The organism is Brevundimonas sp. EAKA (genome assembly GCF_000698025.1).
In the GTDB taxonomy this organism is placed as follows: Bacteria; Pseudomonadota; Alphaproteobacteria; order Caulobacterales; family Caulobacteraceae; genus Brevundimonas; species Brevundimonas mediterranea_A.
Genome location: NZ_JMQR01000006.1, coordinates 1 through 57,671 on the forward strand (window position 1 = coordinate 1; position 57,671 = coordinate 57,671).

A 57,671-nucleotide genomic window follows, 5' to 3' on the forward strand; every position below is an offset into this window, starting at 1 on the left:
CCCCGCGGCCCGCCCGGGGGGGTCGGCGGGGCGCCGCGGGGGGGGGGGGGGGGGGGCGCCCGCGGGGGGGGCGTGGTTCTCGGGAAAAGGGGGGGGGGGGGGGAGGGGTTGGCGGGGGGGGGGGCGGCCCCCCCCCGGCCGCGCCGCTTCGAAATTTGCGGGGGGGGTGTGGGGGGTCGGCAGGAGGACGGGGGGGTGGCCCGGGCCCGCCGCGCTTTCCGCGTCGCGAATGCGGGCGACCGCCGTGATTCCGTCCATGCGGGGCATCTGGATGTCCATCAGGATGACGTCGAAGGTTTCGCGTCCGGCGGCTTCCACAGCCTCCACGCCGTCTTCGGCCGTCGTGACGTCGGCAACGGACTCCAGCATCATTTCGACGATCCGGCGATTGGTCGGATGGTCGTCGGCGACCAGGACGCGCAACCGGTCAACCGGGTCGGTCGTGACTTCGTCCGTGGTTTGAACCGGCGCGGTGGACAGGGGCAGATCCAGCCAGAAGACCGACCCCCCGTCTTCACGCGGCGCGGCGTCGAGGATCCCGCCGAGCGCTCGCACGGCTTTCCGCGCCAAGGCGAGACCCAGGCCCATGCCGCCGTATTCGCGGGTCAGGGCGTCGTCCTGTTGCCGGAACGCGGCGAACATGGCCGCCTTCAGGGCGGGATCGAAACCGACGCCCGTATCCACGCAGGCGAAGCGAACACCCCCGTTCTGGCATGGATCGACGGTCAGGCGGATTTCGCCCCGGTGGGTGAACTTGACCGCATTATTCAGCAAGGGCGTCAGCACCCGCTCTATGCCCGCCGGATCGCCGACGAAGGCTGCGGGAAGAGCGGGGGCGATCTCGACGACGAACGCCAGGCCCTTGGCCCTTGCGGCCTCGCGCGCGGGGCGGACGACCCGCTCGATCAGGTCGCCAAGGACGAAGGTCTCGACCTCCGGCGGCCCCTCTATCCCGTCCAGGCGAGCGACGGCCAGCAGTTGCTGCAACTGATCCTGCAGCACGGCGGCCGAGGCGCGGATCATCTCGGTGACTTCCTGGATGTCCGGCGCGGTCGAGCGGGCGGCGAGAAGGTCGACCCCGGCGATGACGCCGTTCAGGGGGGTGCGAATCTCGTGGCTGATGTTGGTGACGAAGGCGCTGCGGGCGCGGTTGGCCTGTTCGGCCTGTTCCAGCGCCTGATAGAGGGCGTCGGCGTCACGCTGTTTCTGGGTGATGTCCTCGGTCAGGCCGATCAGATGGCGCACGCCTTCGTCGTCATAGGTCGCGAGCTTGGTGGCGGCCAGATAGCGGAACCCGGCCTCAGCGTGATCCTCGTACACCGTCGACTGGGAGCCCATGCCCGGCACGGCGTCCGCCGCCCATTCAGCGAAGGCGGCGGGCAGGACGTCGGAGGCCCGCAGTCCCGTCAGCCCCTCGAACCGACCGAACAGTTTCTCCGCCGCGCGGTTGGCCAGGATGTAGCGGCCCGTCCGGGCGTCCTTGACGGTCAGGGCCAGGGGCAGGACCTCGATGACGGTGTTCAGGAAGGCGGCGGTCTCGGTCTCCTGGGTGACGTCCTCGGCCTTGACCAGAAGGCGCACGATCCGCCCGGCGTCGTCGCGCACGGCGCTGACCGTCGTATCCAGATAGACCGCCGACGATTGTTCAGTGGTGAATCGCGTGCGGAAGGAGAAGGCCCGACCCGCCTGTGCTTCCTGGACGCCGCGATCAATGGAAAAGCGGCAGTCGACCGGCCAGGCGTCGCGCCAGGCCATGGTATGGGGCGCTGGAGGTTCCGGCTGGAAACGCCGCGCCGCACGGCTGACATGGACGATCCGTCCCCGTGTATTCAGCAGCCATATATAGGCGGACGAAGCATCCGCGATCTGGCCGTGAAAGACGTCGCCCTCATAGTCAGTTGCGTCATCTGCGCCGACGTCGATCAATTCGGATGCCCTTGTTCAGCGGTGCTGCTGAGGGGCCCGTCTTAATTCCCGAAGGTGAAATCGAAGTGAACGACACAGCCTCGCGTTGCTTACGGCCAAGCTAGGTAGATTCACGTACCATAGTTTTGAAGCGGGTTTAACGCCGATCGTCAACCATGAGCCTCAGTTGCATGGCTGTGCGTCATGCTTGTGGGGACGGGGTATGACGAAACGTGTGCTGATCGACGCGGCCCTTGTGGTCAAGAACGTCGTCGTTCTTCGCCAATCGATTCTCGACGCCTTCGAGGAGGGCGACACCATCAGTCTCGACCTTGCCGATGAGCAGCCCGTCGATCTTTGCGGATTGCAGCTGATCGAGTCTGCGCGGCGCCAGGCCCGGGCGGTCGGCAAGACCCTGGTCCTGGAACGTCCGGCGACGGAATTTCGGCCAGCGCTCGATGCAGCCGGCTTCCTGACGGACGCCACGGCCGACGATCTCCAGTTCTGGCTTCACCAAGGACCCGCCCAATGACCGCTTCTATCCTCACGGTCGATGACTCGCCCAGTATCCGCGTCGCGCTGAAGATCGCGCTGACCAACGCTGGCTATTCGGTAGCCGAAGCGGTCAACGGCGCCGAGGGCATTGAAAAGGCCAAGGCCAGCGCCTTCGACCTGATCATCACCGATCTGAACATGCCCGTCATGGACGGCCTGACCATGATCGAGGAGATGCGCCGGATGCCCGATCAGATGGGCGTGCCGATCGTCTTCCTGACCACGGAATCCGACGAAGGATTCAAGGCGCGGGCCAAGGCCGCAGGCGCCACCGGATGGCTGACCAAGCCCTTCGATCCCGATCAACTGGTGCGTGTGGCCAAGAAGGTGCTGGGACGATGAGCGACGAAGCCATCGCCGTTTTCCAGGTTGAGGCGAGAGAGAACCTGGAGTTGATCGAGCAGGGCCTGCTCGATCTGCTGGACCGACCCGAGGATCGCGATCTGGTGGACGCCGTTTTCCGGGGGCTTCACACCCTGAAGGGATCGGGGTCCATGTTCGGCTTCGACGCCCTGGCCGGTTTCACCCACCACTGCGAGACCGCCTTCGACCGCGTCCGCAAGGGCGAGGTGGCGGCCACGACCGATCTGGTTTCGGCCGTTCTGGCGGCGCGGGATCATATGCGCCGCCTGATGGAGGATCCGACGGGTGATCACGGCGCGGCGGGCGATGTCCTGCTGGCCGACCTGGAACGGGCTGTGCGCGAAGCGGACGGGAATGCGCCCGTCGCCGCCGCCCCCGTCCAGACGGCCTGGCGCATCCGGTTCGATCTGCCGTCCCACGCCTTCAAGAACGGCACCAACCCACTGGCGCTGCTGGCCGAGCTTCGCGACCTGGGCGAGGCGCGCGTCGTGGCCGACGTCTCGCGCGTGCCGCCGTTGAGCCAGATCGAGCCGACCGACCACTATCTGGCCTGGGACGTGACCTTGGCCACCGATCAGGGCCGGGGGGCGATCGAGGATGTCTTCATCTTCGTGATGGACGAGATGAACCTGTCGATCGAGCCCCTGGACGCGTCCAATGCGGACGCGGTCGTTGCGGACCAGACCGGTCCGGCTGAGGTCGTCGCCGAGGTTTCTTCGATCCTACCCCAGACCGCCGCACCGGCTCAGGTCGCCGCACCGGTCCAGTCTTCCGCCCCCACCGCTCCGGACGCCGCCGAGGCCGGCGTCGCCAAGACGGCCAAGCCGAGCGAGAGCGTGCGGGTGCCGGCCGATCGCCTGGACGAACTGATGGACCGCGTGGGGGAACTGGTCATCGCCCAGTCCCGCCTGAGCCAGATCGCCAATTCCGGCGTCGACACAGCCCTGCGCGCCGTCTCGGAAGAGATCGAACGCCTGTCGGGCGAGCTGCGCGACACCATGATGGTGCTGCGCATGGTGCCGGTGGCGACCCTGTTCGGCCGCTTCCGCCGCCTGGTCCATGACCTGGCCCGCGAGACCGGCAAGGTCATCGAACTATCGACCGACGGCGAAACGACCGAGATCGACAAGACGGTCATCGAACGTCTGGCCGACCCGCTGGTCCACCTGATCCGCAACGCCGCCGACCACGGACTGGAGACCGCCGAGGATCGCGCGGCCGCCGGCAAGCCGGCCACCGGCCGCATCCGCCTGTCGGCCCATCAGTCGGGCGGCGAGGTGGTCATCACCATCCGCGACGACGGTCGAGGCATCGACCGCGACCGCGTCCGCGCCAAGGCGGAGGCGCAGGGCCTGATCGAGCCCGGCGCCGCACTCAGCGACCACGACCTGCTGCAGATGATCTTCCATCCCGGCTTCTCGACGGCGGCGGCGGTGACCAATCTGTCCGGCCGCGGCGTCGGCATGGACGTGGTCAAACGCACCATCGAGGCGCTGCGCGGCTCCATCGACATCGCCAGCCGGCCTGGCGAGGGCTCGGAGGTTTCGCTGCGGATCCCGCTGACCCTGGCCATCATCGACGGCCTGCTGGTCCGCGTCGGTCAGGGCCGCTACGTGATCCCGCTGGGCGCCGTCGAGGAATGCCTGGAACTGTCGCTGGACGAGGATCTGCGCTCGCGCGGCCGCAGCTTCATCTCGCTGCGGAACAGCCTGGTGCCCTATCTGCGCCTGCGCGAGATGTTCGAGACCGGCACCCCGCCCGAACTGCACCAGAAGGTCGTGGTCGTTTCGACCGGGACCGAGCGGATCGGCCTGGTGGTCGATCAGATCATCGGCGACCACCAGACGGTGATCAAGTCGATGTCCAAACTCCATTCCGGCCTGCCGACCTTCTCGGGCGCCACAATCCTGGGCGACGGCGGCGTGGCCCTGATCCTGGACGTCGGCCACCTGGTCGCCAAGGGCCAGCAGCAGGAGGCGCAGATGCGCGAAGCCATATGAGCACCCAGGCCGAAATCACCACCGCGCCCGGTTGGACCGGCGCCGAACAGGTCGAGGTCCTGACCTTCGAACTGAATGGCGAGCTGTTCGCCCTTCACGCCGTCGGCGTGCAGGAAATCATGGACCTGGCGCCCGAGACCGTGGTGCCCGGCGCCGGCGCCTTCGCCGGGGCGGTCATCAACTTCCGCGGCAAGGTCATTCCCTTGTCCGACCTGCGCGTGGCCTTCGGGCTGGAGCGGGGGGCCGCCACCATCGACAGCCGGATCGTGGTCATCGAGATCGAACTGGCCGGCGAACCGACCCTGGTCGGCCTTCGCACCGACAAGGTCCACGAAGTCACCACCCTGGCCCGCGCCGACTCGGAGGCGCCGCCCAGCGTCGGCATGCGCTGGCGGCCCGAGTTCATCCAATGCCTGGTCAAGCGCGGCGGCGAGTTCATCGTCGTTCCCGACCTCCAGGCCATCTTCAATCAACAGCAGGACGCCCGCCAGCCGGTCGCGTCCGCCACCCGTCATTGACCGGCTATCGGGGAGATCAGCCATGCGTTTCACCATCAAGGCCAAACTAGCCGTAGCCTTCGGCTTTCTCATTCTCGCTTTGGCGGGAGTCGCCGGATACGGCATCTTCAGCCTGGGCGTCGCCAAGGACGCCATGGATGAGGTGGTTGAAGGGGCTGTCGTCCGCCTCGACAAGATGCACCAGCTCAACAGCTACGCCTTGATGGTCGTGCGCGCGCAGAAGAATGTGGTTCTGGCGCGGACACCCGAAGAAATGCAGCGTCAGATCGAAGCTGGCGATGAGGCGCGCGCGAAATATCAGGAGATTTTCGACGATATGCACGGGTCGGCCTCTGAGGCGACACGGGCCCTGTGGGCGGACATAAAGGCCAAGACAGAGGCGTTCGATCGGACTGACGACAAGGTTCGCGCCCTCGCCGCTGCGGGTGACACCGCTGCTGCGGCCGCCTATTCGGGTGGCGAAGGCCGCGAGGCTGCGGTGGCGCTGACCGAGAAGCTGTATGAGGGCGTCCAACTCAACCGCGATCGCGCTGATGCGGCCCAGGCGGATGCGGACAAGGACTATCAGAACACCCGCACCCTTCTGATCACCCTGTCAATCTTGGCGATCGCCTTGGCCGTTTCAGCCGCCCTGTGGATCGCCCTGGGCATCAGCGCCGGCCTGAACCGCCTGATGACCGTGGCCGACGCCGTCGCCATCGGCGACCTGGACGAGCGGGTCGAGATCAAGTCGAACGACGAGATCAAGGACCTGGTCAACGCCTTCAACAGACTGACGGACAATCTGAAGACCACCGCCACCATGGCGGATGAGATCGCCAACGGCGACCTGACGGTCCAGCCCAAGCCGCTGTCGGACAAGGACACGCTGGGTCTTTCGCTGCAGTCCATGGTGGAACGCCTGCGCGGCGTGGTCGGCGACGCCCTGTCGGCCGCCGACAACGTCTCGTCGGGCAGCCAGGAGCTGTCTGCCACGTCGGAACAGATGAGCCAGGGTGCGACCGAACAGGCGGCCGCCGCCGAACAGGCCTCGGCCTCGATGGAAGAGATGGCCGCCAACATCAAGCAGAACGCCGACAACGCGGCCCAGACCGAGAAGATCTCGCGTCAGTCGTCCAAGGACGCCGAGGCCAGCGGCGAGGCGGTCAATCGGGCGGTGGACGCCATGCGCACCATCGCCGACAAGATCGGCATCGTGCAGGAGATCGCGCGTCAGACCGATCTGCTGGCCCTGAACGCGGCGGTCGAGGCCGCCCGCGCCGGGGAACACGGCAAGGGCTTCGCCGTCGTCGCCTCGGAAGTGCGCAAACTGGCCGAACGCAGCCAGACGGCCGCCGCCGAAATCGGCGCCGTGTCGGGCGACACCGTCAAGGCGGCCCAGGAAGCCGGCGAAATGCTGCAACGCCTGGTGCCGGATATCCGCAAGACCGCCGAACTGGTGTCCGAGATCAGCGCCGCCTGCCGCGAGCAGGACGTCGGCGCCAGCCAGATCAACGAGGCCATCCAGCAGCTGGACAAGGTGACCCAGCAGAACGCCGGCGCGTCCGAGCAGATGTCGGCCACCTCCGAGGAGCTGGCGGCCCAGGCCGAGGAACTGCAGACCTCTATCGCCTTCTTCCGCACCGACACGACCGGCGGCCGCAGCGGCGGCCGCGCCCCGGCCCCGGCCGAGACCCGCGCCGCCTATGAGCGGATGGACGCCCTGTCGCGCTCGGTCTTCTGGGCCGGGGAGCAGGAGATCAATCCGGCCGATCCCGTGGCCGGGGTGAAACTGGCCCAGGCCCTGCGCGAAATGGGGCGGTACGACCAGGCGGTCCAGACCGCCGAGGGGGTGCTGACCGTCCAGCCGGCCAATCTCGACGCCCTGCTGGAGTTGGGTCGCGCCCATATCGCCCGAGGCCAGGCCTTCTACGGCGTCGCTCCGCTGGAGAAGGCGCGCGACCTGGCGCCGCGCGACTGGCGGGCCTATTCGCTGCTGGGCGTGGCCTACGAACAGGTGCGGCGGTTCGACGACGCCCACGCCGCCTGGAACCAGGCCCTGGTCCTGTCGCCCGACAATCCCGACGTCCTGACCAACGCCGCCACGGCCGCCCTGACGCGCGGCGACGCGCCGGGCGCCGAGACCCTGTTGCGGCGTGCGGCGGCCCAGCCCGCCGCCTCCAGCCGGGTGCGCCAGAACCTGGCCATGGTGGTGGGCCTTCAGGGCAAGATGGGCGAGGCCGAACAGATCCTGCGCCGCGAACTGCCGCCCGAACAGGCCGAACAGAGCCTGCAATGGCTGCAGGCGCGCAATTCCGCCGGCGGCGCGGCGGCCTCGGGCGGGACGACGCCGGACACGGCCCGGACCTGGAGTTCGCTTCAGGGCGGTTGAGCCGCGATTTCAGACTCACAAAAACATAGTCTGAATTGTCTGAATCGTCTGAAATCTCCCTCATGCGAACTCTGGCCGCCCCTGCGGCGGCCACACCTCAGCCAGGATCGCACGGATTGGAAGACCGACAGGTCGAAGGCCGCGAGATTTCGTCAAGCCGTTGGAAACACAGGCGGAGAACCAGCGTCATTACGGGGGCTGGGCGGCGTCCGGTTGCCCCCGGTCCACACCCGTGCTGGATAGACGCCATGGCTTCTCCCCACACGCCCAAGACCTATCAAGCCTTCCTGTTCGACATGGACGGCACCCTGATCAGTTCGACCGCCGCCGCCGAACGGGTCTGGACCCGCTGGGCCGAGCGGCACGGCCTGGACGTGGCGCGTTTCATTCCCACCATCCACGGCGTGCGCGCCCCCGACACCATCCGCCGCCAGAACCTGCCGGACATCGACCTGGCTGCGGAGGCCGCCTGGGTCGAGCGCGGCGAGATCGAGGATGTGGACGGGGTCGTCCCCATTCCCGGCGCCCTTGATTTCCTCAACCGCCTGCCGCCCGACCGCTGGGCCGTGGTCACCTCGGCCAGCGTGCCCCTGGCCCGCGCCCGCATGGTCGCCGCCGGGGTGGAGCCGCCCGCCGTCATGGTCACCGCCGAACGGGTGGAGCGCGGCAAGCCGGACCCCTCGGGTTATCTGCTGGCGGCCCAAACCCTGGGCGTCGACATCAAGGACTGTCTGGTGTTCGAAGACGCCGAGGCCGGGATCAAGGCCGGCGAAGCCGCCGGCGCGGACGTCGTGGTCATCACCGCCGCCTGGACCCATCCGCTGGAGACGTCGCACCCGACACTGGCGGACTACGCCCAGGCGCGGCTGGAGGTGGAGGCCGACGGGGCGCTTGGGTTCTCGATCGAGACCTGAGCATTCCGGGTCAGGCTCGGCCGCCCCTCTTTCCGTATCTCCAGCCGTGCCAGGGAGGTGCGGATGAGCCGAAGCGTCATCGACAACTATCATGCGCGGATGCGCCGGGTTCTGGTCTTCATCGACCAAAACCTGGAGGCGGATCTGAACGTGGAGCTGCTGAGCGACGTGTCCGCCTTTTCCAGACACCATTTCCAGCGGCAGTTCTCTTCGCTGTTCGGGATCAGCGTCGGTCGGTACGTCCAACTGAAGCGGATGAAGCGCGCCTCCTATAGGCTGGCCTTTCGCGACGGGGCCAGCGTGCTGGAGATCGCGCTCGACAGCGGGTTCGAGGGGCCGGAGGCGTTCAGCCGCGCCTTCCGACGTCATTTTGACCAGAGCCCGACCGAGTTCCGAAGAGCGCCCCGCTGGACGCCCTGGCTTGCGGCCCAGACGCCGCTCACCCAAGCCCGGAGCCAGACCATGACACCCACCACACCCACCGAAGCCGAGGTTCGCATTCTCGACTTTCCGGAAACCGCCGTCGGCCTGCTGACGCACAGCGGCGATCCCGCCCACATCGGCGACACGATCCGTCGTTTCATCACCTGGCGGAAGGCGGCGGGCCTGCCGCCGAAGATCAGCGCCACCTTCAACATCTTCCATACGGAGCCCGAGGATGACGCCGCCGCGCCCCAACGCATCGATCTGTGCGCCGCAACCCCGCGCGCGATCCTGCCGAACGCGGCGGGCGTGGTCGCCGGCGTCATCCCCGCCGGGCGCTGTGCGGTGCTGCGACAGGTCGGCGGCGGCGACGATCTGAGCGCCTCGGCCGCCTGGCTTTATGGGCAGTGGCTGCCGCGGAGCGGACATGAGCTTCGCGACTTCCCCCTGTTCGCCCAACGCCTCAGCTTCTTCCCCGACGTGCCGGAGCATGAGGCCGTCACGGACATCTTCCTGCCGATCCAGTCGTAGGCCGTCGTTCTCCCTCTCTCCTGCAGGGGAGAGGGAGGTTTCGCGGGCGCGGTTGTCGTCCTATGTTCGCACCATGATCGACGACCTCTACAGCGCGCGCATCCTGATGCTGGCGGCGAACCTGCCCCATGCGGGGCGGTTGGCGTCGCCGGACGGGACGGGTGAGCGGGTGGCGAAACTGTGCGGCTCGCGCGCGACGGTGGATGTGACGCTGGACGATCAGGGCCGGGTCATCGACTTCGCCCAGGACGTCAAGGCCTGCGCCCTGGGCCAGGCGGCGGCCGGGGTGCTGGGCCAAACCGTGATCGGGGCCGCGGCCGCAGAGATCGCCGAGGCGCGCGACGCCCTGTCGGCCATGTTGAAATCCGGCGGAGAAGGCCCGACCGGCCGGTTCGAGGATCTGCGGGTGCTGAGGCCCGTCGCCGACTATCCGGCGCGTCACGCCTCCACCCTGGTGGCGGTCGAGGCGACGCTGGAGGCCGTGAATCAGGCCCTGGCGGAACGAACTCGTCTCGCCGGCGCGGCCTGACGGGCTCTCAGCGGTTGATCGCCCTGCGATGACAGGGGATAAGCGCGGCGAACCCATCCAGCCCCCGGCGAAGGGACATATGTCTCTCTATGAACGCGGCGTCCGCGCGGCCCATCGGGGCTACAAGCTGACGCTGTCCCCCCTGATCGGCCAGCAGTGCCGGTTCCTGCCGACCTGTTCGGACTATGGGCGCGACGCCCTGATCCAGCACGGACCGGTCAAGGGGGGATGGCTCACCGTGCGTCGCCTCTGTAAATGCCATCCCTTCGGCGGTTCGGGCTATGACCCGGTCCCGCCTCTGAAGACCGACGAAAAAGAACAGTCATGATCGATCTGAAATTCCCTGACGGCGCCGTGCGCCAATATCCGGCCGGTTCGACGGCGCGTGACGTCGCGACCTCGATCTCGCCGTCCCTGGCCAAGAAGGCCGTGCTGGCCGAGCTGAACGGCGAGCAGCGCGACATGGGGCGGGTGCTGGAGACGGGCGGCGACTTCCGCCTGATCATGCGCGACGATCCCGCCGCCCTGTACACTATCCGTCACGACACGGCCCACGTCCTGGCCGAGGCGGTCCAGACCCTGTTCCCCGGCACCCAGGTCACGATCGGCCCGGCCATCGAGGACGGCTTCTATTATGACTTCTATCGCGACGAGCCCTTTTCGACCGACGACTTCGCCGCCATCGAGAAGGAGATGGGCCGGATCGTCGATCGCGACGCCAAGTTCGAACGCGAGGTCTGGGACCGCGACGAGGCCATCGTCTTCTTCGAGGCGCGCGGCGAGAAGTTCAAGGCTGAGCTGATCAAGGACCTGCCCGAGAACGAGACCATCACCCTGTACAAGCAGGGCGACTGGATCGACCTGTGCCGGGGCCCGCACTTCCCTTCGACGCGCCATGTCGGCAAGGCCTTCAAACTGACCAAGCTGGCGGGCGCCTACTGGCGCGGCGATTCCAAGCGCGAACAGCTTCAGCGCATCTACGGCACCGCCTGGGCGACCAAGGAGGATCTGGACGCCTATCTCCAACGTCTGGAAGAGGCCGAGAAGCGCGACCACCGCAAGGTCGGCAAGGCGATGGAGCTCTTCCACATGCAGGAAGAGGGCCGGGGCATGGTCTTCTGGCATCCCAAGGGCTGGATCCTGTGGCGCGTGCTGGAGGCCTATATGCGCCGCCGCCTGGACGCCGCCGGCTATGTCGAGGTCAAGACGCCCCAGGTGCTGGACCGCAAATTCTGGGAACAGAGCGGCCACTGGGACAAGTATCGCCCCAATATGTTCGTCTGCGAGACGGTCGAGGGCGAGACCCTGTCGCTCAAGCCGATGAACTGCCCCGGCCACGTCCAGATCTTCGACCAGGGCCAGCGCTCGTACCGCGAACTGCCGCTGCGCATGGCCGAGTTCGGCGCCTGCCACCGGTATGAGCCGTCGGGCTCGCTGCACGGCCTGATGCGGGTGCGCGGCTTCACCCAGGACGACGCCCACATCTTCTGCCGCGAGGATCAGATCGTCGAGGAGACGGCCGAGTTCATCAAACTGGCCCGCAGCGTCCACGCCGACCTGGGCATGGAGACGGCCTACATCAGCCTGGGCACCCGGCCCGAGAACCGCGCCGGTTCGGACGAATTCTGGGACAAGGCCGAGGCCCTGATGGCCGAAGCCGCTCGCGCGGCCGGGACCGAGCCGGTGGTCACCGAGGGCGACGGCGCCTTCTACGCGCCCAAGCTGGACTTCATCGTCAAGGACGCCATCGGCCGTGAATGGACCTGCGGCACGATCCAGCTGGACTATGTCCTGCCCGAACGCCTCGACGCCACCTACATCGCCGAGGACGGCCAGAAGCACCGGCCGGTCATGCTGCACCGCGCGATCCTGGGATCGTTCGAGCGGTTCATCGGCATCATGATCGAGAACTACGCCGGCGCCTTCCCCCTGTGGCTGGCCCCGACCCAGGCGGTGGTGGCCACCATCACCTCGGACGCCGATGACTACGCCCGCGACGTCATGGCCCGGTTCAAGGCGGCGGGCCTGCGCACCGAGATCGACCTGCGCAACGAGAAGGTCGGCTACAAGGTCCGCGAACACTCGGTCGGCAAGGTGCCCGTTATCGCCGTGGTCGGCCGCCAGGAAGCCGAGCAGGGCCTGGTCGCCATCCGCCGCCTCGGCTCCCAGGCCCAGACCGTGGTGACGGTGGAGGAGGCGATCCGCCTCCTGACCGACGAGGCCACGCCGCCGGACCTGAAGCGGGCCGGGTGAGGCGCTAAGCCCGGTTCCGAACAGTGGAACGGTTCTCCGCCTGATCGCTTGTGATGGGGTGCGCCCCCGCGCCCCATCACAATTTGCGAGAGACGATCATGGCCGAGAAAACCCTCGACACCCTGTTCCACGACACGCTCAAGGACATCTATTACGCCGAGCGCAAGATCCTGAAGTCCCTGCCCAAGATGGCCCGCGCCGCTCAGTCGCCCGAGCTGAAGGCGGCCTTCGAGAAGCACAAGGACCAGACCGAAGGTCAGATCGAACGCCTGCAACAGGTGTTCGAGATCATCGGCAAGGCCCCGCGCGGCAAGACCTGCGACGCCATCGAAGGCATCCTGGCCGAGGGCGAGGAGATCATGGAAGAATACAAGGACAACCCCGCCCTCGACGCCGGCCTGCTGGCCGCCGCCCAGGCGGTCGAACACTATGAGATCACCCGCTACGGCACCCTGAAGCGCTGGGCCCTGGTGCTGGGCATGAAGGACGCCGCCGCCCTGCTGGACGAGACCCTGCAGGAAGAGTCCCAGACCGACGAAGACCTGACCGGCATCGCCGACGCCGCCGTCAACAAGGACGCGATGAAGTCCGCCGCCTGATCCTGTCGGCCGGATAAGGAACGGAGGCGGCCGCGCGGCCGCCTCCGTTTTCTTTTGTCCTCAGTCGCGCAGCAGTTCGTTGACGCCGGTCTTGGCCCGCGTCTGGGCGTCCACCCGCTTGACGATGACGGCGCAGTACAGCGACGGGCCGCCCTTGGGGTCCGGCAGAGCGCCCGGCACCACGACCGAATAGGCCGGCACCTCGCCCCGGAAAACCTCGCCCGTGGCGCGATCGACAATCTTGGTCGAGCCCGACAGATAGACGCCCATGGCCAGGACCGCGCCTTCGCGCACGATCACGCCCTCGGCGACCTCGGCGCGGGCGCCGATGAAACAGCCGTCCTCGATGATGGTGGGATTGGCCTGGAGCGGCTCCAGCACCCCGCCGATCCCGGCGCCGCCCGACAGGTGGACGTTCTTGCCGATCTGGGCGCAGGACCCGACCGTGGCCCAGGCGTCGACCATGGCCCCCTCATCGACATAGGCGCCGATGTTCACGAAGGACGGCATCAGCACGACATTCCTGGCGATATAGGCGCCCTGGCGGACGAAGGCGCCGGGCACCGAGCGGAAACCGGCGGCCTGATAGTCGCCGGCGGCCCAGTCGCCGAACTTGTTGGGCACCTTGTCCCAATAAGGGCCGACGCCCGGGGCGTGGCTGGTCGGGCCGCGGTCGCCGGCGCGCATGATCTGGTTGTCGTTCAGCCGGAAGGACAGCAGCACCGCCTTCTTCAGCCACTGATGCGTGGTCCAGACCCCGTCCTCGCCGCGCGAGGCGACGCGGGCCTGGCCGGAATCGAGCAGGGCCAGGGCGGTCTCGACCGCGTCGCGGATATCGCCATGGGTGGCGGCCGAGACGTCGGCGCGGTCTTCCCACGCGGCCTCGATGACGGATTCGAGATGCGACAGGTCGGTCATGCGGCGTCCTTGAAGGTCAGGGCGTTGAGGAAGTCGAGAAGATCGGGGGCGATCCGGTCAATATGGTCCCCCAGGGGCTTGCCGTGGCCGTCGCCGATCAGGACGGTCGCCATACCCAGGGCCTTGGCCGGCTCCAGATTCTTCGGGGTGTCCTCAAAGAAGGCGGCGCAACGGGGTTCGAAATCGAACCGCTCGATCATGCGACGAAAGGCCGATGGGGCCGGCTTGGGCGTCAGGTCGCCGTCCTCGATGGCGAACACCCCCTCGAAACAGTCGGCGATGCCGATCCGGTCCAGCACCCGATGCGCATAGTCCCGCGCACCGTTGGTGAAGACGAAACAGCGCCCCGGCAGGGTCTTCAGACGCTCGGCCAGGCGCGGATTGGGCTCCACCCCGTCCAGCGGCACGTCGTGGACCACGTTCAGGAAGTCCTCGGGATCGATGGTGTAGTTGGCCATCAGCCCGGCCAGGGTGGTGCCGTGTTCATCCAGAAACTGGCGCTGCAGGATATGCGCCTCCTGGGGCGCCAGGCCGACCGCCTCGACCACATAGGCGTTGATCCGCGCCTGGACGAGGGACATCAGCCCCTGCTCGCGCGGATACAGGGTGTCGTCCATGTCGAACACCCAGGCGTTGACGTGCGACAGGTCGATCAAGACGCCTTCACCAGGGTGCCGGCGCCGAATTCGGTGAACAGCTCCACCAGCATGGCGTGGGGCCGACGGCCGTCCAGAATGACCACGGCTTCGACGCCGGCGCGCACGGCGGCCATGGCGGTCTCCAGCTTGGGGATCATGCCGCCGTGGGCGACGCCGGTGTCGATCAGGCCTTGCGCCTCCTCCAGCGTCATCTGGCGAATGATCTCGCCGTCCGCGCCCTTGACCCCCGGCACGTCGGTCAGCAGCAGCATCCGCTTGGCGCCCAGCGACCCGGCTACGGCGCCCGCCACCGTATCGGCGTTGACGTTATAGGTCTGGCCGTCCTCGGCCACCCCGATCGGGGCGATGACCGGGACCCAGTCCTCGGTCTCCGAGGCGATCAGCCCCTTGATCAGCTTGGGATCCACCTTGGTGGGTTCGCCGACATAGCCCAGGTCGACCTCGTGCTCGATCATGCTGTCAGGATCGCGCTTGGTCCGGCGGGTCTTCTCGACTGTCAGCAGGCCGGCGTCCTTGCCCGACAGACCGACGCCGCGCACGTCCGCCTCCTTGCCGGCCATGGTGATCCAGTGGGCGATCTCCTTGTTCACCGCGCCGGACAGGACCATCTCGGCGACTTCCATCGTCGCCGGATCGGTGACCCGCAACCCGTCGACGAAGCTGGACCTGACCCCAGCCTTGTCCAGCATGGCGCTGATCTGCGGCCCGCCGCCGTGCACCACGACCGGGTTGACCCCCATCAGCTTCAGCAGCACCACATCGGCCGCGAACTGACGCGCCACGGCGCTCTCGCCCATGGCGTGGCCGCCGTATTTGATGACCACGGTCTCGCGGTCATAGACCTGAATATACGGCAAGGCCTCGGCGAGCGTCTTCGCCGTCTCCCAGCTGCGTTCCTCGGACTGGCGTTCTGTTTCGTTCATCACCGGCGCGAGATAGCGGGGGATGGGGGGCGAGTCACGCGGGAAGCTGAAGCTCTGGCCCGGCAATAAGCTGCAATGAGCGGCTGGCTACTCGATAATAGCCCATGTTAGGCCCTCTAGGCTAAACACGCCTCCGCTTCGCGAGATAAGCCTGAATGCCCATACCGCCTCGCGAGAAATCGGATCGGCCTGCGATCTGCGTCGATGGTTTCAACCTCGCGGCGTCGCAGGGCACCGGGATCGCGACCTACAGCCGAAACCTGCTTGAAGCCGCCAGCCGCCTTGGCTTCCGAACAGAGGCTCTTTTCGGACCGACGCTTTCGCCGGAGTCCGTAAGCCCTTTTGGTGAAGTCGCGATCCTCGATCCTGAGCGGCCGGCAACCCAGCTGCGCTTTATGCAGAAGCTCGAACGGGATATTCGGACACGCCTGAGCCCACTTGGACGAACCGCCAATCCTGTCGCCATCTCTAAAGACATCATTTGGCCAGGAGGCGACGCAGCACGCCCCCGAGCGGACCGATTTTGGGCCACCGACAAGCTCTACTTCCACGCCAGTCGCGCATTCAAGAAGCACGGCAGCGGCACGCCTGTGATCTTCGATAGGCGCAACGCGCCGCCGCCGGACGTCATGCACTGGACGACCCTGCTGCCGCTACGCGCCCGCGATGTGCCGAATATCTACACCATCCACGACCTCATCCCGTTGCGCCTTCCGCATACGACACTGCACAACAAGCCCTTATTCATGGCTATGTGCCGGGAAGTCGTGCGCCATGCCGACCACATCGCCGTGGTCTCCGAGGCGACGCGCCACGATGTCATCCGCATGCTGGGCGTTCCGGAAGACAGGGTCACCAACACCTACCAGGCCGTCAGCCTGCCAAAGGCTTTGACCGACAGGCCGGAGCAGGACGTCGTCACCGAACTGGAAGCGACCTTTCAACTCGGCTGGGGCGACTACTTCCTGCATTTCGGCGCGGTCGAACCCAAAAAGAATCTCGGCCGCGTCGTGGAAGCCTATCTCGCGTCAGGCGTAGGAACACCTCTCGTAATTGTCGGCGGGCGCGGTTGGCTGAGCGAACCCGAGACGGCGCTCCTGGGCCACGTGAAGGCGCTCGGCGGTCCGAGTTCGGATAGGATCCATGTCTATGAATACATGTCCTTCGCCACCTTGGTCAGCCTGATCCGAGGTGCAAAAGCCGTTCTCTTTCCCTCTCTTTATGAAGGGTTTGGGCTGCCGGTGTTGGAAGCGATGAGCCTGGGAACGCCAGTACTCACATCGAACCAGGGTTCGCTGCCGGAGGTGGCGGGAGACGCCGCCATGCAGGTCGATCCCTACGACGTCGATGCTCTGTGCCAAGCGATCCGCATGATCGACGCGGATGCCGACTGGCGCGACGACGCTTCATCTCGCGGCAAGAGACAGGCGGCGCTCTTCAACGATGACGCCTATGACGCGAGGCTGCGCGCGCTTTACGCCAAGGTGGGGGTTTCAATCTGATTGGGCGCGCGGCTTTCGGTCTTGATCGCCCAGTCCATCACCTCCTCAGAGGTCAGGCTTCGCATCCCAGCGAAAAGACGAATGCCGCGCCCTTCCCATTGAGGATTGCGGGTCGGGTCAAAGCGAGCGCGATCGCCCCAACGCGCGAGCAACCGCCCCATTTCTTCTTCGGCGCGCTGTCGTTTGGCTTCCGTATTGGAATGGCCGCGACTTAAAGACTCATGATGTCGCAGAACCAACTCAGGCGCATAAAGGATCGTCCAGCCAGCCGCTCCTGCACGGAGACAAAAATCGACGTCATTGCAGGACACCGCAAAGTTTTCGGCGTCGAAACCGCCGGCCTGATCGAAGACCGACCGACGCATCGCCATAAATGCGCCCGTTACGGCCGTCGCCGGCCTGCGCCGCACCCACCGGTCGAGCGGCCCGCGCTCGTCCGGGCTTGCCCGCAATCCTTCGTGCAAAGGTTCGCCGTTCAACGCCCCCATCACGATGCCCGCGTGCTGGACACGGTCATTCGGGTATAGAAGCCGCGCTCCGACGATCCCCACCCCGTCCATGGCCAGAAGTCGTCGAACCTCCAGATCCCAGTTCTCAGAGAGCATTTCCATGTCGTTATTGGCGAAGACGACAATAGGATGTTCCCGCCCTTCGCAGGCGATGTTGTTAAGGCTGGACCAGTTGAACGGTTCGTCGCGGCGCAGTACCTCCACGCCCCGTGTTCGCCAACAGTCGAGCACCTCCACAGTGCTTACGTCCTGACTTCCATTATCGACGACGACAATATCCACCTCCCCCAAGTCCGATGCTTGGTCGGACAGTGAGGTCAGCATGACGTTAAGAGCCGCACCCTCATCACGCGTGGGAATGACCACGAGTATCCGGCCACAGACCTGCGATTGGTGAACCGTCGGAGAGTCGATTTCCGTTTGAACATGCGGGGTCTGGACACACCCCAGGACCAAGGGAACGTGCCGGACGACCCCTCTGCCAAACGCATCCTGCAGCGTCGCCAGCATGTCGTGACCGCGGTCCTGATATTCGAAATCGCGATAAAGGACCAAGGCAGGCGGGGTAGGATTGGTCGCAAGGTCCAGCAGATGCGGGGCCGACTGGAGGATTGGACGAGTAGCTCCACTCGCGTCCCTCTCTTCATGATCGCAGTACACAGCGCTCACTTCCTCGTTGAGCGCCCAAAGCAACCAGCCAAGGCAATCCGGCGTCAACACGGTCCCTGCCCTGATCAGGAAGACCGGAGTTGAGGAGGTCGCCAGCGCACCTTGCAGAGGAGCAAGCTGTATACGTACATCTGTTGAGACCGCGCCCCCGACGAGCCCCGCATCAAAACCCCCTGATATCGTCGCGCGCCAATCCACCGACGTCAGTCCTCGCAACGATGCCAAGGTCGCGGTCAGGGTGCGGTCTTCGCCGGGTCGGGCGTCGATCAGAATTTCGACCCGCTTGGCTGAACTCATGGAAGCAATAGGTCGGTGGATGGCGCCCAACCTAGAGAGATTTGATGAAGCGCTTTCTGCGAAGGTCGGCTGCAGCAGCCGCCTGCGAATATCCTCCACGTCAACTGCAAGGCCAGCCTCGTCCATTATGTCCGCTAGCGTTAGCTGAAGGCTCACCTTTGTTGGACGAGCCGCTATAGCCCCCTGAAGGATCCTAATGGCGGCAGGAAAGTCGCCGGACTCTCTCAGAGTGTTGGCGAGGCGGACCCGCACCCCGATGTCGTGTGGATATCGAGAAAGATAACGTTCGTAGTGACCGACCGCAGCACTCCACAGATTGTGATGTCGAGCAGCGTCCCCTTCATCAGCGCCATAGCGCCTTCGCGCTGCGCCCAACCGACGATCTGACAGCGCTTTAAAAAATCGTCGCAATCTGACAATCCAAATGGAAGATTTGGCCCCTTGCACCAATGCACTCCCTATCGCAGGAAATCTGGTCTAGATCATCCGCTATCAATGGGCAGTAGGTCCGCTTGAGTCTCGATTTCATGGCCGTTTCTTCGCAACCCATCTTGTTACGCCCTCGCCGATTTGGCGACCCACGCGGCTGGTTCATGGAGACCTACTCTGAGGCTGCCGCCCTGGCCGCTGGGATCGACGTTCGCTTTGTGCAGGACAACCAGTCGTTCTCTGCGACCGAGGGCACGATCCGGGGGCTGCACTTCCAACGCCCGCCGCACGCTCAAGCCAAGCTGGTGCGTTGTGTGAAGGGATCCATCATGGATTACGCAGTCGATGTGCGGCGCGGCTCTCCCACCTATGGGCAATACGTCGCGGCCAAACTCACGGCAGATGGCGGTGAGCAGTTGTTCGTGCCAGTCGGCTTTGCGCATGGCTTCATCACCCTGGAGCCGAACGTGGAAATCGCCTACAAGGTGTCTGGAATTTACGCGCCGGATTGCGACGGCGGCATCGTTTGGAACGACCCGACGATCAGCATCCAATGGCCACTGCCGGCTTCGGGTGCAGTCCTGTCCGACAAGGACAAGATTTTGCCGACCCTGGCAGAGTTTGACAGCCCCTTCGAATATGACGGCCGGCCGCTCGAGCCGCTGCCCGCGTCCTGATCTGAATCCCGACGGAGAGACCCCTAATGCGTATCCTGGTCACCGGCGGCGCCGGTTTTATCGGTTCGGCTTTGGTTCGGCGGCTTATCGAACACACGGATCACGAGGTCCTGGTGTTCGACAAGCTAACCTATGCAGGGGTGTTGAGTTCGTTGGAGCCTGTGGAGTCCAGCAACCGATACGCCTTCGTCCAAGCCGACATCTGCGACGCCGACGCCGTTTCAAAAGCATTGCACGAGTTCAAGCCGGACGTGGTCGCCCACCTGGCGGCGGAGAGTCACGTGGACCGTTCGATCGACGGGCCGGGTGAGTTCATCCAGACCAATATGGTCGGCACCTTCGTCATGCTGAACCAGGCGCTGGGCTACTGGCGCGGGATGGACGAGGACGCCAAGGCGGCCTTCCGCTTCCATCATATCTCGACCGACGAGGTGTTCGGCTCGCTGGGCGAGGACGGTTTCTTCACCGAGACCACCCCCTATGACCCCCGCTCGCCCTATTCGGCGTCCAAGGCCGGGTCGGACCATCTGGTGCGCGCCTGGGGCCACACCTACGGTCTGCCGGTGCTGGTGACCAACTGCTCCAACAACTACGGCCCTTATCACTTCCCCGAGAAGCTGATCCCGCTGATCATCATCCGCGCCCTGAACGGCGAGCCCTTGCCAGTCTATGGCGACGGCTCGAACGTGCGCGACTGGCTGTTCGTCGACGACCACGCCCGTGCGCTCCAGGCTGTGTTCGAGGCCGGCACGCCGGGCGAGACCTATAATGTCGGGGGCAATGCCGAAAGGAAGAACATCGAGGTGGTCACCATCATCTGCTCGATCCTGGATCGGCTGCGGCCCAAGGCCGACGGCAAATACGCCGATCAGATCACCTATGTGACCGACCGTCCGGGCCATGACCAGCGCTACGCCATCGACGCCTCCAAGATCCGCTCCGATCTGGACTGGACCCCCTCAGTGACCTTCGAACAGGGCATCGAACAGACGGTGGCCTGGTATCTGGAGAACCAGTCCTGGTGGCAGGACATCCTCGACGCCCGCTATTCGACCCAGCGTCTGGGTGTCGCCAATGGCTGATCCGATTCACATCCTGATCACGGGCGGGGCCGGTCAGGTGGGACTGGAGCTCCTGGCCGCCGCCTGGCCCGAAGAGGTTGTGCTGCACGCGCCGACGCGGGCGGAACTGGACTTGGGCGACGCCGCCTCGGTCCACGCCGCCTTCGCCGCTACTCCCTTCGCCGCCGTAGTCAACTCGGGCGCCCATACGGCGGTAGACAAGGCCGAGACCGAGGTCGCCGCCGCCTTCGCCGCCAACGCCATGGGGCCGGCGGTTCTGGCCGACGCCACGCGCGAGGCTGGGATCCCGCTGATCCAGGTCTCGACCGACTATGTGTTCGACGGGTCCAAGGAGGGTCTCTACGTCGAGACCGATCCGGTCGGGCCGCTAGGCGTCTATGGCGCCTCCAAACTGGCGGGCGAACTGGCGGTGCAGGCCGGCAATCCGCGCTCGGTCGTGCTGAGGACGGCCTGGGTGCTCAGCGTGCACCGCGCCAACTTCCTCAAGACCATGCTCCGCTTGGCCGCCGACCGCCCGGCCCTGCGGGTGGTGGGCGATCAGCACGGTTGCCCGACCTCGGCGCGCGACATCGCCCAAACACTCAAGACCATCACCCTCAAGATGATCGTCGATGCTGAGGCTCCGACCGGCGTCTATCAGTTCGTCAACGCCGGCGAGACCACCTGGGCCGGGCTGGCGAGCGAAATCTTCGCCCTCAGCGCCGCCGCCGGCGGCTCGTCCGCTACGGTCGAGGCCATCCCCGCGTCCGACTACCCGACCCCGACCAGGCGCCCGTCGAACTCGCGCCTGTCCACCGCCAAACTGACCCGTGACTACGGCATCGCGCCCCGCCCCTGGCAGGCCGCCGTCGCCGAGATCGTCACCGAACTGCACGCCGAAAGGACCCACCCATGAAGGGCATCATCCTGGCCGGAGGATCGGGCACCCGCCTGCATCCGATGACCCTGGTCACATCGAAACAGCTGATGCCGGTCTACGACAAGCCGATGATCTATTATCCGCTGTCGACCCTGATGCTGGCCGGCATCCGCGAGGTGCTGATCATCTCCACCCCGCGCGACGTGCCGAGCTTCCAGGCCCTGCTGGGCGACGGTTCGCAGTGGGGCATGGAGATCCAGTACGCGGTCCAGCCCAGCCCCGACGGCTTGGCCCAGGCCTATGTCATCGGCGCGGACTTCGTCGGCGACAATCCATCGGCCCTGATCCTGGGAGACAACATATATTATGGCCACGGCATCACCGATCTTTTCACGAACGCCATGGGTCGGCCAGACGGAGCGACGGTATTCGCGTACCACGTAAACGATCCTGAGCGTTACGGCGTGGTCGAGTTTGACGACCGTTTCCGCGCGCTGTCTATTGAGGAGAAGCCCGAAGCGCCGAAGTCGCACTGGGCCGTCACTGGTCTATATTTCTACGACAGCGATGTGGTCGAGATTGCCCGCGATCTGAAGCCGTCGGCGCGCGGCGAACTTGAGATCACCGACGTTAACCGCATCTATCTGGAGCAGGACAAACTATCCGTCGAGATTATGGGTCGCGGCTACGCTTGGCTGGATACCGGCACACCCGACAGCCTGCTGGATGCTGCTGAGTTTGTCCGCGTCTTGGAAAAGCGCCAGGGCTTCAAGATCGCCTGCCCGGAAGAGGTCGCTTTCGAGAAAGGCTTCATTGACGCCTCCAAGCTGGAAGTGCTCGCGGCCAAACTTGGAAAAAGCACCTATGGTGCTTACCTGCGAGAAATCATAAGCCGCCGTTGACTTCGCTGGTCGCAGAGAGGGCAGCACCAAGCGAGCTAAAAATCAGTAGTCTGCCCTAGATTGACGGGGTCTTCGGTATCGACGACCCCGTCAATCTAATCAGAACTTCAACGAACCGAGAAGCTCAGGCTGGTCCATATTCGACTGACGCATGTATTGCGCCAGAATGTGCATCAATGACTGATGCGTATCTTCGACAATCCCGTAGTTCTCGGCCTTCACATAGAGCGAGACGTCGGCAAGCTCAGACGCCGCCCCTCCAGAAAATCCGGTCATGGCGATTGTTTTCATGCCCATTTCACGTGCGGTTTTAAGCGCCGATATTATGTTCGGAGATGCTCCTGAAGAGCTTATGGCGACCAAGACATCACCACTAGAAGCCAGCGACTCGAGTTGGAACGAAAACATTTGCTCAACGCCGATGTCGTTGACGATCGCGGTGACCAACTCCACCGTGGCCGACAAACTGTGAACTTTGGGCCGCAGGGATGTATTGGACCGAACGCCTTTCAGACAGTCGCAAACCAGGTGGTTCGAAATCGCCGCCGATCCTCCATTACCGCACGAGAAGATCGTTCGCCCTGCTTTGGCTCCATCGACGAGCAGTTGACCGGCGGCGGTAACAGCCCCAGCATCGACTGTCTTATAAGCGTCTGCGAGCAACTCAAAGTAGCGCGTAGCGTAGGCGCCGCCGGTATCGTGCACTCGATCAGGAAAATATGTCATCGGAAACCTCTCAGTTCGGATTGTAGAACAAAATACGAGAACCCATCGGTTCGAACTTGAAGTCGACTTGGCGCAGGCCTACGGCGCGAGCAATGGCCTGATGCCGTTCGGGATCCGCATAAAACATCATGAAGCCTCCCGCGCCCGCGCCTAGAAGTTTTCCGCCCAGGGCTCCAGCGTTGATGGCTGCATCATACCAGCCGTCTATCGCAGTATTGCTGATGTCGGCAGTAAGCGAGCGTTTTAGCATCCAGTTTTCGTGCAGAATCTCACCAAAAGATGTGACGTTTCCGTTGGCCATCTCGTCGCGAGCGACGTACGCGAGCTCCACCATCCGCCGCAAGGCGTCCTGCTTGGCGGTACTGGAGCCCGAGACGGCGGTTTGTTCCTTGAGTATATGAGAGGCGCTTCTGGTCACGCCTGTATAAAAGGTGATCACCCCGTCCTGCATGCGCTGCTTTGTTTCGGCAGGCATAATGACAGGGGACACCTTGACGGTATCGTCCGTGTTGAACTCGATCAGATTAAAACCGCCATAAGCGGCAGCATACTGATCCTGCTTTCCTATAGGTTCTCCGCAGCGTTCGATTTCGACCTCGCAACTGCGCTCGGACATTTCCTGCGCCGACATGTAGCGCCCTTGGTAAGCTGAGGCGGCCTGAATCAATCCGACGGTAAAGGAGCTGGAAGAACCCAGCCCCGTCCCTCGTGACGGAATGTCCGCAGTCGTGGTGATTTCGACGCCACCCTTAAGATCCAACATCTCGAACGTGGCCTTCACCAAGCGATGTTCTACTTGATCAAGGGAATTAACTTCCTCGGTTTTGGAATAAGCGAGGCGGATCCCCCCATCAAACTTTCGGTTGATAGAGACATAAACATACTTGTCGATCGCGGTGCTGAGAACAGCTCCGCCATATTTTCTGTAGAAGGACGAAATATCGCTACCTCCACCTACGAAACTCATTCGCAGCGGTGTACGACTGATAATCATGTGCTGGAGCCTTGCGTGATATCGAGTTTCATCGCCGATGCGCAGATCAGGCGAGCGGCGGCAAGCAAGTTGGCAGCGCGATGCGATGGCTGCACTGCCCACTTGTTATCGAGACCGCCTGTACCGGTCTCGACCAGAACCGTCTGCAAATTCATACGGCGACCGGCTTCAATGTCGCTTGTGCTGTCGCCTACCATCCAGGATGCAGCGAAATCGATTTTCATCGCGGTCGCCGCTTGTTCGAACAACCCCGTAGCCGGCTTTCGGCACTCACACGGCCCCTTTAGGGCGGCCACCTCTCCGCTGAAACCCGCGTCAGGATGGTGAGGGCAGAGATAAAGAGCGTCGATATAGGCGCCGCCTGCGCCCAAAAGACTTTCCATTCGCGCGTGAATCCGCTGTACCGCGTCAAAATCCGCTTCGCCGCGAGCGATGACAGGCTGGTTGGTGACCACAACGACGCGGAATTCGGCATCATTTAGCATTCGGATCGCTTCTACGGCTCCGGGTATCAGTTCGAAGTCATCCGGCGTCCGAACGTAGTCTCGCTGGACATTGATCACGCCGTCACGATCTAGGAATACGACGCGCTGCATTGCAGTAAGTCGCGCGCGTTCGACAACGCCGGAGGCAAGATGACGCTCTACCTTGTCCAATCGTTTGGGCGTGCCCAGATCTTTTATATATTCAAAACTCGAATAGCCCCGAATCCGGGCACCTTGAGCGAGCATGCGCGGAAATAAATCCTTTGCGAAGTCCAGAGGCGTTGGGGATTCCCTCCACGGCTCTAGCGCTGATCTTTCGCAGATATAGAACGCCGCGTTGACAAGATTGCGTAAGTCCGCTTCCGGCGGATGCGGGTAGCTGTGAAAAGCCGTGACCCAACCGTCTCCGTCAATCTCAACCAAGTCGGAATCGGCGGGATGGTCATTTGGATGCAGAAGAAGGCTGATATCAGCATTGCTTGCTTCATGTTCCGCCATCATCGCTGCGATATCGATGTCGAAAAGGGTGTCGCCATAGACCACCAAAAAGCGGCCTTCCAGCGCTTCAAGACACGCCAACACTGCACCAGCAGTGCCGCGGGGAGCGCCGTCGTCGATCAGCTTGGCCCGCGGAACGGGGGGGCGAGCCGCGAAAAAAGCTTCGATCTGATCTGCCGCGTGGTTCACCAGAACAACGACGTTGTCTATCCCTTGTCCGGCCAAAGCATCAAGTTGACGTTCCAGTAGCGGCACGCCCAGGACGTCGATCAACGGCTTCGGTCGGCCATGCAGCCTTTCCGCAAGGCGCGTCCCCTTGCCGCCAGCTAGAATAATCGCCTGCATCAGCGTCCCATTTCCTGCGCCACGATCTCAGCGACCGCACGCTGAACGGCCTCTTGCGATGATAGCGAAGGCTCCCACCCTGTGTTGATGAGCCGGTCTACGGAGTAACGAAAACGAGGGACGTCGCCGACCCACCCGCGGCTTTCTTCCCCGAAGATGATGGATGCGCTAGGCGAAGCGACATCTCTGACCGTTTCGGCGATCATGCGGACGGTCACGCCGTCATCGGTCGGTCCTATGTTAAACAGCTGATAACGCCCTGGGATTTCCGCGATATGCCGCATAGCTCGGACGAGATCGTCGACATGCAGATAGGCTTTCTGCTGCGTCCCGTTGCCGAGAACCTGAAGTTCCTCAGGCGTGTTTCTAAGCTTGTGCACAAAATCGAGAATTACGCCGTGCGTGGCCGGAACGCCGATGACGTTGGGAAAGCGGAAGATATCTGCTCGCGATAAGAAAGCTTCCACCGCCGCCCGGATCTGAGCTTCAGATGCCAGTTTCATCGCGCCATAGTTTGAGATAGGGAGAAGCGGGCCAATGTCCTCGTGAATCATGGTTTCGCCGAAGTCGCCGTAGATCGCGGAACTGGATGCGAAATGAAGGTTGGGAATCTCACGCGCCTTCATGACCTCAAGAATCGCGAATGTGGTCATGAATGTTTGATGAAGGTCGATACGCGGGTCGGCGATACCTGCGGGAATGTCGGAGTTTGCGGCCATGTGCCAGACGTCGGTGATGCCTTCGGCTTCGCCGATCGCCGCATCGAGCGCGTCTCTATCGGCGCAATCCGCCTGTCGAAAATCGAAGTTGGGATTGTTGGTCAGGTGGTGGATCGTTTCGATACGGCCTCGCGAGAGGTCATCGATGGCTAGAACCCTGTGACCGTCCTTGAGCAGGGACGTCGCCAGATTGGCCCCAATAAACCCGGCGCCGCCGCTAATTAAATGATGTGTCATTGAGGCAATCCAGATCCAAGCTTCGCGCCCGATCAGATGCACCTGCTCGTAGTGAGCGCGTGGCGATGCAGGGGCGATAGCGCAATAGCGGGATTGTATGTTGATTCCAATGCGTGAAGCGCCGCAAGGCAACGCTTTTTAACCTACCCAAGCTTATGCTAGCGGGCTATGCGGACCTGTAGTGTCTAGATTGCACGATAGTGCTCGCGCTCTGAGAAGCCTTTCCTGGTGGGATTTTTAATGACTCACGATCTCGACGGCGTGCGGCGGTCGGCCATGCCCCACGCCCTGCTCTCTCTTTTAAAACGAGCGGAGACAGCGCGTCCGCAAAATACGGCGGCGTTCCAGCTGATGGAGGCTGTTTTGGCTGGCCGCGAAGCTCTTCCGTCTCAGGTTCTGGCGGTTGAGTGCGTTCGCCGCACCAGTCAGATCGCGGACGAGGTGCGCCAGCAGCTGGAGGGTTCGACTGCGCCGGTCTCCGCCAAGGGCAAGACGGTGAAATCAAGTCGTGCCCGTAAAGCCGGGACAGTGCGTTTGCCGACTCACGCTGAGCTTGAACGACTTCAAGTCGATGGGCTTTTCATGGAGGGATATTATCGTCTGCATGCGGGCGTCGATCCGGAAACGGATGCGTGGCAGCATTTTCTTGAATCGGAAGGCTTCGGCGCGGACCCGCATCCCTTATTAAACACGAGCCACGCGCGTTTGATTGGCGCTGTCGCTGCGGATCGGACCGTGGCGCAACTGTTTGCTGTCGATGGTGCGGCCGCCAGCGCCGCAGCTCATCCGCTATTCGACCCGGGTCACTACATATCGACCAACGGAATTACGCTGAACCCCGGAGAAACCGCTCTTGGCCATTATGTTTCTCACGGTCGCCACGAGGGCTTGTCAACTCACCCGCTGATTGATCTGACCTGGATCGACGCCACATTCCCCCAACGGGATAGTCGTTTCGATTTGGTGGAGTATATCGTAAACCCCAGTTTGTTCGGTTATAGTCCGACGCCGCTGTTCGACAATGCCTACTATCTGGGCTGGAACGGCGACGTAGCCGAAGCCGGTGTGAATGCTTTCATTCATTATGTGCTCCACGGGCACACAGAAAACAGAAAACCAAACAAATGGTTCGGCGACGCTTGGTATCGCAACCGAAATAGAACGGCGTCCCAGGGACTGGCGGGGCTCGTAGATTATGCCGAACGTGGTCGTAGCCAGTCACATCAACCGCACCCCTTATTCGATCCAGCATTCTATCTTCAGATCTATCAGGATGTAGCCGCCGCGGGGATCGATCCGTACATACACTTTGTCGCACACGGCGCGGCCGAGGGGCGCACGCCTGGTTTTATTGCGCATGCAGTGATCGAACTCGGCGGAGACTTGATCGACCGTCCATTACTTTCTGACGCACTATTAGGCTTGGCGAACCCGTTTGACGTGATCAAGCCTGAACAGCTGATCACTAAAGTCGGCGAGGACCGCCGGGAATCACGCCGTTTGGCGCTCTGGAGGGCGGCCCGCCCCCTTCGTGTCATCAGAAAACGGCTGCGAAGCTTGGGAGTCTCAGCGAAACGCGCGCAAAATCTGCAACAGTTTTCCGGCATTTTGTCGACAGTCGATGACAGCGTTGCGCCATACTTGGTCAAGAAAGATATTTTCGAGATCTGGCAAAGCAATAATCGACTTACGGATGTCGCTCGCCTCGATTTGGCACGCCGTCTTGCTGTATCCAAGCAAGACATAAAGTTCTCTATCGTAACCCCTGTTTACAAGACGCCGCCACAGCACCTTCGCGATATGGTATCATCTGTTGTCGGACAAATTTACAACAATTGGGAACTCTGCTTGATCGATGACGCTAGTCCAGATGAATGGACGTGGCCGTTGTTGCAAGACTTGGCCGCGCAGGACGAGCGCATCCGCATTCATAAGCAGCCTAAGAACGGGGGCATCAGTTCCGCTTCCAATGCTGGCCTAGCTTTGGCAGACGGCGATTTCATCGTTCTGCTCGATCATGACGACCTCTTGACACCAGATGCATTGGCCGAAGTAGCCATTTATCTGAGCGAGAATCCTGATACTGATGTCGTCTATTCCGACGATGACAAAATCGACGATAACGGCCGCCGTTTTGCACCACAATTCAAACCTGACTGGTCGCCTGTTCTTCTGCTTTCCTACATGTATCTCAGCCACCTATCCGTGTTCCGTCGCAGCATGTTGGATCAAGTTGAAGGCTTTCGGTCTGATTTCGACGGCGCGCAAGACTACGACTTCTTCTTGAGGATAACCGAAAAGGCGCGAGCCGTCGGCCATATTCCGCGCATCCTTTATCACTGGAGAGCAGCGGAGGGGTCTACCGCCACTTCAGGAGATGCCAAGCCCGAAAGTTTCGAACGTGGTCAAAAGGCCGTTCAGGAGGCTTTGGATCGACGAGGAATCGCAGCCGAAGCCTATTGGCCCGATTGGGCGAAACGCGCCAAGGTCGGCATGTTCGGTATCAGGTTCCCCGATGATGGTCCTTCTGTCACTATCGTGATCCCAACATACAATCAGGTCGGACTGCTGCGTGACTGCGTCGAATCTCTCTCGATGACAACCTACCAAAATTTCGATGTCCTCATCGTGGACAACGGAAGCAACGATCCTGATGCTCGATCTTATTTGAAACAACTGAATACATACGCCGGGCACAAAGTTCTTCGGATTCCCCAATTTTCTACCGGCTTCAGTTTTGCCCGTCTTCTTAACGAGGCTGTTCCCGCTGCTAAAGGAGAGTATGTCCTTCTTCTAAACAACGACACAAAGGTCATCAATCCAGAATGGCTAAGCCAGATGGTTGGCTATGCCCGGATGAACGGGGTCGGTTCTGTCGGCGCAAAATTGTATTTTGGAGACCATACGATCCAGCACGCCGGCATCGTCAAAGGCTATAATGATGGCCTCGTTGGTCACGCTTTCCGTAACGCAGCTGCTCATGACTGGGGATACATGGGATTTGCGCGCACCCCTCGTGAATACTCTGCCGTAACCGCAGCTTGTGTCCTTACGCCCAAGGAACTTTTCCTATCCATCGGCGGTTACGATGAAGAAAATTTCGCGGTCGCGTACAACGACGTGGACTACGGGTTCCGTTTGGTTGATCGTGGATACACGAACATTTACTGTTCTGATGCGGAACTTTTCCACTTTGAAGGCAAGACACGTCCAAAGCGCGATAACCCCAGAGAGGTGGTTGCTTTACGGACGATCTATGGTGATTGGCGCGAACGCTGGTACAATCCAAATCTGACTTTGGAGCATGAGGATTTTTCTTTGTGTTCCCGGCGAAGTGGGCGTCTTGGACAGCAGCCCATTCGAGTCGCCTTTGTTTGTCATAGTTTGAATCGCGAGGGCGCGCCAAACACCCTCCTCGATCTGGTCGTTGGCCTGAAGCGCTCACGCCTCGTCGATCCTATCGTTCTTTCTCCTGGAGAAGGCGCGCTCAAGGCGGCCTATGCCGAGGCTGGCGTCGAGGTCGTCAAGTTAGATTTGCCTTCTCCAAAAGCTGAAGTTGAAGACTATAAATCTGCCATTCGAAGCATCGCCGATGCGCTGATCGCGGCGAACGTGTCAGTTGTAGTTGCTAATACGCTGACCATGTACCAGTCTATCAACGCGGCATCTCTCGCCGGTATCGCAAGCATCTGGTGCCAACATGAGAGCGAACCTTGGGACACCTACTATAATGCACTTTCGGAAGGGCAGAGAGCCTTCGCCTATGCTGCATTCGGTCAAGCCTATCGGGTAACCTACGTGGCTGAATCCACACGGCGAGGCTGGGATCCTGTCCGGACCAGACACAATGCCCAAGTAATTCGCCACGGAATTCGCGAAGACCGGATGGAACAAGAAATCGGTCGATGGAGCGCGGCGGCTGCAAGGAAGAAGCTCGGCGTGCGCGGAGGCGAACTGGTTGTCGTCGTCGCAGGAACAGTTTGCGCGCGTAAGGGCCAGGTAGACCTTGTTCAGGCGGTGGCGCAGTTGCCGAACAGTTTAACGGACACGGTTCGAGTTTTCATCGCCGGGGCTCCGGGAGAGCCCGAGTATGTTGCGGAGCTAGAACGCGCCGTCGCCCAACTTTCGCCTGCTGCGGCCGAGCGGTTAACGGTGGAGGGCGCGGTCGACGACATGACAGTTTATTTCGCCGCTGCGGACATCTACGTTTGCACATCACGAGTCGAAAGCGCGCCTCGCGTGCTAGTGGAGGCCATGGCGCACGGACTACCGATCGTCACTACGGACGTTTTCGGGATTCCCGAAATGGTTGATGAGAACGTCAATGCGCTCTTTTACAAACCTGCAGACGTCGCGACCTTGGCTCGCCATTTGACGACTCTTCTGACAAACAAGTCAGTACGAACCGCATTTGGCTTGGCCAGCCCTTACGTTCTGCGCAGCCGCCCGGGTTACGCAGAGATGGTCCAGGGATACGCCGAGATCATAGCGGAAGCCGCAATGTTAAGTGACGTGTCCGGGCGGGCCGAAACTTGAGGGTGCGCCTCATCGGCGCGAGACGACCAGCTCCAATCCGGGTCGCTGGTCGTCACCTTGCGGCATTGATTAAGTCATGACCGCAGATCGGGCTCGTCGAAAGTTCGGCGAAGTGCTCTGAGCATGGGCTAAACGGCTGCGCGGCGATGTTGGGCTCTCCGCATGCCGCGCATCGTCAGACGACAGCATTTTGGCGGGGAGACATCGACAAGCGGGAGAGCCACCCGGGCTTCGGCAGACGTCAAATTAGAGCTTCTGGCATGGTTTCTACCCATCAACGGGGGTCAAGACCAAGTCTCCAAATGTTAATTCCCCGTCCAACTTGGGAACTATCAGCATTGTCTTCATATTCGCAAGGACATGCTCGTCTAAACGCCCTGTGAGAGAAATTTCATATGTTCCGGAAGCTTTAAGAGTTTGCTCAATTTCGGCGTCCCCCCATTCAAATCGAAGAACGGTTGGTCCATGCGTGTCCAGTAGGATCTGAAAGTCGATGCGCCAGAGTCCTCGGGGCAAGGATATGTGAGGCCCTTGCGTCAGTATCCTTCGGCGCCCCGCAAGAGTTACGAGGACGCCATTGTTGATGTCTTTAACGGCATTCGACTCGCTGTAATCCAAGCAGCTGGAGGTCCAATTTATTGGATGGGGCGGCGGCGGAATGGATTTGTAGAGGCTGAGCAAGCCGCCGGCGTCAGCGGGCTGAACAAAGGAAGGCTCCGGATTGCTGATCCACCCGAGATCGGAAATCTGAATATTGGCGTCGTAAAGCGTGCTTACAGTCGCGCCAGACAACGCCAAGTCGGTTGCGAAGAGATAGCGATTTGAAGCATGGATCGGGGCTTCGTCGGCGGTGGCGCCAAAACGATCGATCAAGGCCCTGATCGCATCTTCGGGACCGCAGGTCTGAACAAGCCACTCAGCGTCCTCGCTCATCTCGTCGGGGCGACTCCAGACGATTACGACACAATCGAAGTCTGGATCGACATCCAATTTCGCGCTGCCCCAATGCTCGTAATAGCGCCAGCCATGGGCATAGCAGTGTTGCGCGATACTGTGGCGCCAGGCTTCATCATTGGGACCCGGCACCTGAAGTATATTGATGCGGCGCGCCATCAAGCCGCTCGAAGCCAAGTGTAGACATCTATGCCTTCTTCGATGTCGTCGAAGAGTTTGGCGCGGCCACCTTCAACAATAATGGCGCGGGTGCAGTGCGCAGCAATGATATTCATATCGTGGGAGGCCATCATGAACGCTCTGCCGGCGCGACGTTCGAACAACTCTTCCTGGCATTTGCGTTGAAAACGCGCATCGCCGACGGACACCAGTTCGTCGATCAAATAGCATTCGAACTCGATCGCCAAAGATAGACCAAACGCTAGGCGAGCGCGCATGCCGCTAGAATAGTGCTTGATCGGCTGCTGCATGGCGCGACCGAGTTCAGCGAAATTCTCGACGCGGTCAAATACGTCGTTGAAGTGCATTCCGTAGATGCGGGTGATGAAGCGTATGTTGTCGATGCCCGTCAGACTGCCCTGAAAGCCGCCCCCGAAGCCGATCGGCCACGACGGCTTCATGTTCCATTGAATGGAGCCTTCCGTTTGAGGCAGAACCCCGCCGAGAATCTTAATCAGCGTCGACTTTCCCTGACCATTTCGTCCAAGCACCGCCAAGCGTCCTCCCTTGCCAAGTTCGAACGACAGGTCGCTGAAAACCTCGTGGCCGTGAGTGCCTTTGAATGACTTGCTAAGATTTCGAACGAGCAAGCCAGGTTCGGAGACGCCGGAAGCCGTCACGATTGACGGCTCTCGCGAAGTCCTGCTGCGATCAGCCAGCCAGTGCCATACACCGTCAAAGCTATGGCCAGCACGGCCAAGATAGACAGCCATCGTTTTGGCTCTATCGGTTCATCGGGCCGGGAGGGATTTACGATGCGTTCGAGATAAAGTTTCTGGCGGCGGCTATCGAGGCGAGCCGCTTCGAGTGCTTGTGTTGCAGCCAGCAACGCCCGTTGAGAAAATTCTCGCTCGGTAGCCAACTGCTCATATTGGCTTATCTTGGGAACGAGCGAATCTGCGCCACCGGCTATAGCGCCACGGGCTTGTTGGACCTGATCTTCATAGGCGCGTATCCGACCGTCTATGATCGAGAGTTGAGGGCTGAGCGGCGCCTCGGCGGCGATCTGACTACGCTCGGCTTTCAGATTTGCGATCGTTAGGAGGAGCTGACTGACAAGTTCACCGCCTGCCGTAGCGGTCGATTCAGGATCGATAAAACGCTCTGCATTGCGAAAATCTGCAAGCTCAGCTTGCGCTCTTGCGACGCGAGCCTGCGCCTCAACGACGGTGCGTTCGCCTTCGGCCACCGCATCTCCTTCAGCGCGGAGGTTCAGGCGGTTAACAAGAGACTCTCCGCCGGCCAGCAAGGCCTCAGATACGATCTGCGCGTCTCGGGGACGAAACGCCTGAACCCGAAGAGTACTGATGCCTGTGGTCGAATCATATCCGACAGAAATATAGCGCCGAGTTCCTTTGAAAAGCGATTCGAACGAGGGGCGAGCGAAAACAGCAGGAACACGCGACAGCGGATCCGCCCGGCCGGGCCCGTAGATTTCTTCTACTGGAACAGCGCCCATCACCTGACGAAGGCCGTCGCGGGAATTTATGTAGGCGTGCACGGCGAATGCATCTGTTTGACCGCCAGGGATGCCGACGCCCTGCAGAGCGACGCCCAAGGACGACGGTTGTCGTTCTGCGGCGGAACGCACGACAAACTTAGCCTCCGCAACGTAACGTGGCGTCGCGATCAGCAGGAAGTAGAAGCTCGCGGCAAGCACAGGCGCTACGACGACGATCAGGAAGGATATTGGGATCCGACGAAGGAATGTCGCCGCAGTGCCTCTTGGCGTCGCCGCCTTGTTAAGCGGCGCGATGAGCTTGATATGCGAGTCTGACATGTCGGATTCGATTTCCGCAAAAGCTATTCGATTTCAAGCTTGTTTTGGCTGCGTGCCAAAAGAGCCAAGCCTAGGAGGCACAAGCCTGCACTCCAGGCCGCCATATACCAGGCGTGATAGAAAGTTGGTACGCTATCGCCGAAGACACCGTCACGAACCATTTCGATAGCATTTGGAATCGGCAGCAAAAGGTACAGATCCCGATAGCCGCTGGGGAGCCAGCTGGCCATGATGAAAGCGCCGGACAGAGGGATCATGAGATACATGAAAACGGGGACGATCCGCTCCATAACATCAAACTCCATTGCCAACCCAGCAAAAACTAACGCCAGCCCAGTAGAAAACCAGGCCAGTAGAAGCCATCCACAATAAAGCGTCACTATGCTGTCAGGAAATTCAACAGACCCCATAACGAAGAGGAGCGTATAGACTACTATAAATGCTACGCTTGCCCCCGCAAATTCCATAATTGATCGAGATAAATATATATGAAGTATCCTAACTTGCCGATGATACAGCAATCCTACGTTCGCTTGCACGGCGTTCACGCTGTAAGATACTGTGTGCCTAAGCAGGAGAAGGCACATATACCCCGTCATGATAAAGGGAGCCACCCGCACGCCGTGCTCATACTCTGGCTTCATTAACGTCCATAGGGTCAGAACCCCCAGACAAAACATTAGGGGTTCGCCGATCAGCCAAAGGAACCCTAATCCTTCTCGGCCATATCGAGTGACAATTTCGCGCATCATTAACGCATATGTCACGCGAAAATTCTTGCTCAGCGAGGTCGCAAACGTTCGCATTGTGAAGGGTCGACTCCGATCATCTCACAGGCGTATTGCACCCTCCACCTTCGAGAAGGCAACCCTTTGTGGGAAACAGGGGCTTAGTGATGACGCAGCCTGAAATGACAAACGCAGGTCGGCGGCGTCCGCTGAAACGCTTACCTGGGGCTTGGACCCAACTGAGTTGATTTGGGTTTTGCGATTCAAGCGTTAGAGGAGGCTTGAATCATGGCCGATCATTTCAGGTGGTCGGAGGCGCTGTGGCTGGTGATTTAGCCGCATATTCCCAAGCTCAACACCGGCAAGCGGCGGACAGATGATCGGCAGCTCATCACCGGCACGTGCATCGGCTTGGTGAGGGGTGTCGCTGGCGGGCTCTTCTGGAGATGTATTGACCCTAACGACGGTGTTCAACCTCTAGAACCGCCGGAACAAGCGGGTCTGTGGCAGCGGATCCTGTCCCCGCTCGCAGAGGCGGCTGACCCGCCGGTGACGGCCATGATCGATTGGTCTTCGGTCAAGGCGCGACGCCCGGCCGTAGGTGCAAAAAAATGGGAGGCTCGCTCTAGGCCTTGGCCAGTCGCGCGGCAGTTGGATGACCGAGGTCCAAATGCTGGCAGACGACGCCGGCAACCCTCGGGTCGTTCAGATCGCGCCTGGTTAGGCCTCCGACATCGCGTCCGCCCACGACCTGATCGGCTACAGACGACCCAGCCTGCATATGCTCGAAAATAAGGGCTTACGACAGCGAGGCCATGCGTCGACTGCTGATCGAACGGGACACGGCACCGGTGATCCCGAACAAGATCAATCACTCCACCCGACGGCGTGGTCCGGCCTTGGACCTGCGGTTTGCGCCGACAGAGCGTCAGCCCCTGCAGCGGACATTCGTAGGTATGGGGCATGCTGAATTTCGATAAAAAGGCGCTGGAGGTTGCGGTGGAGTCTGCTAGGGGGATTGCGGATAACTGCGAATCCTCGCGTCGCTGCGGCTGAAATTGAGGTTGCCGATGATCACCACGTCAGCCCCTGGCGGCTCCGAAAACATTTCTGGCTCTGTCGACTCGCTTGAAGGCGACTATTTGCTCGGCTGGGCCGCCGCTGGCGGCGATCAACAACCGGTGATTGTCGAGGCTTTTCTAGACAAAAAGCTTATCGGGACGGCTTTGGCAGATCAGTTCAGGGGAGATCTTCCTGGCAAGGTGGCCTTCAGGCTTCAGCTAGATCCGCTACCAAGCGCGCCTGCGTTTCTTGCCGGTAATGTCGTGGTCAAGGCCCACCTGCCGGAGGGGAAGCGCGAAACGCTCACACTAAACAACCTCTTTTTAGAGCAAGTGCAGCAAAATTACGTTCTTAACAGCATCCTAAGTTTCGATAGGGAAAGATACTCTAGTCTTCTGGGCGAAATATTTTCCAAGCGTCCAGCAACAAACCCGTTTTCAGAGCGCATTTCCACTATAGAGGGGGATGAGCTGTCTACCTGCCTAATGCCAGTCGGACATCGGTCTCCAGGAAACCTTGCGGTGGTGGGGCGTCGGGGGCACATATTCCTGCTCGACGGCACAAATCATCTGATCGATCAGTATCTTGCAGACGCGGCTGATCCGCAGATCGAATCTACTGCCAATGAGTGGATTGCATGCTTAACTCAACGGAATAAAATTCTTAAGGAAAAAGGGATTGAATTCCGCCAAATCATTATACCTGAAAAAAGCACAGTTCTATCGGATCTCTATCCTGTCGATATAAGTGGTCCAACCGCTCAATTTTCTTCGATTGAGAGGAAGTTGGAGAATATTGATGGCGGTGAATTCTACGTTCCCGTTCGCGAGTATCTGACCGACCACGAAGATCGCGCCCTTACTTATAGTACCGTAGATACGCATTTCTCGCCGATGGGCTGCTACCTAACGCATAAGGTTATTATGGCATCATTGGGCGTGACTGTCGGTCCTGTGCCATTTACTCGCAGAGTCGTAGCAATGGGCGATGTCGGCAGCCGTTTTCCTGCAGCTCATCTTTGTTCTGCCGATTACTACCCTGACTTGGGTCACATGGAAGGCGGCATCGTTGATCCTAAGCGTATAGAACTCGTCGAGGGCGCTAGGCAGATCGGAACGCGTATCGTTTACGCGAACCCTGGCGCGCCGGTTCAAAAGAAGGTTGTTGCGTTTGCAAACTCATTCTTTGAGTTGGGCTTTGAAGCCAATCGGATCAGTTGGTGGATGTCCCGATGGTTCTCCGAATTCCACTTCATCTGGAGCCCAGAAGTCGATTTCGACTACGTGGAGCGGGTGAAACCGAACATCGTGATCGCTCAGACGATCGAACGTTTCCTGGTGCGCGCGCCAACTAGTTGACCTGTGGGGGCGTCATCAAGCGTCACGACGGCCCGCCACGATATGGAAACCCATTTCCGGATGGGTGACAGCATTCCAATCGGCCGGACCATTTCCCGACCCACGCACGAAATCGGCTGTTTCGAAGGTATGGTCCACAACGGCCAGTCCCTCTTCGGCCAAGCGTTCTTCCCACCACTTTTGAGATTCAAGAGTTATATGCCAAACGGCGCCCGTACGTTCGTCCTTGTCTTCGAACAAGGCGACCGATGCGACAAAGACGCCTTTCGGCGCAAGGTGCCGGCGAACATTTCGAAAGAATTCGGGAAGCAATTCACGCGGCAAATGTTCGAGAACTTCCCATGCTGTTATAATATCGAACGAAGCGACTTGCGTTCCATCGTCAAATATGCTGAACGGCTTGAGTATGTCGCATGTATTTAAATGTTTAGGAATAGACCGCCACTCCGCACGTTGATTTTTGAGTGAGAAGTCGCTGCCCTCCAATCCTATGGCTCGATGCCCTCTGAGAAGAAAATCACGCACGAGTCCGCCACCAGAACAACCAAGATCCATTGCCTTCAGTTCATGGCCGTACTGACGTTCACATGCTCGAACGAAGCGTGGAGAGCGCGTATTATCCTGAGCGGTTCCTCGCGGATGCACATGGTCATCACTAAAGATAGCGACAGGAAATTGCGTTTCGAGGCGAAATGCGCGCGGCCAGATATCGCCAATAAATGGCAATTGAATGTCGATATCTCTTTGACGTTCCCTCAAATCTTTGAAGACCGCAGTCATACCGTCGATAGCTTGCCGCACCCAAACATCAGGGCTATGCATTTCACCGATGACTCCACTCACGGCTGTTCTGACTTGCTCAAGCTGTTCGTAAAGTTCTGCGCGACGCACATCCGTTGTTGAAGATCGTTTTAGGGCTTCAATAGCGGCTCCGCGAAAAGCGGCGAGGTTTCCTGTTACTTCCCAGTAACTCGAAGCTTGCAGAAACGCGGCGGCAGCGGATGACGGGTCGTCTATCGCCTCGTGAGCTCGCCCTAACCAATGGTGTGACCAGAAGAAAAGCAGCGGGTCAGTGGCGGCGTGTGTTAGCTCCGAAAGCGCCTCGTGCGCTCGGCCGAGATGAACTAAAGCGACGCCCCGATAATAGCATAATGTCGTGGCTGGTATTGCCTGAATTTCTGAGGGCGTCAGCGCAACAATTTCCGAGAAGCGCCGATCATGCAGCATCGCTTCGATTGTTTCTGGTGACATCATTTAGGGCGCCTAGCTATTAGGCACCGAACATAGAGGCGAGAGATATGATCGCGCAATGCGCGAAAACAGGACCTCTCCACGCCTCGATACACATTTGGTGCACGGATGCGTATTTGATGCGGCAGGCGCGCTTGCAGAGCTCGCAGAGCTTGCGGAGCTTGCGGAGCTTGCGGAGCTTGCGGAGCTTGGCAGATGTAGGGCGCTCGTTTGCTCAAACGCAACAATTCCACCGGCCTATCTTCAAAGAGAACTGATCGCGGAGGCCGGTAGGCATTAAAGATTCAACAGCGCCGGATCCCCGCCCTGAGCGGCGATGTTCACGCTGATCGCCTTTTCGGAGGCGTAGCGTATCAGGCTGTTTGGGCCACCGGCTTTCGGCCCTGTACCTGAAAGCCCTTCGCCGCCGAAAGGTTGCACGCCCACCACCGCGCCGGTGATCGAGCGGTTGACGTAGACGTTGCCGGCGGGGACCAGGCCGATCACCTCGGCGGCGAAGGCTTCGATACGGCTGTGGACGCCCAGGGTCAGGCCGTAGCCGCGCGCGGCGAGCTTGCCGGCGACCGACTTCAGGTCGGAGGGGGCGTAGCGATAGATGTGCAGGATAGGGCCGAAGACCTCGCGTTCCAGGAAGTCGGGCGTGGGGATCTCGGCGAGGGTCGGGGCGAACAGGTCGCCCTTTTCCGCGCCCAGCGGCAGGTCGGCGCGGGCGATGATCCTGGCTTCCTTGGACAGGCGTTCGACGTGGGCTTCCAGGGCGCGGCGGGATTCCGGATCGATGACGGGGCCGATGTCGGTCTTGGGATCGGCGGGGTCGCCGACGGTCTGGACGGCCAGCGCGCCCTTCAGCCCCTCGATCAGGGCGTCGGCCGAGTCCTGAGGCACATAGAGAACGCGCAGGGCCGAGCAGCGCTGGCCGGCCGAGCCGAAGGCCGACTGGATCACGTCGTCGATGACCTGTTCCTTCAGCGCCGTGGTGTCGATGAACATGCCGTTCAGGCCGCCGGTCTCGGCGATGAAGGGGATGATGGCGCCGGGGCGGGCGGCGATGGCGCGGTTGATCGCTGCGGCCGTGTCGGTGCCGCCTGTGAAGGCGACGCCGTCGACGCCCGGGTGCGCGACCAGGGCCGCGCCGACGGTCTCGCCGCGCCCGGGGACCAGGGCCAGCAGGGCCGGGTTCAGCCCGGCCTTGTGATACAGGCGCACGGCCTCGGCGGCGATCAGCGGCGTCTGTTCGGCGGGCTTGGCCAGGACGGCGTTGCCTGCGGCCAGGGCCGCAGCGATCTGGCCGGTGAAGATGGCCAGGGGGAAGTTCCACGGGCTGATGCAGGCGAAGACGCCGCGTCCGTGCAGGATCAGCTGGTTGGTCTCGCCGGTCGGGCCCTTCAGCGTCTGGGGGGCGGTGAAGTCGCGCTCGGCCAGCAGGGCGTAGTAGCGGCAGAAGTCGGCCGCCTCGCGCACCTCGGCGACGCCGTCGTTCAGGGTCTTGCCCGCCTCGCGGCTGAGCAGGGCGACCAGACGGTCGAGATCGGCCTCCAGCGCATCGGCCATGGCGCGCAGGACGACGGCGCGTTTGGCGCCGCCCTGACGGTCCCATTGAACCTGGGCGGCGGCGGCGGCCGCGACGGCGGCGTCGATGTCGGCCGCCTCGGCCTCGGAGGCATGGCCCAGCACCTGGGACCGGTCGAACGGATTGGTCACGGCCTGGGCGTCGATCCCGGCGCGCAGCTTGCCGCCGACGATCGGACCGGAGGTCAGCGTCTCGCGATCGACAAGCTCCAGCGCCCTGGCGTGGGCCTCGCGGTCGGCGGCCTGGGAATAATCGCGGCCGAGGGAGTTCTGACGATCGCCGTACATGTCTTGCGGAACCGGAATCTTGGGGTGACGGTCGGGCGCCTGCTCGACCAGGGAGATGGGATCGGCCGCGACGGCCGAGGCGGGCACGCGCTCGTCCAGCAGGGCGTGGACGAAGGAGGAGTTGGCGCCGTTTTCCAGCAGGCGCCGCACCAGATAGGGCAGCAGCTCCTCGTGCCCGCCGACAGGGGCGTAGGCGCGGACGATCACGGTCTCATTGGTCCAGGCCTCTTGCGCCGCGTCGTAGAGCGCCTCGCCCATGCCGTGCAGGCGCTGGTGCTCGACCGCCACGCCCCGGTCGCGGGCCATGCGCCGCACGGCCGCCAGGGTGTGGGCGTTGTGGCTGGCGAACTGGCTGTAGATCGCCGGCGCCGCTTCGATCATGGCGCGCGCGCAGACGAGGTAGTTCAGGTCGGTCGCCGCCTTGGTCGTATAGACGGGGTAGTCGGTGCGGCCGAACACCTGGGCGCGCTTGATCTCGGTGTCCCAATAGGCGCCCTTAACCAGGCGCACCATCAGACGGCGGCCCGAGCGACGGGCCAGGTCGGCGACCCGCTCGATCGTCTCCAGCCCGCGCTTCTGATAAGCCTGAACCGCCAGGCCCAGGCCGGTCCAGCCGCCCAGGCTGGGTTCGTGCGCCAGCCGGTCCAGCAGTCTCAGCGACAGGGCCAGACGGTCCGCCTCTTCCGCGTCCATCGTATAGTTGATGTCGTACCGGGCCGCGATCTGGGCCAGGCGCAGGATACGGGGATACAGGGTCGCCCAGACGTCGTCCTCATGCGTCGCCTCATAGCGGGGCGACAGGGCCGACAGTTTCACCGACACGCCGTGGCCGTGCTCGGGGCCCTGGCCCTTCGAGGTCTTGCCGACCGCCTCGATGGCGTCGGCGTAGATCTTCTCGTAGCGGTCGGCGTCGGCGACGGTGCGGGCGCCCTCGCCCAGCATGTCGAAGCTGCACAGCCAGCCTTCCTTGTTCGACCGCTTCAGCGCGCCCTGGATGGTGCGGCCGACCACGAACTGTTCGCCCATGATCTTGACGGCGGTCGCCACGGCTTGGCGGATGAGAGGCTCGCCTAATCGCCCGGCGATCCGCTTCAGGAAGCCGGGCAGGTCGCTGCGGGCCTCGTCATCGACATCGACCAGTTTCCCGGTCAGCATCAGGCCCCAGGTCGAGGCGTTGACGAACAGGCTGTCGGACTGGCCCAGGTGGCTGGCCCAGTCGGCGGATCCGATCTTCTCGGCGATCAGACGATCGCGCGTCTCCTCGTCCGGCACGCGCAGCAGGGCCTCGGCCAGACACATCAGGGCCAGACCCTCGCGGGTGCCCAGCGAAAACTGTTGCAGGAAGCTTTCAACCACCCCCTGTTTCTTCTGGCTGCGGCGGGCGTGTTCGACCAGGGCCGTCGCCTCCGCCACCACGGCGGCGCGCTCGGCGGCGTCCAGCGGCGTCCGGGCCAGGTTGGCGGCCACGGCCTCGCGCTCGTCGCGGAACTTGTGCGCGTCCAGACCGTCCCAGGCGGCCAGGCTCGAGGGCGTGAAGGCGGGCGAGGTCATGGCGGAAAATCCTGTGGATTTCCGCCGTATAGGCCGGAGTTCATTGAAGGTGCTTCGTATGATACGAGACCTGACCGAAGATCGTTCGGTGCAGGGCCTCGATTTCCGATGATCGATATAGACGCCGTCGACCGCCGCATTCTTCGGGTGCTTCAGACGGACGGCCGGCTGTCCAACGCTGAGCTGGCGCGCCAGTGCAACCTGTCGCCCGCCGCCTGTTTCGAACGGGTCCGGCGGCTGCGCGAAAAGAAGATCATCACCGGCTACGCCGCCATGATCGACCCGGCCAAGGTCGGCCGCGATCTGCTGATCTTCGTCGAGGTCCTGCTGGATCGCACCACCGGCGACGTCTTCGAAGCCTTCGCCGCCGCCGTGCGCAGCCAACCCGAAGTGCTGGAATGCCATATGGTCGCCGGCGGCTTCGACTATCTGATCAAGGCCCGCGTCGGCGACATGGACGCCTACCGCGCCTTCCTGGGCGACGTCCTGGTGCGTATGCCGGGCGTGCGGGAGACCCGGACCTATGCGGTGCTGGAAGAGGTGAAGTCGACGACGGTGCTGCCGCTTTAGAGAAGATGGCCTCAGTTTCCGGGGTCAGACCGCAACTTCCGGTCAGGCAAAGGAGGTGACGAGGCCGCCCGCCGCGCCTAATAGGCAGAACCCTTGATCGTTCACGGCGTCGATAATGGCCACCCTCTATCCGGTTATCATGTGTGGTGGTTCAGGAAGCCGTCTCTGGCCGGCGTCCCGGCCTTCGCTTCCTAAACAATTCATCCCGTTGGCTGGAAATCGCTCGTTGTTCCAACAGTCTGTTGCGCGCGTGAACGCCATGACGCACGGAGGGGGTGAACTCATCGTTGTCGGCGGCGGCGCGCAACGGGCGGTCATCCTGGACCAGCTTGACGAGATCGGCGTCACCGCCGTCATCCTGCTTGAACCGGAAGGGCGGGACTCTGCGGCGGCCATGGCCGTCGCCGCACTTTGGACCAGCCGCCGCGCGCCCCACGCCGTCAATCTGTTCGTGGCGTCGGACCACCACATCCCCGACGACGAGGCGTTTCGCCGATCGGTGAAAGAGGCCGTTTCCGCCGCCGAGTCGGGTCGGATCGTCACCCTGGGCGTGGTTCCGTCAGAACCCTCGTCGGCCTATGGCTATATCGCCCCCTCCGGCCCAGGCTTGTCGGAGGTCTCCGCCTTCGTCGAAAAGCCGGATCAAGCAACCGCCCGACGGTATATTTCCGAAGGCTATCTTTGGAACAGTGGGAACTTCATCGTCCGCGCCGACGTGCTCGTTCGCGAAATCCTGGATCGGGCGGCCGCCGTTGGAGAGGCGGTCCACACCGCACTGGATCAGGCCGAAATCGACGGCCCCTATGTCCTGCTTGGGTCCGGCTTCGCCTCGGCTCCCAAGATTTCCATCGACTACGCCGTGATGGAGAAGACAAGCCGCGCCTCGGTTCTGCCGGTCCGATTCGAATGGTCGGATCTCGGCGCCTGGGACTCCGTCCATGCTTCGGGCGAAGGCAGCGTCGGCCTGCACATCCTGGAAGACTCGGAAGGCTGCCTGGTTCGGGCCTGCGACGGGGTGATGGTCGCGGCCATCGGCCTCAAGGACATCGGCATTATCGTCGAACGCGACGCCGTGCTGGTGACCGACCTTCGCAAGAGCCAGGACGTCAAGAAGGTGGTGGAGCGGCTGCGCAAGCTTTCGCCTCAGCATCTCGACTTCCCGCCCGCCCATGCTCTGGAATCCCTTGACGCGGGGGCGGCACGGCTGACGACCTGGCTCCGACAGGTCGCGCTTCCCGTCTGGTCCAGCCTGGGCCAGGATTCGATGGGCGGTTTCGAAGAGGTGGTCGCCCTGGACGGACGTCACGTCGCCACATCGCGGCGCGCGCGCGTCCAGGCGCAGCAGTTGCAGGTCTATGCCGAGGCGGGGCGTCATGGCTGGCGAGGTCCCTGGAAGGCGGTGGTCGACACCGGCCTGGATCGTCTGCGGGCCGTCTATCTTCGACCTGACGGCCAGATCCGAACCCTGCTGGCGGCGGACGGTTCGCCCCTCGACGAAACCGCGACGGTCTATGATCAGGCCTTCCTGATCTTCGCCCTGGCCTGTGTCGCCGATGCGACCCACGCTCCGCAGCTAGAGGTCGAAGCTGCGGCGGTGCGCGACCTTCTGCTGGAACGTGCAGACAGCCAAGGAGGACTGACGGAACAGGGCAGCCATCCCTATCAGTCCAACGCCCATATGCATCTGCTGGAAGCGGCCCTTGCCTGGGAAGACACCGGCGGGGACCAGGCCTGGGCCGTGCTCGCCGACCGCATCGTCACCTTGGCGCGCGCCCGTTTCATCGACCCGGAAACCGGTTGCTTGCGTGAATTCTTCCAGCAGGACTGGACGCCCGCTTCAGGCGATGATGGGCGTTTGGTGGAGCCCGGCCACCAGTTCGAATGGGCCTGGCTGATGGCGCGGTACGGCCGAAAACGCGCAGACCCGGCCCTCCTCGCCGACGCTTGGCGGCTCTATGAAGCGGGCCTCAAGGGCGTCGACCTCAAACGCGGCATCGCCATCGACGCCATGAACATCGACGGCGGCGTAAGAAGCCCGCGCGCGCGCCTTTGGCCCCAGACAGAATGGTTGAAGGCCTCCCTCATCCTGGCCTCGCTCAGCGACGACGGCCGGCGCGCTCTTTGCCTCGAACAGGCCGCCAGAGCCCAGAGGGCGCTATGGCGCTATCTGACGCCGCAGGGCCTCTGGCATGACAAGATGCTGGAAGGGGGCAAATTCATCGACGAGCCCGCACCGGCCAGCTCCTTTTACCACATCATGGCCGCCTATGTTCAGACAAGAGAGACCCTGAGCACGCTGGAGCCCGACAGGATCCCGGCCCTTCGCCTCTCATAGGGGTTTCCCCTACTCAAACACCCACGACCGTCTCGCCTTCGTCATCCGAACCGTCTAGAAGTTCCGCCCTTACTCAACGGCTCAGGGTCCGCCCGCCTCCATGCGCATCGTTCTGGCCACCGACGCCTGGGAACCTCAGGTCAACGGCGTCGTCCGCACCCTGACCCGCACCGTCGCGGAATGCCGCGGCATGGGTCACGAGGTCGAGGTCATCGAACCCAGCCTGTTCAAGACCATCCCCTGCCCGACCTATCCGGAAATCCGGCTGGCCCTGGGCGCGGAGGAAGAAATCCGCGAGATGCTGCGGGCGTTCGAACCCGAGGCCGTGCATATCGCCACCGAGGGTCCGATCGGCATCGCCACGCGCCGCATCTGCGTGGAATGGAAGCTGCCGTTCACAACCAGCTACCACACCAAATTCCCCGAATATGTCTCGGCCCGGTTCCCGATCCCGGTGCAGGTCGGCTACGCCTATATGAAATGGTTCCACAAGCCGTCGGGCCGGCTGATGGTGGCGACCCCGACCCTGCGCGACGAACTGGTCGAGCATGGGTTCAAGAACGTCTCCCCCTGGTCGCGTGGCGTGGACACGGAGATGTTCCACCCCGATCTGGAGCGCATCTACGACCAGATGGGGGGAAAAGACTGGCCCCGGCCCTTCTTCCTGAACGTCGGACGGGTTGCGGTGGAAAAGAACATCGAGGCCTTCCTCGAGCTGGACCTGCCGGGCACCAAGATCATCGTCGGGGACGGCCCGGCCCGCGCGGAGCTTCAGGAAAAATATCCCGAGGCCAAATTCCTGGGCGCACGTTTCGGCGACGAATTGGCTCGCTGTTTCCGCGACGCCGATGTCTTCGTCTTCCCCAGCTGGACCGACACCTTCGGCCTGGTGATTCTGGAGGCCATGGCCGCAGGAACCCCGGTCGCCGCCTATCCGGCCCATGGCCCCATCGACATCATCCCCGGCTCGAACGCCGGCGCGATCGACGAGGACCTGAAGACCGCCTGCCTGAAATGCCTCGAACTCGACCGCAAGGTCGTCCGCGCCTATGCGGAGAAGTTCAGCTGGCGCGCCTCGGCGGATCAGTTCGTCGAGAATCTGCAGCCCTACCCCGAACCGGAACGCGGCCGTTTCTGGCGCCGCCTGCGCCGCATCGCTCGCATTCGCAAGCGCGCCGCAGCCTGAACACGCAGAATGCTCAAGCCCCGGCAGGATTTGACGCCGAATACGGCGGACTATGAGAATCTGGCCTTCGTGAAACCGACGGGGTTCCGGGAATACGACGCCCGCTGGATTCTGGAAAAGGAGATCAATCTCCTCGGCATCCAGGCCCTGGGCCTGGGTCTGGCCACCTATGTGCACGAGATCGGCGTCGCGCCCAGGATCGTCACCGGCCATGATTTCCGCGGCTACAGCCTCAGCGTCAAACAGGCCCTGATCCTGGGCCTGCTGGAAGGCGGGATGGAGGTGCTGGACGTCGGCCTGGCCCTCTCGCCCATGGCCTATTTCGGCCAGTTCGAACTGGACGCGCCCTGCGTGGCCATGGTCACCGCCAGCCACAACGAGAATGGCTGGACCGGGGTCAAGATGGGAGCGAACAAGCCCCTGACCTTCGGGCCCGAGGAGATGGGCCGGCTGAAACAGATCGTGCTGAACGGCGAGGGCGTGGCCCGGCCGGGCGGCAAGCTGGTTCGGGTCGAGGACTTCCGCGAGACCTATGTGGCCGACGTCGCCTCCAAGGTGCAGATCAAGCGCCCGCTGAAGGTCGTCTGCGCCTGCGGCAACGGCACCGCCGGCGCCTTCGCTCCCGACGCCCTGCGGCGCATGGGGGTCGAGGTGATCGAGATGGACACCGACCTCGACTACACCTTCCCCAAATACAATCCGAACCCCGAAGACCACGCCATGCTGGTGCAGATGGCCCAGCGAGTGCGCGAGACGGGCGCCGACCTGGCCCTGGGCTTCGACGGCGACGGCGATCGCTGCGGCGTGGTGGACGACACGGGCGAGGAGATCTTCGCCGACAAGATCGGCCTGATGCTGGCCCGCGACCTGTCCAAGGTTTATCCGGACAGCACCTTCGTGGTCGATGTAAAATCGACCGGCCTCTACAAGACCGACGAGATCCTCAAGGCCAATGGCGCCGAGGTGGTTTATTGGAAGACGGGCCACTCCTACATCAAGCGCAAGACCGCTGAACTGGGCGCCCTGGCCGGGTTCGAGAAGTCAGGCCACTTCTTCATGGCCGGAGACCTGGGCCATGGCTACGACGACGGCCTGGTGGCCGCCGGCGCGGTCCTGGCCATGCTGGACCGCAATCCGGGCAAGAAGCTGAGCGAACTGAAAGCCGGCCTGCCCGACGCCTGGACCAGCCTGACCATGTCGCCCCACTGCGACGACGAGCTGAAGTACGGGGTGCTGGAGCGGATCGTGAAGGAATACTCGGATCTGGCCGCGGCGGGCGGCAAGATCCTGGGTCGCAAGATCCTCGAGGCCATCACCGTCAACGGCGTGCGTGTGCACCTGGAGGACGGCTCCTGGGTCTTGGTTCGCGCCTCGTCGAACAAGCCCGAACTGGTCGTGGTGGTCGAGAGCATGCGATCCGAGGACGACATGCGCGACCTGTTCCGCAGGGAGATCAAGCCCCGCCTCGCCGCCTATCCCGAAATCGGCGCCTTCAACCAGGAAATCTAAGGCTGAACCAATCGGCCTGACGACCGCTTCCTGCAGACCTGCTGCTGGAGGCCCGATTGCCGCATTTCTATTTCCACACCGAAAACGGCGACTGTATTCGCGATGACCAGGGCGAGGATCTGCCCGATGTCGAAGCCGCCCGCGAAGAGGCGGTCACCGTCCTTGGGGAGATTCTGCGCTATCGCGGCGCGGCATTTTGGGAAACGGCGTCGTTTAGCGTGATCGTGACCGATGCCGACGGCCGCACGGTAGTCAGCGTCACCGCCCGGGCCTCGGACGCGGCGCCGGAAGGTTGGACCTTGCAGGAGACCGGCGAATGACCACCGTCTCGCCCCCCTCCAGGATCACCACCCTGGTCGAGAAACTCTCGCTGCGCGATCAGGTCGCGCCGGATGAGATCGAGGCCCTGAAGGATGTGCTCGATCCGCCGCGCGAGATTCGCAGCGGCGCGGACATCGTCAGGGAACATTCCCATCCCCTGCACAGCACGCTTCTGATCTCCGGCTTCTCGGCCCGCTACAGCAGTCTGGCGGACGGCGCGCGCCAGATCACGGAGCTCAATGTGCCGGGCGATTTCATCGACCTGCACAGTCTGCTGATGAAACAGATGGATCATGGGGTCGTGGCCCTGACCGACTGTGTCGTCGCCTCCGCCCCCCACGCCAAGCTGATCCGGCTGACCGAGCGCCATCCGCACCTGACGCGGCTTCTATGGCTGGACACCATCATCGACGCCGCCATCCATCGCCAGTGGCTGGTGGCCATGGGGCGTCGCAGCGGCCTGGGTCACCTGGCCCATCTGGTGTGCGAACTCTATCTGCGTCTTCAGGCGGTCGGTCAAACGACGGGAAAGACAGGCGGAAAGGCCGATGGAATGCGTTTCGACCTGCCCCTCACCCAGGCGACCCTGGGCGACGCCCTGGGCCTTTCAACCGTTCACGTCAGCCGTCTCGTCACCGAGCTGCGCGGCGAGGGGGTGGTCAACTGGAGCGGCCGACAGGTGGAGATCCTGGACTGGCGCCGGCTGGCCGAGATCGCGGAATTCGACGCCACCTATCTGCGCCTTCAGAACGAGCCGGTGTAACGGCTTAACCCATGTTATCGCGCGCGGCTCCGCTTCGCGATTGATCGGCCCATGCTCCGACCGAATCTCGCGCGCGCACTCCTCTCCCAACTGGCGATCCAAGGGATGGAACCGGGCGAAGACCCCGTCTTTCCCGGCGCCCGCAGCCAGTCACTGCAGGCGGGTCGATCGCTTGTGACCCTGGTTCTGGAAGGCGTGGCGGCGCGGCAGGGAGCGAGGGATCCCGTCTGCCTCGGCCTCGTCGGTCCCGGCGACCTGCTGAACTTCGACGCCGCATTGGGAACGGGACCGGACGAGAGCGCTCTGTGGCTGACGCGCGGTCGCCAGGTCGTGATTTCAGCCGACAGCCTCATCGAGGCGATTGATCGCGACACCCTGATCGAGACCGCCCTGGCGGATATGCGCCGTCGGATGGAAGCAGCCCGGGCCGAGGTGACGCGTCACGCGCATGGCCGGGTGACGGAACGCCTGGCCGGCCTCCTGCTCGACATCCACGCTCTCGGCGGCGCGACCGAGGTCACATTGCGCCAGAGCGACCTCGCCGATCTTCTGGCCGTGCGCCGGGCCGGAATTTCCACCGCGGCAGGCGAGCTTCGGGCGACCGGGGCGATCCGGGTGCGACGGGCGGCCATACTGCTGTCCGACATGGCCGCCCTGCAAAGGGCGGCGGCGGGCTCGGTCGGCGAACAGGCCCCTCACTCCACCGTGACGGACTTGGCCAGGTTGCGGGGCTGATCGACGTCGGTGCCTTTCTGGACCGCCGTGTAATAGGCCAACAGCTGGACCGGCACGGCGTAGACCAGGGGCGCGATCAGGGGGTGGCAGTCCGGGGCGTGGATGCGGCGGATGCCGGCGCCGTGCAGATCCGGAGCCCTTTCCGGCGTGATCATGATGACCGGGCCGCCGCGGGCGGCGACCTCCTGCAGGTTCGAGGCGGTCTTTTCGAACACATCGTCCAGCGGGGCCAGGGCGATGGTCGGGGTCTCCTCGTCGATCAGGGCGATGGGACCGTGCTTCAGCTCGCCGGCGGCGTAACCCTCGGCGTGGATATAGCTGATCTCCTTCAGCTTCAGCGCGCCTTCCATGGCCAGGGGGAACATGGCGCCCCGGCCCAGGAACAGGACGTCGTCGGCCTTGGCCAGGTCCTGAACCACGGCGCGGATGCTGTCGCCCATACGCAGGGCGTCGGCGATCAGGCGGGGGCTTTCGAACAGGGCCTTGACCAGTTCGTTCTCCGTCTGGCCGTCGATCCGGCCGCGCGCCACGCCCGCCGCGACGGCAAGGGCCAGCAGGGCGGCGACCTGGGCGGTGAAGGCCTTGGTCGAGGCGACGCCGATCTCGGGCCCGGCATGGGTCGGCCACAGCACCTCGGCCTCACGCGCCATGGACGAGGAGTGGACGTTGACCACGGCGGCGGTCTTCAGGCCTTGCGCCTTGCACCAAGTCAGGCTGGCCAGGGTGTCGGCCGTCTCGCCGGACTGGCTGACGGCGACCGCCAGGGTCCTTGGCGATACCGCCGGCGAGCGATAGCGGAACTCGGACGCGATCTCGACGTCGCAGGGCAGGCCCGCCAGCTTCTCGAAGGCGTAACGGGCGATCTGACCGGCGTAGAAGGCGGTGCCGCAGGCCACGATCTGGATTCGGTCGATGGCGGCGAAGTCCACGGCCTGAGGCTTGGCCTTACCCGTCACCAGGTCCAGATATTCCGACAGGGTGTGCTGGACGCTGTCGGGCTGTTCATGGATCTCCTTTTCCATGAAGTGGCGATATTCGCCCTTCTCGACCATGGCCGAAGAGGCCGACACCTGGACCACCGCGCGTTCGACCGGCTTTCCGGTCACGTCGAACATCTGGGCGCCAGCCTTGGTCACGGCGACATAGTCGCCTTCTTCCAGATAGGAGATCTTCTGGGTGAAGGGGCCGACGGCCAGGGCGTCGGAGCCCAGATACATCTCGTCCTCGCCCCAGCCGACCACCAGGGGGCTGCCGCGCCGCGCGCCCAGGATCAGATCGTCCTCGCCGTCGATCAACACCGCAAGGGCATAGGCGCCGGTCAACCGGTCCAGCGTGACCTTGAAGGCCTCTAGCGGAGGCCGACCGGTGTTCAGTTCGGCGTCCAGCAGATGGGCGATGACCTCGGTGTCGGTCTGGCTTTCAAAGACATGACCCTCGGCGGCCAGTTCGGCCTTCAGCTCGGCGAAATTCTCGATGATGCCGTTGTGGACCAGGGTGACGCGGCCGGCCTTGTGCGGGTGGGCGTTGGCCGTGGTCGGAGCGCCGTGGGTGGCCCATCGGGTGTGGCCGATGCCGACCGAGGCCGCCAGCGGCTGTTCGGCCAGGACGGCTTCCAGATTGCGGATCTTGCCCTGAGCGCGGCGGCGTTCGACCGCGCCGTCCACCATGGCGGCGACGCCGGCCGAGTCATAGCCGCGGTATTCCAGCCGTTTCAGACTGTCGATCAGCCGAGGGACGACGGGTCCATTGCCGGTGACGCCGATGATGCCGCACATGCGCAGGAACTCCGAGGAAGAGGGAAACAGAAGGGCGCCGCTTTGCACAGACGGCGATCCGGGGCTAAGCCACGCATCAAGCCCCACCGGCCGTCTATGCAATCTTAGGACGGACCGCACCTAAAAAGGGGTTTCGGAAGGTTTCCTGTTCGGGAACCGCCAGACGAAGGACCAGCCCGTGGGCGACAGAAAATACTTCGGCACCGACGGCATTCGCGGGCGCGCCAACACCTATCCGATGACGGCCGAGGTCGCGCTGCGCGTGGGCCTGGCCGCCGGCAAACTGTTCCGCACCGGGGACGACCGACGTCATCTGGTGGTGATCGGCAAGGACACCCGTCTGTCGGGCTATACGATCGAGCCCGCGCTGGTCGCCGGTTTCGCCTCGGTGGGCATGGACGTGCGGACCTTCGGCCCAGTGCCGACGCCGGGGGTGGCCATGCTGACCCGGTCGATGCGCGCCGACCTGGGGGTGATGATCTCGGCCTCGCACAACGACTATGCCGACAACGGGATCAAGCTGTTCGGGCCGGACGGCTACAAGCTGTCGGACGAGATCGAGCTGAAGATCGAGGCCCTGATGGACGACGGCCTGGACCAGGGTCTGGCGCCGTCGAACAAGCTGGGTCGGGTCAAGCGGATCGACGACGCCCAGGCCCGCTATATCGAGATCGCCAAACAGGCCTTCCCCAAGCGGCTGAGCCTGCAGGGGCTGCGGATCGCCGTCGATTGCGCCAATGGCGCCGGCTACAAGGTCGCGCCCACCACCCTGTTCGAACTGGGCGCCGAGGTCTTCCCCGTGGGGGTCACCCCCAACGGAACCAATATCAACGCCGAATGCGGCTCGACCCATCCGGCGACCCTGGTCGAGGCGGTCAAACGCTACCGCGCCGACATCGGTATCGCCCTGGATGGGGACGCCGACCGGCTGATCATCTGCGACGAAAAGGGCCAGGTGGTGGACGGGGACCAGATCATGGCCCTGGTCGGGCTGGACTGGGCGAAACGCGGCCTGCTGACCGGCGGCGGCGTGGTGGCCACCGTCATGTCCAACCTGGGGCTGGAGCGCCGGCTGAAGGCCGAGGGCCTGACGCTGGAGCGGACCAAGGTCGGCGACCGCTATGTGATGGAGCGGATGCGCGAAGGCGGCTTCAACATCGGCGGCGAACAGTCGGGCCACATCATCCTGCACGATCACGCCACCACCGGCGACGGCCTGATGGCGGCGCTTCAGGTTCTGGCCGTGCTGGTGGACTCCGGCAAGCCGATGAGTGAACTGGCCCGCCAGTTCGACCCGGTGCCCCAGCGGCTGGAGAATGTCCGCTACACCGCCGGCAAGCCTCTGGAGAGCGACACAGTCAAGACCGCCATCGCCGAGGCCGAAGCGACCCTGAACGGCCAGGGGCGTCTGCTGGTCCGCCCGTCGGGCACCGAGAAGCTGATCCGCGTCATGGCGGAAGGCGATGACGCCGCCCTGGTCAAACGGGTGGTGTCCGAGGTTTCGGCGGCGGTGAAGGCGGCGGGATGATCTTCACCTCTCCGCGCGCGAAGGCGCGTGGGGAGGACCGGTCGCGCAGCGACCAGGCGGGGGCGACTCCGACGGCGGTGATGACCGGCTCAGCCTCAGACACCGTGTCGCCCCCGCCTGGCGCTCGCTGACGCGATCGCCTGTCCTCCCCGTTCGCCTCCGCGAACGGGGAGGTGAGTTGAGATCGAGCCTGTCCGCAATTTCACTTGCGGCCTGCGGCTCTCGGCGCTCCATTGCGGCCGACATCTTCGCAGGGGCCTTCCATGATCGACCGTCGCCGCCTTCTTCTGTCCGCCGCAGCCGGGGCGGGCCTGGCCGCCGCAGGGGGGCAGGTCTTTGCCGGAGCCGCCCCGGCCGGCGACGTCGCAGCAGCCAAGGCCGCCCTGGCCGGCTTCATGGACCAGACCTTCGAACAGACCCTGGATCTGAGCCCCGAGGCCGTCACCGCCTTCGGCCTGGACAAGGGCCCGCGCGCCGCCGCCAAGTCCCAGCTGACCGCGCCGACCCTGGAGAACGAGGAGAAGTTCCGCGCCTTCACCAAGGCCCAGCGCGCCGCGTTGAGCGCCATGGACCGCACGTCCATGGACGCCCAGGACGGCATCTATTACGACACCATCGCCGACAATCTGGACGGGGTGATCGCCACCTTCGCCATCCCCTATGGCCAGGGCGGCTGGCCCAACCCCTATCGGGTCAGCCAGCAGGGCGGTGCCTATCAGTCGACGCCGGACTTCCTGGCCAACCAGCACACGATCGAGACCGCCGCCGACGCCGACGCCTATGTGGCCCGCGTCCACGCCTTCGCCGACGTGCTGAGCGCCGAGACGGACCGTTTGCGTGAGGAGTACGCCCTGGGCGTCATTCCGCCGGACTTCATCCTGGCCAAGGCCATCGCCCAGCAGGACGGCATATTGGCCACGAACGCCGCCGCCTCGCCCCTGGTCGCCTCGGTGGCGGATCGGGCGCGCGCCAAGGGACTGACCGGCGACTGGGGCGCCCAGGTCGAGACCCTGCTGGCGCAGCGCGTCTATCCGGCCCTGTCGGCTCAGAACGCCCTGCTGAAGGCCGCCCTGCCCCGCGCCGGCCACGAAGCCTCGGTGCGTCGCCTGCCTCAGGGCCAGCAGTATTACGCCAACAGCCTGCGCTTCATCACCACCACCCGGCTGACGGCCGACGAAATTCACCGGACCGGCCGCGCCCAGATGGCCGAGCTGACCGCCCGCGCCGACGGCCTGCTGAAGGCCCAGGGCCTGACGCAGGGATCGGTGGCCGAACGGATCCGCGCCCTGGGTCAGGATCCGAAATACGTCTATCCCAACACCGACGCGGGCAAGGCCGAGCTGATCGAAAAGCTGAACGAGCAGATGGCCGACATGCAGGCCCGTCTGCCCGGCGCCTTCGGCCGCCTGCCCAAGGCCTCGGTCCAGATCAAGCGCGTCCCGCCCGAGATCGAGGCCGGCGCCCCGATGGGCTATTACAACTCGCCCAGCCTGGATGGGACCCGGCCGGGCATCTACTGGATCAATCTGAAGGACACGGCGGAATGGCCGTCCTGGACCCTGCCGACCCTGACCTATCATGAGGCGACGCCGGGCCACCACTTGCAGATCAGCCTGCAACAGGAGAGCGCGGCCGCGCCCAAGCTGATGAATCTGCTGGGCTTCTCCAGCTATGTCGAGGGCTGGGGCCTGTACGCCGAACAGCTGGCCGACGAACTGGGCGCCTATGAGAACGATCCCGTCGGCCAGATCGGCTATGTCCAGTCGCTGATGTTCCGCGCCGCCCGTCTGGTGGTGGACACCGGCATCCATTCCAAGGGCTGGAGCCGCGAACAGGGCATCCAGTACATGATGGAGGCCTATGGCGACCAGGAAGGCGCGGCGGTGTCCGAGGTCGAGCGCTATTGCGGCTGGCCGGGCCAGGCCTGCGCCTACAAGGTCGGCCACAACGAATGGGTCCGCCTGCGCGAGAAGGCCAGGACCAGCCTGGGCGACCGGTTCGACCTGAAGGGTTTCCACGACACGGCCCTGGCCACCGGCGGCGTGCCCCTGTCGGTGCTGGAGCGGATCGTGGACGGCTGGGTGGCGACCCACGCTTAGTCTAGTCGGGGCCTAGTCGGCGACCGTCACGCCGTCGATCCGGCGCAGGCGGTTGTGGATGTCGGTGGCGGCGACGGCGGCCTCGTCCGTGGCGACGGCGATCTGGTTGAGGCCGCGCACCACGTCGCCGGCGGCGTAGAGACCCGGCACGCTGGTGGCCTGGTGCAGATCGACCTCCAGCCGGCCGTCGGAGGCCAGCCGGGCCTTGAGGCCCTGCGCCAGTTCGGCGTTGGGCGACGTGCCCAGGGCCGAATAGACGAGATCGAAGGTCCGGCTCTGGCCGCCATAGCTCAGGGCGGTCACCCGGTCCTGTTCGATATCGATGGACTCGAGCGGGGCCAGAACCAGTTCGACGCCCAGCCGGTCCAGTTCGTCGCGACGGGTCAGGGCGTCGGCCGGGCCGATGTGGATCAGGGTCACCCGGTCTGAATAGGTGCGCATGAAGGCGGCCTCGCGCGCGCCCTTGTCGCTGTCGCCGATGACGGCGACCGCCTTGCCGGTCGCCTCATAGCCGTCGCAGATGGGGCAGATGCGGACCAGCGCCTTCTGCACCGCGCGCTCCACGCCCGGCAAGTCGGGGTGATGATCGACGACGCCCGTGGCCAGCAGGATGGCGCGGGCGCGGATGGATCTCCCCTCGGCCTGGGCTATGAAGCCTTCGCCGTCATGGACCAGGCTCTCGACCCGACCCGGCCTGATGACGGCGCCGTATTCCTCGGCCTGTTCGCGCAGCCGCTTCAGAATATCGGCGCCCGTGATGCCGGCCGGAAAGCCCGGCATATTGTGGCTGAGCGGGATCCAGCAGGCGCGCGGCGCGCCGGCGTCCATCACCATGGTCCGCCGACGAAACCGCCCGAGATAGGTCGCCGCCGTCAGACCGGCCGGACCCGCGCCGATGATCAGGACCTCCGGGTCGTTCACCGCGTGCGCCAGGCGACGGGCCACAAGTCGGACGGCACGCCCGCGCATTCCCCCATCGTGCTCTCCTGCGTCAGGACGAAGCGGTCGCCAGTCCAGGCCCAGGTCTGAGCCGAGCCGCAGTCGCCGATGCCGCGCCCCTTGGCGAAGGCCGACAGTGTGCGGGTCTTGGGATCATACGCCCCGTTGACGGTGGAGTTGTCGGGCATGACCGGGTCGGCGCCGGGTCCCGCCGTTCCGGCAAGGATCGCCGGACGCGGGTCGCGACCATCCGGCCCCGTCAGATACCAGTTGTGGGTGACATTATAGGCCCCCGCACCGCAGGGCACGCCCCACAGCTCGGTGCGGGCGTCCAGCCGGGCGGACATCACCATGTCGCTGACCGCCGGCATGGCCGATTCCTTCAGGCAGGTGCCGACCTCGGTGCGGGCGCGAAGGGCGGCGGGCACGCGCTGGTTCACGTCGCCGAAGCCCGCCTGATCCACAGCCGGCGCGGGCGTGACCGTCGGCAGGGGCGGAGCGACCGGGACGGTGGAGGCAGGACGGTCGCCACGACGGATCAGGGCGGTGGGCGTGTTGAGGCGGCCCTGTTTCTCATCGATCCAGAGCAGGGCGGCGGCCGCCCCGTTCAGCGACACCGCCTGGGTGGAGGCGCCGCGAACGACCATGGACTTGCCCTGGGCCATGGCGTCGATGACAGGACGGGCGTCGGTGCGGATCAGGCCGACAGGGGCCTGGCTGTCGCCATCGTCGTTGAGAGTCGCCGCAAAGGTGCGGCCGTCGATCTCCAGGCCGATCTGGCGCGAGGCGGGCGCGTCCCCGTCGGGCCAATAGCCGAAGCTGACCTCGGGCCTGGCGTCAGGGCCGGGCTGGAGGGCGATGCGGACCCAGCCTGCGGCGAATTCGGGCGCGAAGCCGAAGGCCCAGCAGGTCCCGTCATTGCCGCATGTGGCGCGCCAGTCCTTGAACTGGCGGGTCTCGCTGCGGGCCTGCAGCACGGGCGCCGGGGCGGCGGCAGGCGGCGTCGAAGAGGCCGGGGCCTGGGGCGAACCCGCCTTCTGAGCGGCGTCCTTGTCGCCGCAGGCCGCGACGGCGATCGCAGACGCCGCCAGCGCCGAAAGGGCGACGCCCCGCAACAGATCGATGGTCCTCATGCCTTGTTCAGCTCCGAAGGTTTGTGCGCCGCGCGGGCGTCGGTCTTTGCGCTCTCGACGACATACTCCGGATTATCGGACGACGCCGCCGCCTTGTGCCCCTTGATGTGGGTTTCGGCGGTGATCGTCCTGCCCCCCTGGCCGACGGATGCGCCCTGGCTGCGATCCCACCTTACGCGGTCGCCGGTCCTGAAGGTCTTGGCTGGCATGGGGGAACTCCTTGCGGCGTCGCTTGCTGTTCAGCGATCAGCCTTCGCATCAGTTCCACATCGATCACCGGCGGCGTCTCGCAGAAGGTGATGATCCACCGCTCGACGAGTTCGCGCTCTTCATCCGTCATTCCGTCGTCCGCTGCTGTGACCGGTCAGGCCCTTGGGGTCTAACAAGCCGAAACCCGTGACGCGGGTTCAACCTCGCCGTCAGGTTTTTTCCGAGCAGGGTTAACGGACGGCGGGGTTTGCGCGGACGCCCAGCCCCGCTATATCCCCGCCACGATATCATTCCCCAAAGTTCAGAGGCGGACCTCACGCATGGCCAAGATCAAGGTCGAAAACCCCATCGTCGACATCGACGGCGACGAAATGACCCGCATCATCTGGCAGATGATCAAGGACAAGCTGGTCTTCCCGTTCCTGGATCTCGATCTGGACTATTACGACCTGAGCATGGAGCACCGCGACGCCACCGACGACCAGGTGACGATCGACGCCGCCCACGCCATCCAGAAGCACGGCGTCGGCGTGAAGTGCGCCACCATCACCCCGGACGAGGCGCGGGTGAAGGAGTTCGGCCTGAAGAAGATGTGGAAGTCGCCGAACGGCACCATCCGCAACATCCTGGGCGGCGTGGTCTTCCGCGAGCCGATCATCTGCTCGAACGTGCCGCGCCTGGTGCCCGGCTGGACCCAGCCCATCGTCGTCGGCCGCCACGCCTTCGGCGACCAGTACAAGGCCACCGACTTCCTGATGCCCGGACCCGGCACCCTGACGATCAAGTTCGTCGGTGACGACGGCGAAGTGATCGAGCACGAGGTCTACAAGGCCCCCGGCGCCGGCGTGGCCATGGCCATGTACAATCAAGACGAGTCGATC

General features: G+C 63.4%; 47 protein-coding genes (1 of these 47 running past the window's edge). 28 read left to right on the forward strand and 19 right to left on the reverse strand.

Annotated features, from left to right (window positions below):
- The coding region (locus tag ER13_RS18215; protein WP_052004716.1) for an ATP-binding protein at nt 1-1,926 on the reverse strand (1,926 nt) is incomplete at its 3' end.
- Between the two features lie 214 nt (nt 1,927-2,140).
- Between ER13_RS18215 and ER13_RS01785 the strand changes: the two genes are divergently transcribed.
- The 11 genes from ER13_RS01785 to ER13_RS01835 all read left to right on the forward strand — a co-directional run bounded on the left by ER13_RS01785 (nt 2,141) and on the right by ER13_RS01835 (nt 12,961).
- Nucleotides 2,141-2,437, forward strand: coding sequence for an STAS domain-containing protein (locus ER13_RS01785; RefSeq protein ID WP_197019696.1), 297 nt, complete (start codon nt 2,141-2,143; stop codon nt 2,435-2,437).
- The gene (locus tag ER13_RS01790) at nt 2,434-2,802 is read left to right on the forward strand and encodes a response regulator (protein ID WP_008263549.1); all 369 of its coding nucleotides are present in this window, start codon (nt 2,434-2,436) and stop codon (nt 2,800-2,802) included. Before ER13_RS01785 ends, ER13_RS01790 begins: the two co-directional genes overlap by 4 nt.
- Nucleotides 2,799-4,823 carry a chemotaxis protein CheA gene (locus tag ER13_RS01795; RefSeq protein WP_035305819.1) on the forward strand — a complete coding sequence of 675 codons (2,025 nt, stop codon included), beginning with the start codon at nt 2,799-2,801 and terminating at the stop codon, nt 4,821-4,823. Before ER13_RS01790 ends, ER13_RS01795 begins: the two co-directional genes overlap by 4 nt.
- Nucleotides 4,820-5,341: a chemotaxis protein CheW gene (locus ER13_RS01800; protein ID WP_008258745.1), complete on the forward strand. Its 522-nt coding sequence runs from the start codon at nt 4,820-4,822 to the stop codon at nt 5,339-5,341. Before ER13_RS01795 ends, ER13_RS01800 begins: the two co-directional genes overlap by 4 nt.
- A 22-nt stretch (nt 5,342-5,363) precedes the next feature.
- Nucleotides 5,364-7,712, forward strand: coding sequence for a methyl-accepting chemotaxis protein (locus ER13_RS01805; RefSeq protein ID WP_081836080.1), 2,349 nt, complete (start codon nt 5,364-5,366; stop codon nt 7,710-7,712).
- Between the two features lie 248 nt (nt 7,713-7,960).
- Entirely contained in the window at nt 7,961-8,626 is a 666-nt protein-coding gene (locus ER13_RS01810; protein ID WP_035305821.1) for an HAD-IA family hydrolase, read from the forward strand.
- Nucleotides 8,627-8,689: 63 nt separating this feature from the next.
- Nucleotides 8,690-9,580: a GyrI-like domain-containing protein gene (locus ER13_RS01815; RefSeq protein WP_035305824.1), complete on the forward strand. Its 891-nt coding sequence runs from the start codon at nt 8,690-8,692 to the stop codon at nt 9,578-9,580.
- A gap of 73 nt (nt 9,581-9,653) precedes the next feature.
- Nucleotides 9,654-10,109 carry an iron-sulfur cluster assembly scaffold protein gene (locus ER13_RS01820; protein ID WP_035305910.1) on the forward strand — a complete coding sequence of 152 codons (456 nt, stop codon included), beginning with the start codon at nt 9,654-9,656 and terminating at the stop codon, nt 10,107-10,109.
- Between the two features lie 79 nt (nt 10,110-10,188).
- Nucleotides 10,189-10,437, forward strand: a complete 249-nt coding sequence (gene yidD, locus ER13_RS01825; RefSeq protein WP_035305826.1) for a membrane protein insertion efficiency factor YidD — start codon at nt 10,189-10,191, stop codon at nt 10,435-10,437.
- The gene (gene thrS / locus ER13_RS01830; RefSeq protein ID WP_035305828.1) at nt 10,434-12,362 is read left to right on the forward strand and encodes a threonine--tRNA ligase; all 1,929 of its coding nucleotides are present in this window, start codon (nt 10,434-10,436) and stop codon (nt 12,360-12,362) included. The genes yidD and thrS overlap by 4 nt, the downstream gene beginning before the upstream one ends.
- 98 nt (nt 12,363-12,460) lie before the next feature.
- A complete protein-coding gene (locus ER13_RS01835; RefSeq protein WP_008261550.1) occupies nt 12,461-12,961 on the forward strand; it encodes a ferritin-like domain-containing protein in 501 nt (166 codons plus the stop codon).
- 60 nt (nt 12,962-13,021) lie between these two features.
- Here ER13_RS01835 and dapD read toward each other — a convergent pair whose 3' ends face one another.
- The 3 genes from dapD to argB are packed head-to-tail and all read right to left on the reverse strand — an operon-like array spanning nt 13,022 to nt 15,461.
- On the reverse strand, nt 13,022-13,879 hold the full coding sequence (gene dapD, locus ER13_RS01840; protein ID WP_035305832.1) for a 2,3,4,5-tetrahydropyridine-2,6-dicarboxylate N-succinyltransferase: 858 nt from the start codon (nt 13,877-13,879) through the stop codon (nt 13,022-13,024).
- Nucleotides 13,876-14,535 carry a pyrimidine 5'-nucleotidase gene (locus ER13_RS01845; RefSeq protein ID WP_035305834.1) on the reverse strand — a complete coding sequence of 220 codons (660 nt, stop codon included), beginning with the start codon at nt 14,533-14,535 and terminating at the stop codon, nt 13,876-13,878. The genes dapD and ER13_RS01845 overlap by 4 nt, the downstream gene beginning before the upstream one ends.
- Nucleotides 14,532-15,461, reverse strand: coding sequence for an acetylglutamate kinase (gene argB / locus ER13_RS01850; RefSeq protein ID WP_008258977.1), 930 nt, complete (start codon nt 15,459-15,461; stop codon nt 14,532-14,534). Before argB ends, ER13_RS01845 begins: the two co-directional genes overlap by 4 nt.
- Nucleotides 15,462-15,616: 155 nt before the next feature.
- Here argB and ER13_RS01855 point away from each other — a divergent pair, with 155 nt between their 5' ends.
- Nucleotides 15,617-16,963, forward strand: a complete 1,347-nt coding sequence (locus tag ER13_RS01855; RefSeq protein ID WP_052004718.1) for a glycosyltransferase family 1 protein — start codon at nt 15,617-15,619, stop codon at nt 16,961-16,963.
- On the opposite strand, the gene ER13_RS17565 is transcribed toward ER13_RS01855, so the two are convergent.
- A complete protein-coding gene (locus tag ER13_RS17565) occupies nt 16,936-18,564 on the reverse strand; it encodes a glycosyltransferase family 2 protein (protein WP_155988053.1) in 1,629 nt (542 codons plus the stop codon). The two genes, ER13_RS01855 and ER13_RS17565, sit on opposite strands and share 28 nt — an antisense overlap.
- A gap of 386 nt (nt 18,565-18,950) precedes the next feature.
- On the opposite strand from ER13_RS17565, the gene rfbC reads away from it, so the two are divergent.
- The 4 genes from rfbC to rfbA are packed head-to-tail and all read left to right on the forward strand — an operon-like array spanning nt 18,951 to nt 22,387.
- Nucleotides 18,951-19,544, forward strand: a complete 594-nt coding sequence (gene rfbC / locus ER13_RS01865) for a dTDP-4-dehydrorhamnose 3,5-epimerase (protein WP_231492447.1) — start codon at nt 18,951-18,953, stop codon at nt 19,542-19,544.
- A gap of 26 nt (nt 19,545-19,570) precedes the next feature.
- Entirely contained in the window at nt 19,571-20,626 is a 1,056-nt protein-coding gene (gene rfbB, locus ER13_RS01870; RefSeq protein WP_035305836.1) for a dTDP-glucose 4,6-dehydratase, read from the forward strand.
- Nucleotides 20,619-21,521 (forward strand): dTDP-4-dehydrorhamnose reductase, encoded by a 903-nt coding sequence (gene rfbD / locus ER13_RS01875; protein WP_035305838.1) that lies wholly within the window; start codon nt 20,619-20,621, stop codon nt 21,519-21,521. Before rfbB ends, rfbD begins: the two co-directional genes overlap by 8 nt.
- On the forward strand, nt 21,518-22,387 hold the full coding sequence (gene rfbA, locus ER13_RS01880) for a glucose-1-phosphate thymidylyltransferase RfbA (protein WP_035305840.1): 870 nt from the start codon (nt 21,518-21,520) through the stop codon (nt 22,385-22,387). The genes rfbD and rfbA overlap by 4 nt, the downstream gene beginning before the upstream one ends.
- 99 nt (nt 22,388-22,486) lie before the next feature.
- Here rfbA and ER13_RS01885 read toward each other — a convergent pair whose 3' ends face one another.
- Genes ER13_RS01885 through ER13_RS01900 form a run of 4 tightly spaced genes read right to left on the reverse strand, consistent with a single transcriptional unit; the run spans nt 22,487 to nt 26,391 of the window.
- A complete protein-coding gene (locus ER13_RS01885) occupies nt 22,487-23,113 on the reverse strand; it encodes an SIS domain-containing protein (protein WP_035305843.1) in 627 nt (208 codons plus the stop codon).
- A gap of 10 nt (nt 23,114-23,123) precedes the next feature.
- Nucleotides 23,124-24,107 (reverse strand): GHMP kinase, encoded by a 984-nt coding sequence (locus ER13_RS01890; protein WP_035305844.1) that lies wholly within the window; start codon nt 24,105-24,107, stop codon nt 23,124-23,126.
- Nucleotides 24,104-25,435, reverse strand: a complete 1,332-nt coding sequence (locus tag ER13_RS17825) for an HAD-IIIA family hydrolase (protein WP_081836081.1) — start codon at nt 25,433-25,435, stop codon at nt 24,104-24,106. Before ER13_RS17825 ends, ER13_RS01890 begins: the two co-directional genes overlap by 4 nt.
- Nucleotides 25,435-26,391: an SDR family NAD(P)-dependent oxidoreductase gene (locus tag ER13_RS01900; protein WP_035305848.1), complete on the reverse strand. Its 957-nt coding sequence runs from the start codon at nt 26,389-26,391 to the stop codon at nt 25,435-25,437. Before ER13_RS01900 ends, ER13_RS17825 begins: the two co-directional genes overlap by 1 nt.
- A gap of 240 nt (nt 26,392-26,631) precedes the next feature.
- Here ER13_RS01900 and ER13_RS17830 point away from each other — a divergent pair, with 240 nt between their 5' ends.
- Nucleotides 26,632-30,927: a glycosyltransferase gene (locus ER13_RS17830; RefSeq protein ID WP_081836082.1), complete on the forward strand. Its 4,296-nt coding sequence runs from the start codon at nt 26,632-26,634 to the stop codon at nt 30,925-30,927.
- Nucleotides 30,928-31,194: 267 nt separating this feature from the next.
- Here ER13_RS17830 and ER13_RS01910 read toward each other — a convergent pair whose 3' ends face one another.
- The 4 genes from ER13_RS01910 to ER13_RS01925 are packed head-to-tail and all read right to left on the reverse strand — an operon-like array spanning nt 31,195 to nt 34,647.
- Nucleotides 31,195-32,040, reverse strand: a complete 846-nt coding sequence (locus tag ER13_RS01910; protein WP_035305851.1) for a hypothetical protein — start codon at nt 32,038-32,040, stop codon at nt 31,195-31,197.
- On the reverse strand, nt 32,040-32,720 hold the full coding sequence (locus ER13_RS01915) for an ABC transporter ATP-binding protein (protein ID WP_231492448.1): 681 nt from the start codon (nt 32,718-32,720) through the stop codon (nt 32,040-32,042). The genes ER13_RS01910 and ER13_RS01915 overlap by 1 nt, the downstream gene beginning before the upstream one ends.
- Complete coding sequence (locus ER13_RS17835) at nt 32,717-33,880, reverse strand: chain-length determining protein (protein WP_197019697.1); 1,164 nt, start codon at nt 33,878-33,880, stop codon at nt 32,717-32,719. The genes ER13_RS01915 and ER13_RS17835 overlap by 4 nt, the downstream gene beginning before the upstream one ends.
- Before the next feature lie 23 nt (nt 33,881-33,903).
- Entirely contained in the window at nt 33,904-34,647 is a 744-nt protein-coding gene (locus ER13_RS01925) for an ABC transporter permease (RefSeq protein WP_197019698.1), read from the reverse strand.
- A gap of 1,031 nt (nt 34,648-35,678) precedes the next feature.
- Here ER13_RS01925 and ER13_RS18220 point away from each other — a divergent pair.
- Nucleotides 35,679-37,028 (forward strand): hypothetical protein, encoded by a 1,350-nt coding sequence (locus ER13_RS18220; protein WP_155988054.1) that lies wholly within the window; start codon nt 35,679-35,681, stop codon nt 37,026-37,028.
- Nucleotides 37,029-37,043: 15 nt separating this feature from the next.
- Here ER13_RS18220 and ER13_RS17840 read toward each other — a convergent pair whose 3' ends face one another.
- Together ER13_RS17840 and putA are read right to left on the reverse strand one after the other, a co-directional pair.
- The gene (locus ER13_RS17840) at nt 37,044-38,282 is read right to left on the reverse strand and encodes a bifunctional 2-polyprenyl-6-hydroxyphenol methylase/3-demethylubiquinol 3-O-methyltransferase UbiG (RefSeq protein WP_081836084.1); all 1,239 of its coding nucleotides are present in this window, start codon (nt 38,280-38,282) and stop codon (nt 37,044-37,046) included.
- A gap of 273 nt (nt 38,283-38,555) precedes the next feature.
- A complete protein-coding gene (gene putA / locus ER13_RS01945) occupies nt 38,556-41,687 on the reverse strand; it encodes a bifunctional proline dehydrogenase/L-glutamate gamma-semialdehyde dehydrogenase PutA (protein WP_052004731.1) in 3,132 nt (1,043 codons plus the stop codon).
- Between the two features lie 108 nt (nt 41,688-41,795).
- On the opposite strand from putA, the gene ER13_RS01950 reads away from it, so the two are divergent.
- From ER13_RS01950 to ER13_RS01980, 7 genes are all read left to right on the forward strand, one after another.
- On the forward strand, nt 41,796-42,257 hold the full coding sequence (locus ER13_RS01950) for an Lrp/AsnC ligand binding domain-containing protein (protein WP_035305865.1): 462 nt from the start codon (nt 41,796-41,798) through the stop codon (nt 42,255-42,257).
- Between the two features lie 139 nt (nt 42,258-42,396).
- On the forward strand, nt 42,397-44,592 hold the full coding sequence (locus ER13_RS01955) for an AGE family epimerase/isomerase (protein ID WP_035305932.1): 2,196 nt from the start codon (nt 42,397-42,399) through the stop codon (nt 44,590-44,592).
- 100 nt (nt 44,593-44,692) lie between these two features.
- The gene (locus tag ER13_RS01960) at nt 44,693-45,778 is read left to right on the forward strand and encodes a glycosyltransferase family 1 protein (protein ID WP_035305868.1); all 1,086 of its coding nucleotides are present in this window, start codon (nt 44,693-44,695) and stop codon (nt 45,776-45,778) included.
- Nucleotides 45,779-45,787: 9 nt separating this feature from the next.
- A complete protein-coding gene (locus tag ER13_RS01965) occupies nt 45,788-47,287 on the forward strand; it encodes a phosphomannomutase/phosphoglucomutase (protein WP_035305871.1) in 1,500 nt (499 codons plus the stop codon).
- 56 nt (nt 47,288-47,343) lie between these two features.
- Nucleotides 47,344-47,607 (forward strand): hypothetical protein, encoded by a 264-nt coding sequence (locus ER13_RS01970; RefSeq protein ID WP_008263959.1) that lies wholly within the window; start codon nt 47,344-47,346, stop codon nt 47,605-47,607.
- A complete protein-coding gene (locus ER13_RS01975; RefSeq protein ID WP_052004733.1) occupies nt 47,604-48,371 on the forward strand; it encodes a Crp/Fnr family transcriptional regulator in 768 nt (255 codons plus the stop codon). The genes ER13_RS01970 and ER13_RS01975 overlap by 4 nt, the downstream gene beginning before the upstream one ends.
- A 105-nt stretch (nt 48,372-48,476) precedes the next feature.
- A complete protein-coding gene (locus ER13_RS01980; protein WP_035305874.1) occupies nt 48,477-49,106 on the forward strand; it encodes a Crp/Fnr family transcriptional regulator in 630 nt (209 codons plus the stop codon).
- Here ER13_RS01980 and glmS read toward each other — a convergent pair.
- Nucleotides 49,067-50,881: a glutamine--fructose-6-phosphate transaminase (isomerizing) gene (gene glmS, locus ER13_RS01985; RefSeq protein ID WP_035305936.1), complete on the reverse strand. Its 1,815-nt coding sequence runs from the start codon at nt 50,879-50,881 to the stop codon at nt 49,067-49,069. The two genes, ER13_RS01980 and glmS, sit on opposite strands and share 40 nt — an antisense overlap.
- Before the next feature lie 178 nt (nt 50,882-51,059).
- Between glmS and glmM the strand changes: the two genes are divergently transcribed.
- On the forward strand, nt 51,060-52,409 hold the full coding sequence (gene glmM, locus ER13_RS01990; RefSeq protein WP_035305877.1) for a phosphoglucosamine mutase: 1,350 nt from the start codon (nt 51,060-51,062) through the stop codon (nt 52,407-52,409).
- A 263-nt stretch (nt 52,410-52,672) separates the two neighbouring features.
- Entirely contained in the window at nt 52,673-54,508 is a 1,836-nt protein-coding gene (locus tag ER13_RS01995) for a DUF885 family protein (RefSeq protein ID WP_035305879.1), read from the forward strand.
- Between the two features lie 12 nt (nt 54,509-54,520).
- Here the strand turns inward: ER13_RS01995 and ER13_RS02000 are convergent, their stop codons facing one another.
- The 3 genes from ER13_RS02000 to ER13_RS02010 are packed head-to-tail and all read right to left on the reverse strand — an operon-like array spanning nt 54,521 to nt 56,789.
- Nucleotides 54,521-55,429 carry an NAD(P)/FAD-dependent oxidoreductase gene (locus ER13_RS02000; protein WP_231492450.1) on the reverse strand — a complete coding sequence of 303 codons (909 nt, stop codon included), beginning with the start codon at nt 55,427-55,429 and terminating at the stop codon, nt 54,521-54,523.
- Nucleotides 55,426-56,580, reverse strand: a complete 1,155-nt coding sequence (locus ER13_RS02005; protein ID WP_035305884.1) for a DUF1176 domain-containing protein — start codon at nt 56,578-56,580, stop codon at nt 55,426-55,428. Before ER13_RS02005 ends, ER13_RS02000 begins: the two co-directional genes overlap by 4 nt.
- Complete coding sequence (locus tag ER13_RS02010; protein WP_035305887.1) at nt 56,577-56,789, reverse strand: DUF2945 domain-containing protein; 213 nt, start codon at nt 56,787-56,789, stop codon at nt 56,577-56,579. Before ER13_RS02010 ends, ER13_RS02005 begins: the two co-directional genes overlap by 4 nt.
- Nucleotides 56,790-57,110: 321 nt before the next feature.
- Here ER13_RS02010 and ER13_RS02015 point away from each other — a divergent pair, with 321 nt between their 5' ends.
- Nucleotides 57,111-57,671: the 5' portion of an NADP-dependent isocitrate dehydrogenase gene (locus ER13_RS02015; protein WP_035305890.1), read on the forward strand. The gene runs 660 nt beyond the window's last position; the window shows 561 of its 1,221 coding nt (coding positions 1-561); it begins with the start codon at nt 57,111-57,113; its stop codon lies off the right edge, out of view.

What these genes read in the sequence shown, in the direction of transcription:
- ER13_RS01790 (WP_008263549.1), top strand. Translation starts at nt 2,434, where the DNA reads ATGACCGCTTCTATCCTCACGGTCGATGACTCGCCCAGTATCCGCGTC.
- ER13_RS01795 (WP_035305819.1), top strand. Translation starts at nt 2,799, where the DNA reads ATGAGCGACGAAGCCATCGCCGTTTTCCAGGTTGAGGCGAGAGAGAAC.
- ER13_RS01800 (WP_008258745.1), top strand. Translation starts at nt 4,820, where the DNA reads ATGAGCACCCAGGCCGAAATCACCACCGCGCCCGGTTGGACCGGCGCC.
- ER13_RS01805 (WP_081836080.1), top strand. Translation starts at nt 5,364, where the DNA reads ATGCGTTTCACCATCAAGGCCAAACTAGCCGTAGCCTTCGGCTTTCTC.
- ER13_RS01810 (WP_035305821.1), top strand. Translation starts at nt 7,961, where the DNA reads ATGGCTTCTCCCCACACGCCCAAGACCTATCAAGCCTTCCTGTTCGAC.
- ER13_RS01815 (WP_035305824.1), top strand. Translation starts at nt 8,690, where the DNA reads ATGAGCCGAAGCGTCATCGACAACTATCATGCGCGGATGCGCCGGGTT.
- ER13_RS01820 (WP_035305910.1), top strand. Translation starts at nt 9,654, where the DNA reads ATGATCGACGACCTCTACAGCGCGCGCATCCTGATGCTGGCGGCGAAC.
- yidD (WP_035305826.1), top strand. Translation starts at nt 10,189, where the DNA reads ATGTCTCTCTATGAACGCGGCGTCCGCGCGGCCCATCGGGGCTACAAG.
- thrS (WP_035305828.1), top strand. Translation starts at nt 10,434, where the DNA reads ATGATCGATCTGAAATTCCCTGACGGCGCCGTGCGCCAATATCCGGCC.
- ER13_RS01835 (WP_008261550.1), top strand. Translation starts at nt 12,461, where the DNA reads ATGGCCGAGAAAACCCTCGACACCCTGTTCCACGACACGCTCAAGGAC.
- dapD (WP_035305832.1), bottom strand. Translation starts at nt 13,879, where the DNA reads ATGACCGACCTGTCGCATCTCGAATCCGTCATCGAGGCCGCGTGGGAA.
- argB (WP_008258977.1), bottom strand. Translation starts at nt 15,461, where the DNA reads ATGAACGAAACAGAACGCCAGTCCGAGGAACGCAGCTGGGAGACGGCG.
- ER13_RS01855 (WP_052004718.1), top strand. Translation starts at nt 15,617, where the DNA reads ATGCCCATACCGCCTCGCGAGAAATCGGATCGGCCTGCGATCTGCGTC.
- ER13_RS17565 (WP_155988053.1), bottom strand. Translation starts at nt 18,564, where the DNA reads ATGGACGAGGCTGGCCTTGCAGTTGACGTGGAGGATATTCGCAGGCGG.
- rfbB (WP_035305836.1), top strand. Translation starts at nt 19,571, where the DNA reads ATGCGTATCCTGGTCACCGGCGGCGCCGGTTTTATCGGTTCGGCTTTG.
- rfbD (WP_035305838.1), top strand. Translation starts at nt 20,619, where the DNA reads ATGGCTGATCCGATTCACATCCTGATCACGGGCGGGGCCGGTCAGGTG.
- rfbA (WP_035305840.1), top strand. Translation starts at nt 21,518, where the DNA reads ATGAAGGGCATCATCCTGGCCGGAGGATCGGGCACCCGCCTGCATCCG.
- ER13_RS01885 (WP_035305843.1), bottom strand. Translation starts at nt 23,113, where the DNA reads ATGACATATTTTCCTGATCGAGTGCACGATACCGGCGGCGCCTACGCT.
- ER13_RS01890 (WP_035305844.1), bottom strand. Translation starts at nt 24,107, where the DNA reads ATGATTATCAGTCGTACACCGCTGCGAATGAGTTTCGTAGGTGGAGGT.
- ER13_RS17825 (WP_081836081.1), bottom strand. Translation starts at nt 25,435, where the DNA reads ATGCAGGCGATTATTCTAGCTGGCGGCAAGGGGACGCGCCTTGCGGAA.
- ER13_RS01900 (WP_035305848.1), bottom strand. Translation starts at nt 26,391, where the DNA reads ATGACACATCATTTAATTAGCGGCGGCGCCGGGTTTATTGGGGCCAAT.
- ER13_RS17830 (WP_081836082.1), top strand. Translation starts at nt 26,632, where the DNA reads ATGACTCACGATCTCGACGGCGTGCGGCGGTCGGCCATGCCCCACGCC.
- ER13_RS01910 (WP_035305851.1), bottom strand. Translation starts at nt 32,040, where the DNA reads ATGGCGCGCCGCATCAATATACTTCAGGTGCCGGGTCCCAATGATGAA.
- ER13_RS17835 (WP_197019697.1), bottom strand. Translation starts at nt 33,880, where the DNA reads ATGTCAGACTCGCATATCAAGCTCATCGCGCCGCTTAACAAGGCGGCG.
- ER13_RS18220 (WP_155988054.1), top strand. Translation starts at nt 35,679, where the DNA reads ATGATCACCACGTCAGCCCCTGGCGGCTCCGAAAACATTTCTGGCTCT.
- ER13_RS17840 (WP_081836084.1), bottom strand. Translation starts at nt 38,282, where the DNA reads ATGATGTCACCAGAAACAATCGAAGCGATGCTGCATGATCGGCGCTTC.
- putA (WP_052004731.1), bottom strand. Translation starts at nt 41,687, where the DNA reads ATGACCTCGCCCGCCTTCACGCCCTCGAGCCTGGCCGCCTGGGACGGT.
- ER13_RS01950 (WP_035305865.1), top strand. Translation starts at nt 41,796, where the DNA reads ATGATCGATATAGACGCCGTCGACCGCCGCATTCTTCGGGTGCTTCAG.
- ER13_RS01955 (WP_035305932.1), top strand. Translation starts at nt 42,397, where the DNA reads ATGTGTGGTGGTTCAGGAAGCCGTCTCTGGCCGGCGTCCCGGCCTTCG.
- ER13_RS01960 (WP_035305868.1), top strand. Translation starts at nt 44,693, where the DNA reads ATGCGCATCGTTCTGGCCACCGACGCCTGGGAACCTCAGGTCAACGGC.
- ER13_RS01965 (WP_035305871.1), top strand. Translation starts at nt 45,788, where the DNA reads ATGCTCAAGCCCCGGCAGGATTTGACGCCGAATACGGCGGACTATGAG.
- ER13_RS01975 (WP_052004733.1), top strand. Translation starts at nt 47,604, where the DNA reads ATGACCACCGTCTCGCCCCCCTCCAGGATCACCACCCTGGTCGAGAAA.
- ER13_RS01980 (WP_035305874.1), top strand. Translation starts at nt 48,477, where the DNA reads ATGGAACCGGGCGAAGACCCCGTCTTTCCCGGCGCCCGCAGCCAGTCA.
- glmS (WP_035305936.1), bottom strand. Translation starts at nt 50,881, where the DNA reads ATGTGCGGCATCATCGGCGTCACCGGCAATGGACCCGTCGTCCCTCGG.
- ER13_RS01995 (WP_035305879.1), top strand. Translation starts at nt 52,673, where the DNA reads ATGATCGACCGTCGCCGCCTTCTTCTGTCCGCCGCAGCCGGGGCGGGC.
- ER13_RS02005 (WP_035305884.1), bottom strand. Translation starts at nt 56,580, where the DNA reads ATGAGGACCATCGATCTGTTGCGGGGCGTCGCCCTTTCGGCGCTGGCG.
- ER13_RS02010 (WP_035305887.1), bottom strand. Translation starts at nt 56,789, where the DNA reads ATGCCAGCCAAGACCTTCAGGACCGGCGACCGCGTAAGGTGGGATCGC.